This is a genomic window from Lysinibacillus sphaericus (assembly GCF_005217585.1).
GTDB classification, from domain to species: Bacteria; Bacillota; Bacilli; order Bacillales_A; family Planococcaceae; genus Lysinibacillus; species Lysinibacillus sphaericus.
Map to the genome: position 1 here is coordinate 1 of NZ_SZPT01000008.1, position 57,671 is coordinate 57,671.

General features: G+C 38.5%; 40 protein-coding genes and 1 riboswitch (1 of these 41 running past the window's edge). Of the genes, 12 read left to right on the forward strand and 28 right to left on the reverse strand.

Annotated features, from left to right (window positions below; translation table 11 throughout):
* Positions 1–600: 600 nt before the first annotated feature.
* The 5 genes from FC748_RS20180 to hutH all read right to left on the reverse strand — a co-directional run bounded on the left by FC748_RS20180 (position 601) and on the right by hutH (position 8,505).
* Complete coding sequence (locus FC748_RS20180) at positions 601–2,457, reverse strand: SLC13 family permease (RefSeq protein WP_081769851.1); 1,857 nt, start codon at positions 2,455–2,457, stop codon at positions 601–603.
* A gap of 145 nt (positions 2,458–2,602) precedes the next feature.
* Complete coding sequence (gene hutI / locus FC748_RS20185; protein WP_108031147.1) at positions 2,603–3,871, reverse strand: imidazolonepropionase; 1,269 nt, start codon at positions 3,869–3,871, stop codon at positions 2,603–2,605.
* Positions 3,868–5,538, reverse strand: a complete 1,671-nt coding sequence (gene hutU, locus FC748_RS20190) for a urocanate hydratase (RefSeq protein ID WP_024360742.1) — start codon at positions 5,536–5,538, stop codon at positions 3,868–3,870. Before hutU ends, hutI begins: the two co-directional genes overlap by 4 nt.
* A 15-nt stretch (positions 5,539–5,553) precedes the next feature.
* Positions 5,554–6,882, reverse strand: a complete 1,329-nt coding sequence (locus FC748_RS20195; RefSeq protein ID WP_108031148.1) for a YjiH family protein — start codon at positions 6,880–6,882, stop codon at positions 5,554–5,556.
* Positions 6,883–6,990: 108 nt separating this feature from the next.
* Positions 6,991–8,505 (reverse strand): histidine ammonia-lyase, encoded by a 1,515-nt coding sequence (gene hutH, locus FC748_RS20200; RefSeq protein ID WP_108031149.1) that lies wholly within the window; start codon positions 8,503–8,505, stop codon positions 6,991–6,993.
* Positions 8,506–8,711: 206 nt separating this feature from the next.
* Here hutH and FC748_RS20205 point away from each other — a divergent pair, with 206 nt between their 5' ends.
* The 3 genes from FC748_RS20205 (at position 8,712) to FC748_RS20215 (ending at position 14,199) form a co-directional block, all read left to right on the forward strand.
* Complete coding sequence (locus FC748_RS20205) at positions 8,712–10,196, forward strand: helix-turn-helix domain-containing protein (protein ID WP_108031150.1); 1,485 nt, start codon at positions 8,712–8,714, stop codon at positions 10,194–10,196.
* Between the two features lie 313 nt (positions 10,197–10,509).
* Positions 10,510–12,027: a catalase gene (locus FC748_RS20210; RefSeq protein WP_024360746.1), complete on the forward strand. Its 1,518-nt coding sequence runs from the start codon at positions 10,510–10,512 to the stop codon at positions 12,025–12,027.
* A gap of 486 nt (positions 12,028–12,513) precedes the next feature.
* On the forward strand, positions 12,514–14,199 hold the full coding sequence (locus tag FC748_RS20215; protein WP_108031151.1) for a methyl-accepting chemotaxis protein: 1,686 nt from the start codon (positions 12,514–12,516) through the stop codon (positions 14,197–14,199).
* A gap of 103 nt (positions 14,200–14,302) precedes the next feature.
* Here the strand turns inward: FC748_RS20215 and thiC are convergent, their stop codons facing one another.
* The 3 genes from thiC to FC748_RS20230 all read right to left on the reverse strand — a co-directional run bounded on the left by thiC (position 14,303) and on the right by FC748_RS20230 (position 20,270).
* Positions 14,303–16,081: a phosphomethylpyrimidine synthase ThiC gene (thiC, locus tag FC748_RS20220; RefSeq protein ID WP_108031152.1), complete on the reverse strand. Its 1,779-nt coding sequence runs from the start codon at positions 16,079–16,081 to the stop codon at positions 14,303–14,305.
* A 150-nt stretch (positions 16,082–16,231) separates the two neighbouring features.
* Positions 16,232–16,346: riboswitch (TPP riboswitch) on the reverse strand.
* Between the two features lie 82 nt (positions 16,347–16,428).
* Complete coding sequence (locus FC748_RS20225; protein ID WP_108031153.1) at positions 16,429–17,358, reverse strand: AEC family transporter; 930 nt, start codon at positions 17,356–17,358, stop codon at positions 16,429–16,431.
* Positions 17,359–18,164: 806 nt separating this feature from the next.
* Positions 18,165–20,270 carry a methyl-accepting chemotaxis protein gene (locus FC748_RS20230; RefSeq protein ID WP_108031156.1) on the reverse strand — a complete coding sequence of 702 codons (2,106 nt, stop codon included), beginning with the start codon at positions 20,268–20,270 and terminating at the stop codon, positions 18,165–18,167.
* A 250-nt stretch (positions 20,271–20,520) separates the two neighbouring features.
* On the opposite strand from FC748_RS20230, the gene FC748_RS20235 reads away from it, so the two are divergent.
* On the forward strand, positions 20,521–21,822 hold the full coding sequence (locus FC748_RS20235; RefSeq protein WP_108031158.1) for a hypothetical protein: 1,302 nt from the start codon (positions 20,521–20,523) through the stop codon (positions 21,820–21,822).
* Between the two features lie 117 nt (positions 21,823–21,939).
* Here the strand turns inward: FC748_RS20235 and FC748_RS20240 are convergent, their stop codons facing one another.
* Positions 21,940–26,187 (reverse strand): S-layer homology domain-containing protein, encoded by a 4,248-nt coding sequence (locus tag FC748_RS20240; protein ID WP_108031160.1) that lies wholly within the window; start codon positions 26,185–26,187, stop codon positions 21,940–21,942.
* A gap of 698 nt (positions 26,188–26,885) precedes the next feature.
* Here FC748_RS20240 and FC748_RS20245 point away from each other — a divergent pair.
* The gene (locus FC748_RS20245) at positions 26,886–28,070 is read left to right on the forward strand and encodes a CaiB/BaiF CoA transferase family protein (protein WP_103977991.1); all 1,185 of its coding nucleotides are present in this window, start codon (positions 26,886–26,888) and stop codon (positions 28,068–28,070) included.
* Between the two features lie 88 nt (positions 28,071–28,158).
* Here the strand turns inward: FC748_RS20245 and FC748_RS20250 are convergent, their stop codons facing one another.
* From FC748_RS20250 to FC748_RS20260, 3 genes are all read right to left on the reverse strand, one after another.
* On the reverse strand, positions 28,159–29,634 hold the full coding sequence (locus FC748_RS20250; protein ID WP_108031162.1) for a hypothetical protein: 1,476 nt from the start codon (positions 29,632–29,634) through the stop codon (positions 28,159–28,161).
* A 446-nt stretch (positions 29,635–30,080) separates the two neighbouring features.
* Positions 30,081–30,635 (reverse strand): HPP family protein, encoded by a 555-nt coding sequence (locus FC748_RS20255; protein WP_024360757.1) that lies wholly within the window; start codon positions 30,633–30,635, stop codon positions 30,081–30,083.
* Positions 30,636–30,869: 234 nt separating this feature from the next.
* Positions 30,870–32,213, reverse strand: a complete 1,344-nt coding sequence (locus FC748_RS20260) for an acetamidase/formamidase family protein (RefSeq protein WP_402834685.1) — start codon at positions 32,211–32,213, stop codon at positions 30,870–30,872.
* 439 nt (positions 32,214–32,652) lie between these two features.
* On the opposite strand from FC748_RS20260, the gene FC748_RS20265 reads away from it, so the two are divergent.
* Both FC748_RS20265 and FC748_RS20270 read left to right on the forward strand, forming a co-directional pair.
* Positions 32,653–33,372, forward strand: a complete 720-nt coding sequence (locus FC748_RS20265; protein ID WP_024360759.1) for a response regulator transcription factor — start codon at positions 32,653–32,655, stop codon at positions 33,370–33,372.
* Entirely contained in the window at positions 33,369–34,742 is a 1,374-nt protein-coding gene (locus tag FC748_RS20270) for a sensor histidine kinase (RefSeq protein ID WP_024360760.1), read from the forward strand. The genes FC748_RS20265 and FC748_RS20270 overlap by 4 nt, the downstream gene beginning before the upstream one ends.
* Before the next feature lie 54 nt (positions 34,743–34,796).
* On the opposite strand, the gene FC748_RS20275 is transcribed toward FC748_RS20270, so the two are convergent.
* The 5 genes from FC748_RS20275 to FC748_RS20295 all read right to left on the reverse strand — a co-directional run bounded on the left by FC748_RS20275 (position 34,797) and on the right by FC748_RS20295 (position 39,907).
* Positions 34,797–35,156: a YxeA family protein gene (locus FC748_RS20275; protein WP_024360761.1), complete on the reverse strand. Its 360-nt coding sequence runs from the start codon at positions 35,154–35,156 to the stop codon at positions 34,797–34,799.
* Between the two features lies 1 nt (position 35,157).
* Complete coding sequence (locus FC748_RS20280) at positions 35,158–37,026, reverse strand: FtsX-like permease family protein (protein WP_108031164.1); 1,869 nt, start codon at positions 37,024–37,026, stop codon at positions 35,158–35,160.
* Entirely contained in the window at positions 37,013–37,780 is a 768-nt protein-coding gene (locus FC748_RS20285; RefSeq protein ID WP_024360763.1) for an ABC transporter ATP-binding protein, read from the reverse strand. Before FC748_RS20285 ends, FC748_RS20280 begins: the two co-directional genes overlap by 14 nt.
* A 300-nt stretch (positions 37,781–38,080) precedes the next feature.
* On the reverse strand, positions 38,081–39,415 hold the full coding sequence (locus FC748_RS20290; RefSeq protein WP_108031166.1) for an FAD-dependent oxidoreductase: 1,335 nt from the start codon (positions 39,413–39,415) through the stop codon (positions 38,081–38,083).
* A 204-nt stretch (positions 39,416–39,619) separates the two neighbouring features.
* Positions 39,620–39,907 (reverse strand): DUF6509 family protein, encoded by a 288-nt coding sequence (locus FC748_RS20295; protein WP_024360765.1) that lies wholly within the window; start codon positions 39,905–39,907, stop codon positions 39,620–39,622.
* 206 nt (positions 39,908–40,113) lie between these two features.
* Between FC748_RS20295 and FC748_RS20300 the strand changes: the two genes are divergently transcribed.
* A complete protein-coding gene (locus FC748_RS20300; protein ID WP_108031168.1) occupies positions 40,114–41,298 on the forward strand; it encodes an alanyl-tRNA editing protein in 1,185 nt (394 codons plus the stop codon).
* Between the two features lie 72 nt (positions 41,299–41,370).
* Here FC748_RS20300 and FC748_RS20305 read toward each other — a convergent pair whose 3' ends face one another.
* The 3 genes from FC748_RS20305 to FC748_RS20315 all read right to left on the reverse strand — a co-directional run bounded on the left by FC748_RS20305 (position 41,371) and on the right by FC748_RS20315 (position 47,590).
* On the reverse strand, positions 41,371–43,773 hold the full coding sequence (locus FC748_RS20305) for an immunoglobulin-like domain-containing protein (protein ID WP_108031170.1): 2,403 nt from the start codon (positions 43,771–43,773) through the stop codon (positions 41,371–41,373).
* A gap of 81 nt (positions 43,774–43,854) precedes the next feature.
* Complete coding sequence (locus tag FC748_RS20310; RefSeq protein ID WP_108031172.1) at positions 43,855–45,273, reverse strand: Ig-like domain-containing protein; 1,419 nt, start codon at positions 45,271–45,273, stop codon at positions 43,855–43,857.
* A 214-nt stretch (positions 45,274–45,487) separates the two neighbouring features.
* Positions 45,488–47,590, reverse strand: a complete 2,103-nt coding sequence (locus FC748_RS20315) for a methyl-accepting chemotaxis protein (protein WP_244311207.1) — start codon at positions 47,588–47,590, stop codon at positions 45,488–45,490.
* A gap of 231 nt (positions 47,591–47,821) precedes the next feature.
* Between FC748_RS20315 and FC748_RS20320 the strand changes: the two genes are divergently transcribed.
* Genes FC748_RS20320 through tatC form a run of 4 tightly spaced genes read left to right on the forward strand, consistent with a single transcriptional unit; the run spans position 47,822 to position 51,393 of the window.
* The gene (locus tag FC748_RS20320; protein ID WP_024360770.1) at positions 47,822–48,565 is read left to right on the forward strand and encodes a gluconate 2-dehydrogenase subunit 3 family protein; all 744 of its coding nucleotides are present in this window, start codon (positions 47,822–47,824) and stop codon (positions 48,563–48,565) included.
* Between the two features lie 18 nt (positions 48,566–48,583).
* On the forward strand, positions 48,584–50,296 hold the full coding sequence (locus tag FC748_RS20325; RefSeq protein WP_025218366.1) for a GMC family oxidoreductase: 1,713 nt from the start codon (positions 48,584–48,586) through the stop codon (positions 50,294–50,296).
* Positions 50,297–50,339: 43 nt separating this feature from the next.
* Positions 50,340–50,543 carry a twin-arginine translocase TatA/TatE family subunit gene (gene tatA, locus FC748_RS20330; protein ID WP_024360772.1) on the forward strand — a complete coding sequence of 68 codons (204 nt, stop codon included), beginning with the start codon at positions 50,340–50,342 and terminating at the stop codon, positions 50,541–50,543.
* Positions 50,544–50,553: 10 nt separating this feature from the next.
* Positions 50,554–51,393: a twin-arginine translocase subunit TatC gene (gene tatC / locus FC748_RS20335; RefSeq protein ID WP_024360773.1), complete on the forward strand. Its 840-nt coding sequence runs from the start codon at positions 50,554–50,556 to the stop codon at positions 51,391–51,393.
* A 64-nt stretch (positions 51,394–51,457) separates the two neighbouring features.
* Here tatC and FC748_RS20340 read toward each other — a convergent pair whose 3' ends face one another.
* From FC748_RS20340 to FC748_RS20375, 8 genes are all read right to left on the reverse strand, one after another.
* The gene (locus tag FC748_RS20340; RefSeq protein WP_108031174.1) at positions 51,458–52,273 is read right to left on the reverse strand and encodes a metallophosphoesterase; all 816 of its coding nucleotides are present in this window, start codon (positions 52,271–52,273) and stop codon (positions 51,458–51,460) included.
* Positions 52,274–52,552: 279 nt separating this feature from the next.
* The gene (locus FC748_RS20345) at positions 52,553–53,275 is read right to left on the reverse strand and encodes an amino acid ABC transporter ATP-binding protein (protein ID WP_024360775.1); all 723 of its coding nucleotides are present in this window, start codon (positions 53,273–53,275) and stop codon (positions 52,553–52,555) included.
* The gene (locus FC748_RS20350) at positions 53,268–53,927 is read right to left on the reverse strand and encodes an amino acid ABC transporter permease (RefSeq protein WP_024360776.1); all 660 of its coding nucleotides are present in this window, start codon (positions 53,925–53,927) and stop codon (positions 53,268–53,270) included. The genes FC748_RS20345 and FC748_RS20350 overlap by 8 nt, the downstream gene beginning before the upstream one ends.
* An 80-nt stretch (positions 53,928–54,007) precedes the next feature.
* Positions 54,008–54,796 (reverse strand): transporter substrate-binding domain-containing protein, encoded by a 789-nt coding sequence (locus tag FC748_RS20355; RefSeq protein ID WP_024360777.1) that lies wholly within the window; start codon positions 54,794–54,796, stop codon positions 54,008–54,010.
* A 415-nt stretch (positions 54,797–55,211) separates the two neighbouring features.
* Entirely contained in the window at positions 55,212–55,571 is a 360-nt protein-coding gene (locus tag FC748_RS20360; protein WP_024360778.1) for a Na+/H+ antiporter subunit G, read from the reverse strand.
* Complete coding sequence (locus tag FC748_RS20365) at positions 55,549–55,833, reverse strand: Na(+)/H(+) antiporter subunit F1 (RefSeq protein ID WP_024360779.1); 285 nt, start codon at positions 55,831–55,833, stop codon at positions 55,549–55,551. The genes FC748_RS20360 and FC748_RS20365 overlap by 23 nt, the downstream gene beginning before the upstream one ends.
* Positions 55,833–56,315: a Na+/H+ antiporter subunit E gene (locus tag FC748_RS20370; protein ID WP_024360780.1), complete on the reverse strand. Its 483-nt coding sequence runs from the start codon at positions 56,313–56,315 to the stop codon at positions 55,833–55,835. The genes FC748_RS20365 and FC748_RS20370 overlap by 1 nt, the downstream gene beginning before the upstream one ends.
* A protein-coding gene (locus tag FC748_RS20375; protein ID WP_108031175.1) for a Na+/H+ antiporter subunit D crosses the window boundary here: on the reverse strand, positions 56,315–57,671 show its 3' portion. It continues 149 nt past the right edge of the window; the window shows 1,357 of its 1,506 coding nt (coding positions 150–1,506); the start codon falls outside the window, past its right edge — the gene reads right to left on this strand; it ends in the stop codon at positions 56,315–56,317. The genes FC748_RS20370 and FC748_RS20375 overlap by 1 nt, the downstream gene beginning before the upstream one ends.

Sequence of the window (57,671 nt, forward strand, 5' to 3'; positions counted from 1 at the left end):
GTTTTCAAGGTTCATTTTGTCACCGTTTGTTTTTAGCGACTTTTACATAATAACATTTTCTTTTTTGGTTGTCAACAATTTTTTTATAACTTTTTATCTTCTTTCAGAAGCGACAACTTTTATATCATACTATTTACAAACATTCTTGTCAACACTTTTTTGTAATGTTTTTAAGAAGTTTGTGTTATTAATGTTACGTCGTCTTAGCGACAAGTAATAATTTATCATGATTCTATAACCTTTGCAAGTGTTTTTTCTATAAAAATATCAAATTATATTAAATACCTTTATATAATTATACTTTATAAATTAGAAAATCGAAAACCTTCCTATATATATGCCCAATTTTTTTATTGTCCTATTAATTCTACTTTCTTTCTAAAACGCGCATCTTTCTTTACTCGAATGCCTAGCTTTACATAAAGGATTATTCCTAAAATAAATAAGTTCTTTTATAAAACAAACCTCATCCCTCTTTCTCGTTTTCATTATAGAAATTTCTATTTGCTTTAAATCTAATGCCATTGCTTTTCGCTTTCCACTGTAGCTTAACTAACACTACAGTGGAAAACAGCAAGAAACTAAACAAAAATACAAATTCTAAAATGGAAAGAAAAATGGCACTGCAAGCATCATCACAATAAACATAATAACTTGTAATGGTACGCCAATCTTTACAAAATCCATAAATTTATAGCCACCAGCAGTCATAACTAACGCATTAGTAGGTGAGGCAATTGGCGTGGCAAACGCCATACTTGCTGCTACCGCTACACCAATCATAAAGGTTGTAGGATTTGCATCCATTGCAATCGCTGCGTTCATAGCAATGGGTGCAAACAAAACAGCGGTTGCGGTATTACTAATAAATTGACCAAAAATAACTGTCAGTACATAAATACCTATCAATACCCCGTAAGGACCGTATTTACCAAGAACATCAATGATGCCGTTGGATAAAATAACCATGCCCCCTGTTTTCTCTAATGCTGTAGCCATCGGAAGCATTGCCGCAACGAGTACAATACTTTCAAAATTCATATTGTTATACGCATCTTCCATATTCCGCAAACAGCCAGTTATAATCATCAATACTGCCCCAACCATAACGGAAATAACAGCAGGGAATACTTCAAAAGCCATGAGCCCAATCATTAAAAGCATAATCGCACCAGCTATTCCTGCTTTACCAGTTGCCGCTGCAACACTCGCATGCTCTTTCGGTTGACCGACAACAACAACGTCCTGTGTCTCTCGAGCAAGCACTAATATTTCATCCCATGCGCCTTGTACTAAGATGGCATCTCCAAATTTCAACTTATGCGTCACCATATCTTGAAGCTTATAGCCACCTCTATGGTTAATGCCAATAATATTGAGATTATACTTTTCTCGGAATCCTAGTGAACTGACCGTCTCATTAATAAAACTTGAATTTGGCGTTAATAGCACTTCCGCAATACCAAGATGCTTTGTTACCAACTCATCCGCTTCATTCTCAGTCAATTCTTGCATCACTAAACCGTAATCTGCAGTTAAATTACCAATCGCCCCTTCCTCACCTTGTACATAGAGCTCATCTAAAGCATGGATTACACTCGTTGGGCCTGCCATTTCTTGATAGGTCATCGGGAGTAAATTGATTCCATCTTGTGATTTACGGTGAATTTTCATCATACAAAGTCCATATTTTGCGGGAAGCTTTAATTCTGCCAGTGATGTTCCTATAATTGTAGAATCCTCAGGTACAAACACCTTAAATAATCGATTGTTTAAATCATATTGCTTCATAATTTTCTTTGGCGAGAGCTTATAGCCAGTAGATGTTTGCGTTCTTTTTTTATCATTTGGTAACAGAATATTACGCACAAGCACCAAATATAAAATACCGACAATCATCCCAACTAGGCCAATAGGCGTCACCTCAAAAAACCCAAGCTTCGGATAGCCTTGATCGACTAAAAGCTGGCTGACAATTAAATTGGGCGGGGAAGCAATTAATGTCATTAAGCCCGATAAACTAGCGACATAAGATAGTGGTAATAAAAACTTTGAAGGACTTTCCTTCATACTAATAGCGATGCTGACAACAATCGGCATCATCAAAGCAACTGTACCCGTATTACTCATAAAAGCACCTACAGAGCCTACAATAATGAGCAATAGGATAAATAACTTGAGCTCGCTATTACCTGACCATTTCAATAATAGTTGTCCAGCCATTGCTGCAAGACCCGTACGCAAAATACCAGCACCAACTACAAAAAGGCCAGCAATCATTAGCACAACCGAATTTGAAAAGCCTGCCAAAGCCTCTGCTGGCGTTAAAATATTAGCGATAACAAATGCGAGAAGAGAGACAATAGCAACAAAATCTGCACGCACTCGATTCGTCATAAATACAATAATCGTCATTCCTAAAATAAGAAATGTTAATGTTAGCTGCACGCAAAGCATTCCTTTCTAACTATAGTAACAACTACATTCTATACGAAAAAAAGCATAAATAACGGAATTCTCCCTATTTATGCTTTTTCTGTAATATTTAATTGGTAAATCTATGCACAACTGAGATTAATCGTTCACCAAAACTCTTTATTTATTACAAAAGAATACCATGACGCATTACAACTTGCCCTTTTTTAATTACAGTATCGGTATGATTCATGCCGTAAAAGTATTGTAGCTGTTTGTAATTGGCAACATCCAATATAATAACATCCGCTTGTTTACCCGCTTCAAGCGTACCAATCTGGTGGCCTCTGTTCAATGCATGCGCAGCATTAATGGTCGTAGCAGTGATTACTTCCTCTAATGTCAACCCCATATGCATACAAGCTAAATTCATTATAAATGGCAAACTCATTGTCGGCGAAGAGCCCGGGTTAAAGTCTGTTGAGATGGCTACTGGCACTCCTTCATCAATCATTAACCTGCCTCTAGCAAACGGTGCGCGTAAGAAGAAGGCAGTGCCAGGTAGCAAGACGGCAATCGTTCCTGCTTCAGCCATATTTTGAATACCTTCATCCGAAGCAACTAACAAATGCTCTGCCGAGATAGCTCCCACATCAGCGGCTAATTCCGCACCGTTATACGGCTCTATTTCATCAGCATGAATTTTCGGTGTTAATCCAAGCGCTTTACCCGCCTCTAAAATGCGTCTAGATTGCGCTGGTGTAAATACGCCTTTTTCACAAAACACATCATTGAATTCTGCAAGCTCTAATGCCGAAACTTTTGGCAGCATATCATTAATAATAACATCGACAAATTCATCTTCTCGTCCTTTAAAATCGCGTGGTACCGCATGTGCGCCCATAAAGGTACTGATGACATCTACCACATGTGTGTCCTGTAGCTTTTTAGCTACTTCCAGTTGTTTCTTTTCCGTTTCCCAATCCAGACCGTAACCTGACTTCGCTTCCACAGTAGTCACACCATGCTTTAAAAAAACATCTAAATGGTGCATCGTTTTTTCATATAACGCTTCAAAACTTGTTTCTCGTGTGCGCTTTGTTGTAGCATGAATGCCTCCACCTGCATTCATAATGTCCATATAAGTGGAACCGTTAAGTCGCATATTAAATTCCTGCTCACGTGTACCGCCATGCACTAAATGTGTATGGCAATCCACAAGACCTGGCATGACAATCTTTCCAGATGCATCTATAACCTCTGCTTCCTCCACTAAATGAGGGAAATCTATAACTAACTGCTCGTAAGCCCCGACAGCGACAACCTGACTTCCCGCTACGAGCACACTTCCCTTTTCTACAACGGCAATCTCTCGCATTTGTTCTTTTTTTCGAGGCCCTTGTAAAGCGCTTTTCAAAGTAATGACTTCATTTGCATTTTTAATTAAAAGGGTCATTTCACATCATCCTTTAACATTGGCATATGGACACCTTTATTCTTTGCTGTATTGATAGCAATGTCATAACCTGCATCTGCATGCCGAACAATGCCCATTCCAGGGTCTGAAATCAACACGCGCGCTATTTTCTCAGCCGCTAATCTTGATCCATCAGCAACTAACACTTGACCTGCGTGCTGTGAGTAGCCCATTCCTACACCGCCACCATGGTGAACACTTACCCAGCTAGCTCCACTCGCTGTGTTAACAAGTGCGTTTAAAATCGGCCAATCGGATACTGCATCTGACCCATCCAACATTCCTTCTGTTTCACGGTTGGGAGAAGCCACCGAGCCAGAGTCTAAATGATCCCGTCCGAAAACAATTGGTGCAGACAACTCGCCATTTGCCACCATTTCATTCACCTTCAATGCAAAGCGATGGCGATCACCATACCCTAACCAGCAAATACGTGCAGGTAGTCCCTGCCATTTCACCATTTTTTGCGCCATATCAATCCAATTGACAAGACCTTCATCTTCAGCAAACATTTCTTTCGCTAAAGCATCTGTTTTATAAATATCTTCCGGATTACCAGAAAGTGCTGCCCAACGGAACGGCCCCTTACCTTCACAGAACAATGGACGAATATACGCTGGTACAAAGCCTGGGAAGTCAAAAGCATTTGTCACACCCATCTCTTTTGCGTAAGCACGAATATTATTACCGTAATCAAATACTTCAGCACCCGCCTGTTGAAATTCAAGCATTGTACGAACATGCTCTGCCATCGTTTCTTTCGCCTTTTGCTCATACGTTTTGACATCATTTCTCCGTAACGCTAACGCTTCTTCAAACGTCATACCATTCGGTACATAGCCATTGATAGGGTCATGCGCAGATGTTTGGTCTGTCACAAAATCTGGAATGATACCTCGGTTTAGCAATTCACGGTTAACATCTGCACAGTTGCCAACTAGCCCAATTGACGCTGGCTCCCGTTGAGCACGGAGTTGATTGACTAATGCCACCGCTTCATCTACTGTCTCAACAAGATAATCACAGTAGCCTTCTTTTATTTTTCGTTCAATACGAGCACGTTCCACTTCAACTACTAAAATGACTGCCCCTGCCATTTTCCCAGCTAAAGGCTGTGCACCACTCATACCACCCATACCACCAGTAAGAATGAATTTCCCGCGTAAGTCCGCACTACCAAACACTTTCTTTCCAGCCTCTACAAACGATAAATATGTGCCTTGTAAAATACCTTGAGCACCAATATATATCCAACTACCAGCAGTCATTTGACCGTACATCATTAAATCACGGTCCTCTAGCTCATAGAAATGCTCCCAATTGGACCATGCAGGCACTAAGTTTGAATTGGCGATTAAAACGCGTGGTGCATGTTCATGCGTACGGAAGACAGCTACTGGCTTACCCGATTGAATAAGCAATGTTTCATCATTCTCTAATTCTTTTAAAGAAGCAATGATTTGTTCATAGCTTTGCCAATTTCGCGCCGCTTTTCCTATTCCTCCATACACAATAAGCTCATCAGGATTTTCTGCAACTTCAGGATCTAGATTATTCATCAGCATGCGCATCGCCGCTTCCTGTGTCCAACCTTTACATGTTATTTCATTCCCTCTTGGTGCACGAATATTAGTTTTATATACCATTAAAAACACGCTCCTTTAAAATAGTAAAAATGCTATTGGTGTTACAATAATTAAAGATAAGACGACACGCTCAAACCAAATCAGCAAGATTTCACGCAATGTCAATGGAATTTCTGATGACAAGATCAGTGGAATTACAGCAGAAAAGAATAATATTGAAGAAATAGATACGACAGACACAATAAATTTCGTTATCAATGTTGCTTGTGTGACAACAAGTGCTGGTAAAAACACTTCCGCCAACGATAAAGACAATGCTTTTGCTGTTAAAAATGGTTCTGGAACTTGTAATACATATGTAAAAGGAACAAAAATATACGCAAGCCAATCAAAAACAGGCGTATATGTTGCGAGTACAAGCCCTAGAAGACCAATTGATAAAATAGAAGGCATAACAGCCATTGCCATCACAAGGCCATCCTTTAAATTCATCCATAAAATTTTTGCTAACGGCGGATTTTTCTCAACCGCCACCATCGCTTGACGCCACGCTTCTTTAAAACGATTTTGCATTACTATTTTTTCTGGCATCGGTGTCGAGCCTGCAAAGTATTCATCCTTCATTGAACGCAGTGGATACATACGTGCTGTTATTGCCGTAACTAGAAATGTCACAACGAGCGATACCCAAAAAAATGTATTCCAATGCGGCATAATATCGAGCGTGCTTGCAATGACAACCATAAATGTGGCAGATACAGTTGAAAAGCCTGTTGCAATAATTGCGGCCTCCTTCGCTGTATAACGACCTTCCATATAGACACGGTTCGTTAAAAGTAACCCGACTGAATAACTCCCAACAAATGAGGCTACTGCATCTACTGCCGAACGGCCCGGCGTCTTAAAAATAGGTTGCATAAAACGCTGTGTTAAAACACCAATAAATTCAAGTAACCCAAAGCTAACAAGAATAGCTAAAAATAAAGAGCCTATCGGAATAAGTACCCCTACTGGCTTAATTAGTTTCTCCATTAAGTAAGGGCCGATATTTTCATTGGCAAGCCATGCAGGAGCAACATTAAAAATTAGCAAAACCCCAGCTACCATTCCACCCACTTTAAAAATTGACAACAACATATCGATTGACGACTTTTTCCACCTATAAGAAATAAATGGATAGATTGCTCCTCCAACAAGCATCATAACCACATAAACAGTGACAAGCGAGGGTGCTTCTGTACGAATATAATTCACAATATGATCGATTAGAATTGTGTTTTTTCCATGCCATTCAAACGAAATGAAAAAGCTGAATATTCCGACTAAGCTACAGATAACCATTTTTATAATTGAGGAAACTCTAAATGACGAGTCGTGCCTCAACGCCTGTCGCTTATAATCCATCGCCGTCCTCCTTGCTTATTTATAGCAAATCAGTCACCCAATAGTGCCCACCAAATTCATTTAAGTAAAAGAACTTGGCGGGAACATAAAGGATGTTATGCAAGAAGCTTAAATGCTCTCATCTAATAGAACATCACTTGCTAATAAGTACTTCGCTAATGCTTCAATTTCGTCACCAATAGGTTTATCTGCCAATAAAGGCGGACAGAATTCACGCACTTTTTCTAAATACTTTCTTGTTGTTGGCGATAACTGCTCTTCCGCCTTATCTAGATGGATAGCTTGCGACGCACAAATCATTTCTATTGCAATAACCCGAGCTGCATTGTGGACAATTTGTCGCACTTGACGAGCGGATGTTGTCCCCATACTGACATGATCTTCTTGATTGCCTGATGTAGGTATCGAATCCACACTTGAAGGATGTGCCAGCACTTTGTTTTCTGACACAATCGAAGCAGCTGTATATTGTGCAATCATCAGTCCACATTCAATACCAGGATTTGTTGCTAAAAATGGTGGCAAACCATCATTAAGTTGCGGATTGACCATGCGCTCTGTACGTCTTTCGGAAATATTAGCCCACTCACTGACCCCAACCTTTAAAAAGTCCATAGCTAATGCTATCGGTTGACCATGAAAATGACCTCCTGATAGAACTTCTCCATTTTCTAAAACGATAGGATTGTCTGTCGTAGCGTTCATCTCTATTTGCACACGCTGCTCCGCATAGAAAAATGATTGCCAAGATGCCCCGTGTACTTGGGGAATGCATCGCAGAGAATACGCATCCTGCATCCTTATTTCCCCCTGCTTGGTCACGCGTTTACTACCATCAAGCCATTTGCGAATACGCCCTCCTACCAACTCTAATTCTGGATGTGGTCTTACAGCTAATAGTGCCGGATCAAATGCAGACGTAATCCCTTTTAACGCCTCTAATGACAGACTCGCAGCCATATCCGCGGCAAGCCCAATACGCTCCGCCTCGTTTAATGTCAAAACGCCAATACCAGTCATTGCTTGCGTACCATTTACTAGCGCCAATCCTTCCTTTGCCTGTAATCGCACAGGTGTTAAGCCTGCTTTCTGTAATGCGATGTCACCTGACACAAGCTCGCCCTTAAATTCAGCTTTCCCTTCACCTACAAGCACTAATGCTAAATGCGATAATGGTGCTAAATCTCCACTTGCTCCAACGGATCCTTGGGATGGCACGATTGGATGTACCCCTTTATTGATGCAGTCTAGCAATAATTGCAATGTTTCTTGTCGAATACCAGAAAACCCACGTGCTAATGCATTTGCGCGTAAAATCATCATCGCACGCACGACATCCGTTGGAAATGGTTCGCCAACACCTGTAGCATCTGAACGAAGTAAATTTAATTGCAGTAACTCAATATCTGATTCTTCAATTCGTATATTACTTAACTTGCCAAACCCAGTATTAACACCGTAAATTACTTGCCCCTCTGCTAAGCGTTTTTCAATTCTTTCTCTACTTGCTCGAACGCGTTCCGTACTGTCAGCAGATAATACGACCGAAGCCTGCCCCCTCACGATTTTCTCAATTTGTTGCCTTGTTAACGTATTGCCATCAAGTTCGATGATTGTTTGCATACGATATCCCCCTATCCTTAACAGCTTATGTAAATGTATTTGTATAAAAAAAGAATTTCTCTATATCCATTGTACAAACTACTTTTTTCAGAAAATATAGAATTTTAAAAGAGAAAACAGGAATTATTTCAGATTTTTATGTTATTTTTAATAATATAATCGTATTTTTTTACGAAACAAGATTTTTTTAAGAAAGGCTGATTTAAATGAAATTATTATTAATTGATCGAGATCTTACGGAACTTTCGGGCATTCGTTGGTTTTTGCATACATACTTTCCAGGAGATTTATCAATTGAGATGTGCACGACTATTTCCGAGGCCGCAAAAAGCATTCAACAATTTGTACCAGAAGTTATTTTGTTAAATATCGACATGCTACCGAATAATCGTTTAACGGCTCTTTACGGGCTTTTACAAAAACACTCAGGAAAAATCCTAGCCATCACCACAGAGCCGTTATTTAAAAACGCATTAAAAGCAATAGATTTACAGGTGGCGCATCTTTTTGTAAAACCAATTGATTTAGAAGTTTTAAAGCAAAAGCTTAGTGCTATTTCGCTTCATACACCTCAAATCCCAAAAGTTAGTGCTGATGCTAAAGGTGAATCTTTTTACTATCAATTATTTTTAGAGAACACTACTAACTCATTAACAACCGATATGCAGTTCACAATGATTGAACCTGAGCATCCAGAAACATTAAATAAATTGTTCATTTGGCTTCAACAAACACCGATTTATTATCAAATGAGCATTTATCCGTTATCAGGTGCAATCATTTGCCTCTTTCAAACAAGCGATTTAAAAATTATTGAAAAAGATATAAGAACCTTGCTAAAGGAATGGCAAATGACGAATAACGGCGCTCTGAATATCGGCGTTTATGATGGTGCGCCGACAACTTTAAAAGAAATGTATGCATTAACAAAGCGAGCCCTACTGCAAAGCTTTTATGAAGGCTACGGCCATATTTTTTATGCAACGAAACAATACCAAACACACCCTCTCGACCCTTTACTGACACCAGAGGAGCAACAACTACTTATTAAAAGTTTAGAGGAAGGTAATATTGAAGCAGTAAAAACGTTCTTATATCGCTTATCAAATGGAGGTATCTATTACGAGCAAGATGATTTGCGCATCCACCTTACCAGTGTACTGGCGCAAATCCGCCGATTTATGCTGAAATACAAACTGCATGAAAAAGCTGCTATCGAGCAAAATTATCGCCAACTTTTTCATTTGATTATTGAACACCCTATATTCTATACAATTCTCAATGGCATTATTTTATTCACACAGCGACTTATTGAATTGGCACGTGAAGCTCGAATGGAGAAAAAAGCGGACTATATAGAATTAGCTTTGGAAATAATCGATCATCAATATCATAATCATGAACTATCCTTACCATTTATCGCGAATAAGTTAGGGATTAGCCCCAATTATTTAAGTACAATATTTTCACGAAAACAAGGCCAGCCATTCAAACGCTATTTACAGCAAGTTCGGATTCAAAATTCAACTAAAATGCTTATTGAAACCGATTTTGCCATTAGTGAAATTGCGCTGTTAAATGGCTTTGATGATCCGAATTATTTCAGCAAATTATTCAAACAGTTCATAGGGACTACACCTAACCGCTATCGAAAAGGATGGAAAAATCAAGGAGGCATTATCCAATCGTAATTTTCATTTAGACTACCTTATTTTCAATATCAATATTAAATAAGAAGGATTCCCAAATATACTTTGTCTTTAATCTTATATACTTGCAAATCACTTATTCCTTTAAAATAACCGTAAAAACTATAAAAACAGTGAAAATATTCTAAAAAAATATGTATATTGGTTGAAAGCTATGCATATATTTATAGTTTATACATTGCTATATAAATTCTTTAACAATAATTATTATAATGTACTAGCAATTCTATTTTATATTTGTTATAGTTATTTACGAGGAGTTTGACTCACAATATTTTTCAGGAGGTAAACTAATATGACAAACGCAAATGATCGTAGCCGTCGTTTCACAACAGCAGGTGGTGCTCCAGTAGTAAGCAACCACGACTCTATGTCTGCAGGTCCTCGTGGTCCACTTTTACTTCAAGATGTATGGTTAGTTGAAAAATTAGCAAACTTCAACCGTGAAGTTATTCCGGAGCGCCGTATGCATGCTAAAGGTTCAGGAGCATTCGGTACATTCACTGTGACACATGATATTTCTCAATATACGAAAGCTAAAATCTTCTCTGAAATTGGGAAGAAAACACCAATGTTCGCTCGTTTCTCAACTGTAGCGGGAGAACGCGGTGCTGCAGATGCAGAGCGCGATATTCGAGGCTTTGCATTGAAATTCTATACAGAAGAAGGTAACTGGGATTTAGTTGGTAATAACACACCTGTATTCTTCTTCCGTGATCCGTTACACTTTACAGATTTAAACCACGTAGTAAAACGCGATCCACGCACAAATATGAAAAACGCAAACTCTAACTGGGATTTCTGGACTTTATTACCAGAAGCGTTACACCAAATTACAATTGTTATGTCTGACCGTGGTATTCCAACAGGTTATCGTAATATGCATGGTTTCGGCTCACACACTTACAGCTTCATCAATGCACAAAATGAGCGTGTATGGGTGAAATTCCACTTCCGTACAGAGCAAGGCATTAAAAACTTAACAGGTGCTGAAGCAGCTGAAATTATCGGTAAAGACCGCGAATCTTCACAACGTGACTTGTACGAAGCTATCGAACGAGGCGATTTCCCAAAATGGAAAATGTACATTCAAGTCATGACAGAAGAACAAGCGCGTGAATTACCTTATAACCCATTCGACTTAACAAAAGTTTGGTATAAAAAAGACTTCCCACTAATTCCAGTTGGCGAATTCGAGTTAAATAAAAACCCTGATAACTACTTTGCAGAAGTAGAACAATCATCGTTTGCACCATCTAACATTGTGCCTGGTATCAGCTACTCTCCAGACAAAATGTTACAAGCTCGTATTTTTGCATACGCAGATGCAGCTCGCTATCGCTTAGGCGTAAACCACCACAGTCTGCCTGTAAACGCACCAAAATGCCCATTCCGTTCATTCCACCGCGATGGAGCTATGCGTTTTGATGGCAATCTCGGTTCTACATTAAGCTATGAACCAAACAGCTATGGTGAATGGGAGCACAATCTAGACTATAAAGAGCCACCATTACGTATTGATGGTCATGCTGATATCCACGACTTCCGAGAAGATGACAATAACTACTTCGAACAACCAGGTAAATTATTCCGTCTGTTATCTGCGGAAGAGCAACAACGCTTATTCGAAAATACAGCAAATGATATGGCTTCAGTTGAAGAATTCATCAAACGTCGCCACATCTTACACTGCTATTTAGCTGACCCTGCATATGGTGAGGGTGTAGCGAAAGCAATGGGTCTATCACTAGAAGGTATGGATCTTTCAAATCCGTATGTAAAAAAAGAAGTAAAACAAGTAGCAAACATCTAATATTCCCCTATATTGATATCCAATAATACTTGCAGTCATTGGCAAGTAGACAAAAGGTAGCGAGAATGCGCATTTCTCGATGCCTTTTGTCATTTTTACTTCGTTATTTTGCTAGTCCCAATAAGCTTTATAACAAGTAGCTACATTGGAAGACTATCGTACATATTTCAATCTTCCTTCGTTCTAAAGCTTTCGCATCTGTCACTTAGACTATCTTTACCGTTTACTATTCAGTAGATTGGCGTAAGCTGCCTCAACTGACTTAAAGGTAACTCCCCCACTCACTGAAAAAGTAATATGCAGTGGAATTCATTTTTTTTATTGTTTCCTTTTACTATGTATATCTGTCATCGTCATATAGGTGTTCTTGTATACCATTTATATGAAAATTCCACAACTTTGTACTGTTCTTATTCCTAATGTCGCTAAAATTTTTTGGGCATTGATACGTGACAACTATTACAAAACTGGAATGGAGGAAAAAAGATGTCGATTCGAATGAAACTATATATTGGATTTAGTACAATCATTCTTTTATTACTAACTATTTCCTCAATCGCTTACTACCAACTGAATCACATTAATAATTTAAATAAAGACTTATTTGAAAACCGTGTTTATAAGCTGATTCAAGTCGATAAAATTGTCATTGCTTCTTCAATGCAGAGCAACTATCTTCGTTCATATATTCTCGAACCCAATGAAGCAACCATTAAAAACCTCGAGGATCAAGAAAAGTTGATTCAAGACAAGGTGGAAGAGCTAGATAGCTTATTCACTTCAGAAACGACACAAAAGCAAATGGAAGTTATTAAAGCCAATCAGGCGATTTTTGAAAAAGCAGCACTGGAGATTATTAATACATACAGTCCCGATAATTTACAACCTGCCATTGACATTCTTCGAACAAAAGCACGCCCTGCTGCTGCTGCAATCCAACAAGCCGCACATGAAATTGCATTTTATGAGGAAAGACAAGTACAGTTAGCACGTGCTGAGTCGTCAAAAGTGGAAACTATAAGCTCATCGATTATCTTAATTCTCGCTGCCTTTTCCACAAGTTTAGCCTTTCTCATCGCCTTCATTATGACAAGGATTATTACAAAGCCTGTCAATCGCCTAGCTAAGGCAGCAAATATCATTGCTACCGGTGATTTACGTCAAGAGGATGTGAAAGTAAAGACAAAAGATGAGATTCGAAAGTTAGCCGATTCATTTAATGTAATGAAAGCAAATTTGCGCTCTCTCATTGACAATATAGCGATCAATGTAGAACATACTAATACAAGTGCAGGAGAATTAGCCGCAAGCACTGACGACGTTACTTCTTCTTCAAATGACGTTGCTAAACGCGTAGAATTAATGGCTCGAGGCGGTAGTCAGGCTGTCATGACAGGGCAAGAAACCGCTATGGCCATGGACGAAACTGCACGTGGAGTCCAGCGCATCGCTGAAGCCACACAGATGCTTCATTCGAAAGCGCTTGATACACAAAGCGTTGCGACTAATGGTGAAAAGATGTTGCAAAAGACCGAAAATCAAATGATGGTTATTCAACAATCTTCAGATAAGACAAATGCGCTTATTAAACAGTTAAGTACGCAATCGACTGAGATTGAAAATATAACGAAAGTCATTACTGAAATTACCGATCAGACCAACCTACTAGCTTTGAATGCTGCCATCGAAGCAGTGCGGGCTGGCGAACATGGGCAAGGATTTGCTGTCGTGGCAGATGAAGTACGTAAATTAGCGGAGGAATCCAAAATATCAGCCAACCAAATCATTAACTTAATTAATGATATTCAGCAAAATACATTGGAAGTCGAAAAAGCGGTGAGCGTTACAGTACAAAATATTGATGAAGGCGTTTCTTACATTCAACATGCGCAAAACGCATTTAATGGCATTATGGGCGCAATTGAAGATATGGCATCCGAAATAGAAGACGTTTCTGCTTCTACTCAACAAATTTCTGCAAGTACTGAAGAGGTTGCTGCATCTGTCAATGAAATGTCTGCGGTAGCAAAAAACGTGGCAGAACAATCCGAAACGATTTCAAGCGCAATTGAAGAACAAACATCCACCATCCAAGAAATGAATGCTGTTGCACAATCTTTAAACGACGGGGCTACCACCCTTCAAGCACATATAAATAAATTTAAAGTCTAAAAAGCTAAGACAAAAAAGTGTTAGATTGATTGCAGTCAATCTAACACTTTTTGCTACTATGGTGAATCGGATGTTGTCCGCTGTTTATCGGTGATTTCTTTTGTTACTGATACAATCGGCTACCAGCTGTTTTAAACTCTTGAGCCTTTTCCTTCATTCCTTGATGGATAGCTTCTGTCGTATTTAAATCTTTTTCTTTAGCATAGTTACGAATATCTTGAGAAATTCTCATACTGCAAAACTTAGGGCCACACATTGAGCAGAAATGGGCTGTTTTTGCTCCCTCTGCGGGTAATGTTTCATCGTGGTATTCTACTGCTCGTTCTGGGTCTAATGATAAGTTAAACTGATCGCGCCAGCGGAACTCAAATCGCGCTTTGGATAGCGCATCATCTCTTTGTTGTGCCCCAGGGTGCCCTTTCGCTAAGTCAGCCGCGTGTGCCGCAATTTTATAGGTAATGACCCCTACACGAACATCTTCTCGATTTGGTAAGCCTAAATGTTCCTTCGGTGTCACATAACATAGCATCGCTGTGCCAAACCAGCCAATCATCGCTGCGCCAATGGCAGATGTAATATGGTCATAGCCTGGCGCGATATCCGTTGTAAGAGGCCCCAATGTGTAAAAAGGTGCTTCTTTGCAAACTTCCAATTGTTTGTCCATATTTTCTTTAATGAGATGCATCGGTACGTGCCCAGGTCCCTCTACCATTACTTGTACATCGTGCTTCCATGCAATTTGCGTTAGCTCTCCTAACGTATCAAGCTCCGCAAACTGTGCCTCATCATTGGCATCAGCAATTGAGCCTGGGCGTAAACCATCCCCTAATGAAAAAGCAACATCATACGTTTTCATAATTTCACAAATTTCTTCAAAATGAGTATATAAGAAGTTTTCTTGGTGATGGAATAGGCACCATTGCGCCATAATCGAACCACCACGCGACACAATGCCCGTTACGCGATTAGCTGTGAGTGGTACGTAACGAAGCAATACGCCTGCATGAATCGTAAAGTAATCCACCCCTTGTTCAGCTTGCTCGATCAACGTATCACGATACACTTCCCATGTTAAATCCTCGGCTACACCATTGACCTTTTCGAGTGCCTGATAAATTGGCACAGTTCCTACAGGTACAGCTGCATTACGAATAATCCATTCGCGGGTTGTATGAATATGCTTGCCAGTAGATAGATCCATTATATTATCTGCGCCCCATCGTGTAGCCCATGTCATTTTTTCAACTTCCTCTGCTATAGAGGAAGAAACAGCCGAATTACCAATATTGGCATTAATTTTGACATGAAAGTTTCGGCCAATAATCATCGGCTCTGCCTCTGGATGATTAATATTGGATGGCATAATGGCACGTCCTGCAGCAATTTCTGCGCGTACAAATTCTGGTTCTACATGTTCACGAATCGCTACAAATTCCATTTCCGGGGTAATAATCCCTTGTCTTGCATAATGCAGTTGTGTCACGTTGCGACCTTTTTTTGCACGTAATGGTTTTCGGGAAAGCTCCGGAAAAACGTTTTCCTTCATACGAGGGTCGTCTGCTTTGCGGAAGCCATTATCCTCTGGTTTAATCGTCCGCCCTTCGTACTCCTCTACATCTCCACGTTCTTTTATCCACGCACTACGCAATGCAGGTAAACCTTTTGTAATATCCACTTTGTAAGTTGGATCCGTATAAGGACCGCTCGTATCATAAACACGCACTGGTGCATTATCTTCTTCTCCAAAACTACCCGTTGTTGGGCTTAGCTGAATTTCACGCATCGGTACTAAAATATCTGGGCGTGTTCCTTCTACATATACTTTTTTACTTCCGTCAAAACTTGTCATAATGGTAATGTTCTTTTCGCTAACTGTTGTCATATACTATTCCGCTCCCTTTTCCATAAATTTTCAAAAAGGACCGAATCTAGCTCACGCCAATAGGTAGCATTACAAATAAAAAAGCCGAATCCAAAAATATTGGATCCGGCTGTACATGTAAGGTTTATTTATCGCAAAAAATTCTAGGAGTGCGATGTTCATTAACTTTCCCACGCTGGTATGAGCCAGATCAGGTCCAAAGGGTCAAGAAACCTCTATGCGTTTCCCTCTCAGCCCGACTCATCGGACTCCCCTAGTTATAGCTATTAAGTTTGATGATAGTGTAACAGATTTTTCTAATAGATGGAAGTTATAATTAGATTTATCTTGCTATTATCCTCGAGTAATTACGTAAATAGCAGTTCTGCTAGATAAATGACAATTGTTACTGTTAGACAGCTAACAATCGTGGAAAAAAGAACCGTTTGCGCAGCAGTTGCCGACTCAACATCATATTCTAATGCCAAGCTAGAGCTATTGCGTGAGGTCGGAAATGCACTTGCAATGAAGAGTGACTGAGCGACAACACCATCTAAACCGAGGACAAAAATAATAAGCAATGCAACGGCTGGGCCTACTACTAGACGTGTAATGCAGCTAACAAACACCGTTTTATTGAACATGGACTTGATTTCAAGCTGTGATAGTTGTGCACCCAGTGTAATAAGCGCTACGGCAATAAAGCCATCAGCTACATGGTCAATAGGAATACGGATAAATTGTGGAATGCCAATATTAAAGAAATTCATTGCCACCCCTATTATAAGGGCATGAATAATGGGCATTTTCAGGAAGTCCTTTATGATCGCCATCCCTGATTTAGTCGAAGAGATTAAATTATATAAACCATATGTATAGGTCGTCATATTTTGAAAAATAACGAGAATCACTTGGATTGCCACCCCAATGGGCTGCATTGCGAAAATCATTTGTGCTACTGGAATACCATAGTTGCCAGAGTTAATTAGGACAACACTATTTTTAAACACTGCCGTCTCTGTTTTCGCTAGACCAAGCCCCTTCGCTAAAAAATGACTAAGCACCATTTGACTGCCGATAAAGAGCACAATAAATAATGCCACTTCCCCCAGCACTGATAACTCCACACTTGTTTCATATAAATTCACAAATACCGCAGCTGGCATAAAACAATACGTAATGAGCTGAGATAATGCTTTTAAATTAAAAGAAAATTTCTTTTGTAAAAATGCACCAAGTACAAGCAACACTAAAATAGGGGCAACTATTTTAAAGAAAATCATACCGAGATACATCATGGAGGTGACCCCCTTTCATCTCTTTCTATAGTAAAACTGTTCACGACATGGGTCAATGCTCCCCCGCTAGTATAAGTTTACATAAAAAAGAACTGCCCCTTGCTAGGACAGCTCCTTTTTATGTTAGTAGGTTTTTGCTTTGCTTCGCAGATAAACCTCTCTGCTCCGCAGATATTTCACTCTACTCCGCGGGTAAACCCCTTTGCTTCATGGGTATCACCCTGCTTCGCGGGTAAACCTCTTTGCTTCGCGGGTATTTCACCTTGTTTCGCGGATAAACCTCTCTGCTTCGCGGGTATTTCATCTTGCTCCGCGGGTATTTCATCTTGCTCCGCGGGTAAACCACTTTGCTCCGCGGATATCACCCTGCTCCGCGGGTATTTCACCTTGCTCCGCGGGTAAACCTCCTTGCTTCGCGGGGAAATCTCCCTACTCTGCGGGTAAACCTCTCTGCTTCACGGGTATCACCCTGCTCCGCGGGTAAACCTCTTTGTTCCGCGGATATTTCACTCTATTTCGCGGGTAAATCTCTCTGCTCCACGGGTATCACCCTACTCCGCGGGTAAACCTCTATGCTTCACGGGTATCACCCTGTTTCGCGGGTAAATCTCTCTGCTCCGCGGGTAAACCCCTTTGCTTCATGGGTATCACCCTGCTTCGCGGGGAAATCTCCCTGCTCCGCGGGTAAACCTCCTTGCTTCGCGGGTAAACCCCTTTGCTTCATGGGTATCACCCTGCTTCGCGGGGAAATCTCCCTGCTCCGCGGGTAAACCTCTCTACTTCGCGGGTATTTCCATCTCTCTTTATTAAGCAAGTTTAAATCGATTCACGACCTCTTGGAGTTCTTTAGAAATTTGGTTCATGCTGTTGATAGATTCTGCGACCTTTTCCATTTCTGCCTGTTGGTCTGCGGCTGATGCACTCACCTGTTCTGCAGAAGCAGCAGTTTCCTCTGAAACGGCAGAAATACTTTGAATCGCCGTAATGGCTTGGTCCTTTTGCTCCAACATTTGTGAAAGCTCTGACAATAGTTCATTAATTGCTGTTGCAATTGATTGAGATAGCTCGTTATTATCCTTAAAAGCTAACTCTGTATTTTGTACCGATTCATTTTGCGCTTGCATTAAGCTTGCATTGGAAGCAATAACGGATACCGTTTGCTTTGAATCTGCTAGAATGCTAGAGACCGTTTGTTTAATGACTTCTGTTTCGTTTTTAGACTGCTCTGCCAGTTTACGCACTTCCTCTGCTACTACTGCAAAGCCTTTGCCGTGTTCTCCCGCTCGAGCAGCTTCTATACTTGCATTCAGTGCTAATAGATTCGTTTGCTCTGTTATTCCTTGAATAGATGCAATAATTTGATTGATATTGTTAATATTGCTAGACAAAGATTCCATTTGACGTTGGATACGTCCATTCATTTCATTCGTTTCCGCATTTCGGTCACGTAAACTTTCCACTTCTTTCATGCCCTGCTCTGTAGAAGTTTGTGTTTTGATTGACAGCTCGTCCATTTGCTTTGACAACCTTGTAATGGCGTCAATTTGGTCAGATAAGTCAATCATTCGATAATTCGTTTCTTCTGTATCCTCTGATTGTTTTGATGCACCTTGCGCTATTTCGTTAATTGCGACAGATACTTCCTGACTTGATGCTACAATTTCATTAAAGGCTTCATGAACATGGTCGGATGATTGATTGAGCAATGTTGAAGAATTTAATACCGTATGTATGGCATCATTCGTCTTATCCAGCATATTATTATAAGCTAATGCAACAGCACCAATTTCATCGGATTTTATAAATTTATCATCTATCTTTTTCGTTAAGTCGCCTTCTGCTGCTGATTCAATCGATGTACGTAAAACCTTTAAAGGCTTCAACTGCTTAAATATAAACATCGCACTAGCAGCGGCCATTAAAATTACCATAATAATTGCTGATACAATCGTGAAGACAAGGATTTTATTATACGTTTCTAATATTTTAGAATTAGGTAAAACTAATTGCACTGACCATACTTCATCGATATTTTCTAACATCATTGGAGCAAAAGCATTAAATGATTTTTCCCCAAGCTGCTTCGAGTCTACATATAGACTGTCCGGTTTTCCTTCATCCATAGATTGTCTAATACTTGTCCAATCAACCGCATCCTGCATATTTGTCCCATCTAACTTTTCGTTAATACTATTGACCGTTAACATGCCTTGATCTGTAATAATGCCTGCATAACCACCATCAGGCTGTATAGAGTCAGCTAATTCCTTTAAAAAATCGATAGATAAATCAGCTGTTAATACGCCAAAATATGTACCCGAAGCGTTATACAGTGGCACAGCAATAGTCGTCATCGAGACAGTTTTACCGTTCACATTATAATCATACGGCTCTGTTAATACAGCACGCCCTTCTCCTTTTGGTATCCGATACCAATCATCCTCCGCTTTCGGGTCGTCAATTCCTTCTATAGGATCTGTGTTGATTTGGTTGCCATCTTTAGTTAGATAAGGGATAAAGCGATTTTTCACATCAATTAATGCCGTATCAGTAGTTGGTCCAACTTTTACCGCACCATTTTCTATAACCGCCCCTACACCAAGTAAATCATTATTATTCGTTAAATTCGTATTCAGTATATCCATTACACTTTCTGTCGAAAGCGCATCATTTTTTTCCATTGCTTCAACAATACGTTTTGTTGTTTGTAATGTATCATTGGCTTTTTTAAACCGTTCGCTCATTTTTGCAGCAGATAACTCCGCATTTTGCAACGTTGCCTTTTCTGAATCATCGACACTCTGATTATGTAGAGTAGCGCTAGTTACTAATGTATAAGCAACAAATAATACTAAAAATACACCTAAAATTAAAGAAGTGAGCTTTAATGCAATACTTTTGGATTTTTTCATTACAAACACCTCCATTTTTATAAAATAATCATAATGTATCATTGGTAGTATAACAATAAAAGTTTCACTGAATTTACCAAGCAACGTAAAGTTTTCAATTAATAAAGTCTGTTTACAATCCTATTTGTCGTAAATAAGACGTATTGAGTTTAAAAAAACATCGGACCTTTTTACCTATTCAGCTAAAATATGCATATAAAATCCTTAAGCTATGATAAAATTAAGTATAAAATATAGGAGGTTTGCCCATATGAAACACAAAAGAAACCTAGCCTTGCTTGCACTAGTAGCAGTACCTTCACTTATCTATTCAACACCTATAACGTCTGCCTCAGCTGCTGATCATTCGGCACATGCCAAGACTGCTTACATATATAATAATTACTATAATGCTAACGTTAACAACGTTATCCAGTTGATTTCCAATATTAATGATACATCCTTCTCGTTTCAGCCATACTTAGAAGCTGCACTAAAGGCGTACAATGCGTTAACAGAAACTGAAAAGCAATATGTAACGAATTATGGGACACTATCCAATCATCAACAAACAAGAGTAAGTTATCGTCGACTAGCTGCACAAATAGAAGAAAAATTAGCTTCCGTTGACTCTACTTCTGTTAACTATTATCAAAATGTAATTGAAACGAGAGATTGGTACAATAGGTTAAATGCTGCGCAAAAAACCTTTGTAAGTGAAGCAACCCAAAAAATACTGACGTCAACAATTACACCTAATACTTCTGTTGATAAAGTTGTTAATAAAATTCAATTGTTAAACGCTTCTCGACTTAGCTTCCATAAAGATGTGGCAGAAGCGCGCGCTGAGTATAATGCATTGCGAAAATTCTCCAATGTTGTTTTACCTGCAGGGATTGAAAAACAATTATTAGATGCCGAACAGGTCGTTATATTGGATAAATCCGCAGCGAAGCAAGTAGAAAATACCATTGCTGCCTTATCGCCAAAAACGTCTACAACACAGGATGTCCAAGCAGCAAAAAACGCTTTTGAAGCATTAACACCCGTACAACAACAGCTTGTTCCAAACGTTTGGAAATTAGTAGACTTTGTAAAAGGGAAATATAAACTACCTGAAAATGGTCATACAATCGATACACCAACATTGTCAGACTCGGCAGCCGTACCTGGTAAAAATACACTAATGTCTAAGAGTAGAAGAAACACGTATAAAGCAAAAATTAATGTTGCTGATTCTGAAAATAAAAATGAACGTTTTGTTTTAACAACGAAAGCAAATATGGTTCTAATCATCCCACCGCTCAATACACTTGTTAATAAGGATTCAGGCGTAATGGATGTTCAGCTGACAAGAAATTTAAATCGCATTACTTTCCAAGCCTTATTAAATAAAAAACCTGTTAAATTTGATGCGAATATTGAAATTATTTTAGAAAATTTACCTGACAATGCTTCCATTGTTCAGCTCAATGAATTCGGTGACCAAGAACCTGTTTCCTATACAGTCAATGGCAATCAATACATTATAGAAACGCAAACTTCTGGTACGTTCCAAATTATTAGAAATTAACTTATAGAAATCCCATACCCTGTCTTAAGCGGTGTGGGATTTGTCATTGCAAATAAACCACAATTAAACAGGAAGCCACTAGCATGAATATTAGCTAGTGGCTTTCTCTTTTTATATTTATTGTGTTCTAGGTTGAATTAATACATAATCTAAAGCTGCTGGATCTGTAGAAGCTTTTGCATAGACAATATTTCCATATTTATCTTTCGTGAATAGATAAATTCGTTGCTCTTTTTGGAATACGTTTGTTGAATTAGGATCACTACCTGTTTGAATCGCTGTGAAAGTCTTCGCAGAACTTGCATCAGAAGGTGCTGTAATCTTACCTTTACCATAGGAAACAATTGCTCCCCCAGGAATATACGTAAAGTTATTACTATCTGCTTTCGTAATAACATCCATAACATTATCAGGCGTTAGATTATATCCTGAGTTCAATACAGCGTAGTAATACTGCTGATCCCATGTAATATCGGCATTCAGATTCGCAACAACTTCAACTTTCTTAGAAATATTTAAATTACTTGGGAATTGCGTATCTGGTAATAATGTCGCAGAAGTAATTGTATTCTCTTTTGTTGGATATTTATACTCTGCTCGATCCTTACTAAATGTCCAGCCGCCTTTATCTTTCGCGGCAGCATTGACACTAATATCAAAGCTTTCTTTTACTTCGGTATTAAACTTGATAATGAGCTTGCGAGATTCCCAATCATTTGTACCCGTAACATCTTTCCAGCTATGTGTGTAAGTTGGTGTAATAGGCGTTGTTGTACCTGGTTGAACTAATTTAAAATCAAATCCTGTATCGACAGCCTCTGAAAATGTTACTTCAAATGTTTTGCCATCAATTCGTTTATAGATTGGATCTTCTACCTTTGGTGGTGTTCCATCTGCAAAGAATGTATATTTCATAACACCCGTACCATTTGAACCAGGCGTTAGCGTTATAAGTTTATTTTGCTTCTCATCAAATGTGTAAACTTTTGATTCTGTCCCTTTTTGCACCATCGTGACATTATTATATCGGTCTTTTACTGCTACATATAGCTCATACTCTTGATGTGGCTCAAGCGTTAAAGAAATCTCATTTGTATCTTTACGCATGCTGCTCGTAATTCCCTTAGCCATTACTTCTTCAGGCGTTGTTGGTCCAGGCGTTGGATCGCCAACCTTTCGAAGGACGTAGTAATACGAACCATCCTCATCTGACATAAATTTAAAGGTTGCTTTCCGATCACCTTCCAATATTTTAATAGACGTATTGTCAATAACAGGAGGTGTACGGTCATCAATTACATGTTTTGATTGAATATCCGAGACATTTCCTGAACGGTCTCGCAACACCATGTAAATGGAATAGCTCTTAAACGGATCTAACGGCGGAATTGTATTAGGGAGCGGAACTATCACCTTTTGTTTCCCTAATTGTGCTGGCTTATTGCCACCACTACCGATAATCGGGATATTTTTGCCCCCTACATTAAATTCTTTTGCATTTAATTGTACAGCTTCGATTAATCGTAGACGGTCATCTCTTGTTAAATTTAAATCGGATTCCATAATTAAATAATGGTAGGTTCCGGCTTTTGTCGCATTAAATTCAACTAGTGTTTGGTCTTTAGCAGCGTTAATAGCAGGTTCTCCGATAATCGTTAAATATGGCCATTCACCATCTTTATGAATATATTCTGCAGTATTGCGCGGAACAGTATTCACTGGTGTATTGTTAATATTTTCGAATTCATTATCAGCAAGGTCTTTTACATTTGGAGATATCGTTACAACCAAGTTATCTCCATTAACGAAACCTGTTAGAGAAGGGATTGTGAACGTTAATCTTTTTTGAGCTTTATTATATACAACCTTTTCTGGTCGAATTGGCTTTTGTAATCCTTGATTGACAATACCTGTTCCTGTCAGTTCATAGTTTTCAACTTTTTCAGCTGCAATCGGATCTAACTCCTCACTGACCGTTACATAAAATTCATTTTTAATTTCATCTTGTAAAAAGAGCTCTCCACCCACAATATATGGAGGTAGATTGTCTAAAGCACCTGTTTTGAATTCTTTGATTGCTTCTTTTGGAATAGGATCAATTGAATTGTTCCCTGAATCATCCTTCATCACTACAAAAAGTTGATATTCTTGTTCAGGGTCTAATCCTGTCAGCAATCCGGAAATTCCTAATTTACCTGCAAGTGCCTTCCCTTTACCTGTTGGGTTAGCTATTACATCTGCAGTTGTCGGATCTGCGGCAGTTGTCTTTTTACGTACATAGTAGAAGTATTCCCCAGGTTCACTCGCTGTAAATGTAAACTCTGCCCGTGTTCCACCATGTAGAGGGGTTACCATTAGCGATTTTACCGATGGTGGTGATGAATCTTTCATTTGGAACGATTGCGATTTAATATCTGAAGCATTTTTCGCTCCATCTACTACCATGACATAGACAACGTATTCTTTTTTCTCACCTAAATTAGAAATTTTGAACGTATTTTTACCGTTTACCGCTGCACCCGTGCCACTTGCTGCATTATCTGTAGAAATGCGATTCACCATTTCTCGTTTGGTTGGTACTTCTACGCCCTTTTCTCGCACAATATAGTAATACGTGCCTACTTTATCTGACGTAAACTCTACTTGAACATCGCTACCATTTAAGACCGTTAACTTGGTAATATCAATTAACGGTTTTGTTTTATCCGCTGGCTTTTGGTTATCAATATCATCTTTATCGATTGGTTTACCGTCAGGGTCAGTAATATTCCCCACATTATCTTTATCATTTAAGAAATCATCAAAAATATTATTTGGTCCTTCGTCTTTTGGCAGAATTACTTTATCGATATATGTGTAATCACCAATATCAACCCAACCATATGCATTATCTACATAAAGCGTGCCTACGCGACCATCAATATACAGTTGTAAATCGGTATAGCTATTGTAATTTATCCAATCGATATTGCTATCTCCGTATATTGTAAGGGCTGTTTCTGTATCTAAATTTAACGTACCGATATTACCTTGGATTTCAAACTCACGTACGTTTCCGATAATATCAACTCGTGGTAATTTTGTATTTGTTTCAATTTTTGTACCACTTTGCGACACAACAAGTCTTGATACGGTACTATTGTAAAACTCAATGCTCTTTTCGACATTTTTCATTGTCACTTTGTCTTTTGACCAGTTTTCAAAAGGCTTGTTTTTATCTGGATTTTGATTGGAGTCGGTCCAGTTTTGAAGATCGCCTGATGGGTTGCTATTAGAGCTTTCATCTTCTGGCTTATCTGGATTTGACCAGTTAATAAATGAAAAATTGTTGCTTGCTACACGGCCAATTGCTAATGGCTTATAGTAGGATACATCTAAATGTAAAGGTGGACGAACTGTTTCATTTACTAACATTGTGCCGGTTAGCGTAACATTATCGAACGCAATATAGTTCCCATTGACAACGATTGTGCCACCAAACGATTTATAGTCACCGTCAAACTGTAACTTTCGAGAGCTCGTCCCGCTTGCATTCAACGTTAACTTTGCAACTGAATAAATAGATTTCCCTGAAATATCTCCCTCAATAAATGCACCCTTTAATACATCTGCATTGTATTCATTGAAAATATGTGAAAGGTTTTCAGGTACTGAATAAGGTTCAGAATTTATGTAAACAGTATGATCTTCAACACCAGTAATCTTATAAGTTGATACATTCCCCTTTTTCTCTTGTGAACGAACAATAAAAGAAGCAATTTGACCTCGAGTTACTGCATTGAACGGAGAAAATGTGACAGGTGTTGTTCCTTCTGTAATCTTTAAATCTACTAATGTTTGAATATAGTAAGCATTGCTTGATTGGCTATTAATATCTTGGAAGCTATGATTAAAATTCGATGCTACCTCGAATTTAAAGCCAAGCACTAAAATTTTGGCTAGTTGCCCGCGTGTAATTACTTCATTTGGCATAAATGAGCCATTTGCATAACCAGACATAATGCCTGCATTTTGCAACGCTGCTACATATTTATAATATTCATTGCTCTTTGGTACGTCTCTAAAATAGGGATCTTCTACATTCTTTAAATCTAACTTTAAAACTGTAGCGAGCATTTTTGCTGCTTGACCACGTGTTACATTTTGATTTGGTCGGAATGTTTTATCTGCAAATCCACTAATTGCACCTTGAGCGTATAATTTTAAAATATTGTCATAGTGACTTGAATATTGGTTAATATCTACAAATGGTGAAGTAGCTGCTGCTACTTTTTGTGGTGGTGGTACAACAACAGCAATCCCGCTAGTAGCAAAAACAGTTGCGATCAGTGCTTTGTTCACTTTTTGGATTTTTGTTTTATCCATCTCACTCTTCCTTTCACATCTAATTGATACGCACAAACTTCATTTTCATCATACCCTTTATATCGACAGGTAGATAGCGAACCTTCATAGTATTTCTAAAATAATGGAAGAAAGTCTTGCCCAAATTAAAAAGCCAAGAAGCATCGGTGCTCTCTTGGCTTTAACAAAATATAGGCATACATCATATCATACTTGTTTTGTCATAAGGGAAAGGGGGATAACCTTAAGTCCTGTCAAGTTTGATCAAGAGATGTGTCCCGAATTTACATATCAATTTCATAATAAGCGTGTGTCACACAAGGATGACTTATACTTAAGCTTACCCAACTATTCGTCACATTAATCAAGTACCCTAAAATAAAAAATGTAAACATCATTTTTATGAAAATTCTATCAGTGATATCAGCATTTCTACCAGCTTTCACTCCCTTCGCACGTCCTCCACCATCTAAATTCTAAATTTTTTTACTTTTATTGTTATTCTGACATATAATTTTCTGATAAATTAATTTATAATGAAAATTAACATAGTCAATCTAATCGTTCATCTGTTATAATACTGATTAAAATAAATAAAATCTGTATTAATACAGAATGGTATAAAGCTTGCTTTTCACACTATGGGGATAATGAGAAAAGCGCTACCAATGCATGTTAAACGACTGCATTGTAGCCTACACAAAAAGGGGTTGGAAGATTTGGGTATTTTAAAGGGGTTAAAAATTCTCGATTTTTCTGCATTACTACCAGGACCAATGGCGACAATGATTTTTGCTGACCTAGGTGCGGAGGTTATTCATGTAGAATCCTCCAAACGCGTTGACTTAACGCGTATTATGCCTCCCTATGATGAAGATCATGAGGCATATATTCATCAACACTTGAATCGTTCTAAAAAGTCTCTTACATTAAATTTGAAAGCGCCTGAGGCTATAGAAATTGTAAAGACACTCGTACAAGAATATGACGTTATCATTGAAGGTTTTCGACCAGGGGTTATGCAAAGACTTGGTATCGGTTATGAAACGTTAAAAGAAGTGAATCCAAAATTGATTTATTGTGCGATTACAGGCTATGGTCAAACGGGTCCGTATAGCAACCGACCTGGGCATGATAATAATTATTTGGCACTAGCAGGGGTGCTCGATTACTCTCGTCATAAAGACAAAAAGCCCGTTTCTATGGGGATTCAGCTAGCAGATATTGCTGGCGGTACGATGCATGCTGCCATCGGGGTACTTGCTGCTGCACTGCACCGTGAAAAAACTGGAGAAGGTCAGTTTGTGGATATTAGTATGACCGATGCGGTATTTTCTCTTAATGCAATGTATGGCTCTGCCTATATCGGCGGCGGTCGTGTACCGCAACCCGAACAAGAAATTTTAAATGGCGGTAGCTACTATGATTTTTATAAAACAAAGGATGGTCGATTTTTCTCCGTGGGCAGTCTTGAGCCACAGTTTCGTAGGTTGCTCTGTGAAGCACTAGATATTCCTGAACTAATCGATAATACGTTTAATGATTCGTACTATACACAAATTCGCTTTAAAGAGGCTGTGCATGATGCCTTTTTATCGAAAACCTACAACGAATGGCTTGAAGTCTTTAATGAAGATTTTGAAGGTTGTGTCGAGCCAGTGTTAACTTTTCCAGAAGCATGCGAGCATCCACAGTTACAAGCTCGTGGCATGATTGTGGAGATTCCGAAAAACGATGGTACGACGCAAAAACAAATTGCATCTGCTTTTAAATTTGATGGCGTCAATCCAGCGTACAAGCATGTTGGCGCAAAGCTTGGTGAACATAACGAAGAAGTACTGACATCACTTGGCTATAGTGCTGAACAAATCAACGCACTTCAAGAAAAAGGGGTTTTAGAGTAAGTAGTGTCAGGCACGCAAACAATTTAAAAAATTAAAAAGAGTGTCCAAGTAAGTCATTGTTTGACTTCAGTGGACACTCTTTTGTCTATTACACATACGCACTAATAAATATCCGTAATTGTTCGAAATGGTCTTCAACAAGTAAATATTTTTTATATACTTCGATTAATTTCTCAAATAGCTCAAATTGTTCCGTAACAAAAAGAATTTTGAGTATATTAATCATATGCAATGAAGCGCTTTGAGCGACTAAATAATACGAGCTATCAGGTTGACGATAATGTTGGCGCCATTCTTCCACAGATAGTCCAATATGTTGTAATGAGTTATTAACATGAAGGGCAATATCCTTTTGCACAGATGCCTCAAGAGCGATTAATTGCTCTTTACTGTAGTCTTGCTGTACCAATACGGCGTTTATTTTTTTATTGGATGCCAGTACATGTTCTTTTAAGAGCAGTAGCCCCTCTTCGTAACGTTCCATTCTGACATACGTATCTAGCAATACCGCATACAAATTTTCTAAATAATTAAGATGATAATTTTTAATAATGGCCGGCGGTGTTGGCTTTCGATTTGGCAGTAAATCCTTATATTCTAGCAAAATTTCGATTGCGTAGTTATTAAGCCGTTCATCTTCTAATAAATATTCACCATAATGAAGAACATTGTCATAATCTCGCTCTTGATGTGCTATATGCAATAAAATATAGGCAATTAAGACCTTTTCTTTCTCTGTTAATGCATACATAGAATAACGCCAATCAGCCTCAAATGAAGTAATTAAATCTTTAATATGTTGATATTGCCCCTCTGACAAACGATAGTGGGTCACAATTTGATAAAGACGTAACTGTTTTTTCGCTAAACAGGAAGGATTGCATTTATCCACATAAGTTATACACTTATCCAGATTTTTTCTGTAATTATGCACAAAGTTATTCACATGTGTATAAGTAATTGCTGAAGATTGTTCAAAATGTCCCATAATTTCATAAATAAATGTGAATTGTTCTAATGGTTTGTGGATAAGCAGTGAATAAACTTTTTTCATAAACAGCCAATGCCAAAATAAATGTTCTTCTTTATAAATCATATGCACAAAATAATCATTTTCAAATTTATATAAATATATCGTTTGTAAGTCATCTTCTGGCAACTGTACCTGCCATCGCTTGCCAAACACAAGCCAGACTAAACGCTCCAAATCCATTGTATGCTGGGCAAAAAGTTGGTCAAAAAAGATTTCCTTCCCTTTTTGAGTGTAAAAAAAGGCATTCAGTCGGTCATTCACATATTTTGTATCCAGGCCCTGCTTAGTGAAAAAAAGTTGTAACGTCGTAGAAACACGTCCCCAATATTTTCGAGCTGTCGAAAATGCAATGTTCATCGCCGCTTCTTCATTCACTAAAAATAATTGTGGTGACAAAGCAGAACCTAATATTTTAGGATCAGCTTGTGCTGTGACCTCAGCCTCTGCCCATTTTGAAAGTAACTTTTCGGCTCCGTTTTCGCCACTTTGTCTATATGTTATGAATAATTGCTCATCACAATCCAACAGCATACAACCAGAGCCCCCCATCAATTTCACGCAACAAAGATCTTCCCCTATCATGGTATAATTCGTTTTTAAATTATTTTTATTCTTTCTTCAATATAACAAATCCTATCCAAGATATGCTAATAAGTTATGAATAAGGACAGACAAAAGAGCTAAAGTGTTCATCAAGACAAACACTTTAGCTCTAATTAGCTATATATACTTACAAAGCTCATTACTTTACATACTAAGGCAAATGAGCGCATCTGACAACTGCTCTTAAGTTGGTAGCCCAGTGCATTGTCTCAGACGGCTCATTGCTGACGCTATTTTATGGCAGCGTCCATTTATTAAATATTTAAAGTGTAAACTGTTTCCTAAATCAGTTTATACTTTACTTCCTAGACAGTAGACGGACAACGAAACAAAATAGTTACACATTTTAATAAAAATTTTTCAAAAAAATTTGTTTACCAAAATTGTGGGTACTTTCTCGTTTGTCGTAAATTATTAATTAGCAAGCCAAAAATGACAATAATCACTGCCCCTATGAATACTGGCATTATTAAATAGCTCCAGCCGTAGCCGCCTAAAATAATGATAATCGGGTTTGCTCCTGCCGGTGGATGTATTACCCCAGCAAGTGCCATACAGAAAATAGTCAAGCCGACTGCAAGACTAATCGAAATAACGCTCGATCCTAACAATGAATACATTGCCACGCCGATAAAAGCTGAAATCATATGCCCACCTATAATATTTCGAGGTTGTGACAGCGGCGCATTCCATACGACAAATACCAGTACACAGCTCCCCCCAAGTGATGCCATTAACCACGGTGTCCCTGTATAGTTTGTTAAACAAAGTAATACAAAGATACATAGTAAACCACCAGCAGCACCTGTTAACGCATCAGCGAAATTAGTTCTAGAAGGAGCATGTCCACCTCCACTCATCTTAGCTAAATATGCTTTTAAACGATGATTTTTTACATCTTTTTCTTGTAAACGTACGAAATCGGCCATAGTCACCATCCTAGAAATCAACTTTATATGAATTGTCATCATCTATACATGTAGAAGCTTTTTCTATTATATCAGCTAAAAATAAGATTTCAATTTCAGAACTTCATATTTTTGACAATGCTGAAAAGTCAAAATAGTAAAGCACGAGCCCAATGTATGCATACATTTACTAGGCTCGTGCCGAGGTATTTAAAATATCGTTTTTGTGGTAAGAGTTTTCATGTTTACTTGTTTTTAATCATATTGCTTTTTAATCGGTTTGTATATTCGTGCTTTTTTTAGCACCGTCTTCGGAACTTGGAATGTTGCCGTAACGACACCTGGATGGCGGCCGATTTCTATGGAACCCGTAATGGTTGCACGATTCATTACTTCTGGCTCAGTCATTTCAAATAGCTTTGCGGCTCTGCTAATTGCATTAGTTGTCGCATCATTTAATGTTGTACCTGTACCCACTATCGAAACAGGGAACACTTCTTCCACCTGTTTGACACCAAATTCCTCCGCAAGTTCGCGGGCTCTACGTTTTTCTTCTTTTGAAAAAGGCTTTGCTGTGTATGGAAGATCTTCTTCATTTGGTAATAATATCGGACCTTCAAGTGCTACTTTTTTCAATACACTTACCTGTAGTTGTACGATTCCTGCGACATCTGTTGTATGTCCAGCAATTTCACCGTCTCCTTGCATGGCATGCATATCACCAATGTACACGCCACCACCTGGTACTTTTACAGGGCAAATAATTGTAGCCCCCTCACGAACACGGCTAATATCCATGTGCCCATCTGTTCGGTGAGTATCTAATTCTGCTTGCGTAAATGCATATTCATGTGGAGCTCCTATTAAAAATGAGCCAAAATCACCGGCATTATGAGAATCTGGCATCGCCTTTGAAGGCGTTGTCCCTAGCTGACCTAAAAATGGTCGCATTCTTGCCATAACGCCGATTAAGTCACTTGGTGCAAGAGCAACGACAGGGTTTTGCACAGAGTTTTCAGGCGTGCGCATATAATTTTTTGCATCCAATGCAATACGTCGAGCACCCTCTCGCCCTACGGTTAAACCGATATTCCCCTTTTGGTCTAGTGCCATTGTATAACCATTTGTCATTTTAAATGGCGCAGTTTCAGTATCACAAGTTGAACAGCGTATTGCATGCGGCCCAATACCATCCACTACAGTAGCTGGATGAAGTTTACCACAGCCGGGACATTTTACTGATACAAACGGATCACCGATAAAACGGTCAATTATTGCCTCGTCATGCCCAGATGCCGTCGCAAGTGATGTTACCTGTATAGATTTTATTGTGATAACAATTGCATCGCCTACTTCGGCACCTTCTACAAAGACCGGCTTTGTTACTTCGTGTCCACCACGAATGGTTGGCGTTAACATCGGCCCCCAACACCCTGGTGTCGTATTGGCAATAATTGTGCCACCATTTTTGACAGGACCAAGCATTTTTTGCTGTGGATCTAAAATACCGTCTATGAAATCATTCACAAACAATGTTTCCACAGCTTTAGGCTGCTGAACACTTTCGTCATTTTCTGGTTGATTAGCTTTTTCATGCATTTGTAAATCAGAAATCATGTTTGTTCACTCTCCCAATCCAAAAAATTATTTTATGTAGTCTACACAAGGGTAAAAGATAGCTCTCCACTTATACGAGCAGAGAGCCATTATTATTAGTTATTCAAGAACAAATCTACTATGTGAGAAGACTTCATTTAAAGCTTATTGCGTTTACTTGATAGCTACGCATCACTGCGTATACCATTCATTTCGACAGCGAGTTCGATAGTTCCTGCAAATACGAGTAAAACTACACTAAATTTACAATTATCATATCGAAGTATGAGCTGTGCTGGTTAACAGCGTAGTTGTTACTTGTTGCTCCATTCATCGTGCTTCGTCTTTGTCTCACTTTCATTTATAATAAGGCTGATAAAGAAGTAATATTTAACAACAAGACCTTTATTTAAACTAAAAATAGAAAGGGTGTAAGCATCCGATGGCAGAACCAACCATATTAATTGTAGAAGATGAAGCTGATTTAGCCAATCTTCTAAAGGTCAGTCTCCTAAAAGAAGGCTATAAACAAATTCATACAGCTGACTCCATTGAAAAAGCTTGGATAAGCTTTCAACAAACAACCCCCGACATTGTGCTCCTTGATGTCATGCTTCCAGACGGTGAAGGCTATGATTTGTGCCGTCGAATTCGTGAAGTTTCGCATATTCCAGTGCTGTTCTTATCAGCCAAAAATGAAGAAATCGATAAAATATTAGGGCTCGCTATTGGTGGTGACGATTATATTACAAAACCTTTTAGCCCTAAAGAAGTTGCTTATCGTGTAAAGGCTCAGCTACGTCGTGCCGGCTATCAAATACAGGAGACACCATTACCTGTTGCAAAGGCGATTCAAGTTGGACCATTCGTGCTCAATAGTGATGAAACAGAAGTACATAAAGACGGTACTTTATTAGAGTTAACGGCTAAGGAGATTGGTTTAATGGCTTGTTTTATGCATAATCCTAACCGTATTTTAAGCAAGGAAACATTATTTGAACGTGTATGGAGCGAGGATTTCTTTGGCTCAGACAATACAGTTATGGTGCACATACGTCGTCTTCGTGAAAAGATTGAAGTAGATCCATCTAAACCGGTTTTTATTACAACTGTTAAAGGGCTTGGCTATAAATTAGTTGTGCCAAAAGAGTTACAACGATGAAATGGCGCTTAACAGCACGCTTTTTACTTTCCATCTTATCGATTGTCATCATCGTTATTTTTGTTAATACTGCCATATTATTTGGACTAATTCTCTATCAGCAATTTAACAAATTTAATGATGCTACCGCAGATACCGAGGAAATTTTTGTACGCGAGTTCCAGCAGTATATTGATGTGAGCAATGGGCTTCCTTCTGTCAGTAAAGAAGGGCTTCAACAATTACACCAACGAAATGCTTGGATTCAATTGCTTGATGTAAATGGCCAAGTGACGGATGCTTATTTTGAACCTCAAGAGGCACTTTCTCATTATGCGCCTATTGATTTAATTCAAGTTTATAAATATAAAGAATTCGATGTTGATACAACAGTTTATGTAGGAAGTAAAGATAACATTAACTATTTAATCGGTATTAAAGGCAGTGGCGTTTCAAGATACGTGGTTCATCTTTCAGGCGCATCTACATTACAACTTATCGGAAAGTATGGCTTGCTTATCATTATTGCGGATTTACTAGTTGCAACGCTTGTTGGTTGGTTATTCGGTCGCACGCTCACTAAGCCCCTTTACGCCATGATTGAACGCATTCAGCATTTAAAAAATCACAAACATTTACCTATAAAAGTGCCAAAAGGTCTGTATCGTCCAGTATTTGAAAATTTAAGTGAAGTATCGAGCGAGTTGGCTGCCCATGAGCAAGAACGCAAGCGTTTAGAGATGATGCGTGAGGAGTGGATTAGTAACGTCTCGCACGATATGAAGACGCCACTTGCATCCATTCGGGGTTATGCAGAGTTATTAAATGATCGGAACTTATCGCCAAGCGATCGAACGGAATATGCCCAAATTATTGAAAAGCAGTCTTTGCATATGCAAGAATTACTAGATGATTTAAATTTAACAATGCGACTTAGACATCAGCAACTTCCGCTAACTTTAACGGAAGTGAATATGGTACAGTTTATGCGCGAAATTGTCATTGACACACTCAATACACCTCCCTATGAGCAAGCAAATATCGACTTTGATGCTACAGCAGAGGTTATTCTACATTCTATAGATGAACATTTTATGCGACGGGCTGTAGTGAATTTTTTATACAATGCATTGCTGCATAATCCTCCCGATGTAAACGTACATGTAACGGTTGATACGAACACCATTACTATAGCCGATAATGGTCGGGGCATAAGTGCCGAAGATTTAGCCCATATTTTTGAGCGCTATTACCGTGGAACCAATACTGAGCAAATACAAGGTACTGGACTGGGAACTGCAATTGCACGAGATATTATTGAAGCTCACGGAGGAACCGTAACCATCCTATCTGAAGAGCAAAAAGGAACTACAGTAACTATTCAATTATAAACAATCAAAATGTAAAAGGAGCAGCCCCCATTCTTTATGGACTGCTCCTCTTTATTATTTCATTTGAGCCTGCACTTTTGCTGGCATATCATCAAATTGTATTTCATCATAAGATGTCACTTCATTTTCCTTTTTCACGTAAAGCTTTAAATAGGCGTCCAGACGCAGATTTTTTTGTGCAGAAAATTTCAATGTCATCTCTTCTCCGTTTTCTTTAAATGCCGGTAGCTCATACCAATACGTTTGGAGTATTTGTCCATCATCAGCCTTATATTCTTCCAATTCCCCATCTGAGGTAATATGCACATAGTAAGTATCTTTATTTAAACGATTAAAGTCTACGGTCATAAGTACAATTAGACCTGCCACAAACAGGATAAACAGTGCTCCTATACTAATAAACATCTTTTTCATATTAATTCCCCTGTCTCACAATTTTATAAAACGACCGTACAGTAAAGAGATAATACAAGCCGTAAATGATTGAATAGGCAATCATCCATAATAGTACAGGCTTCGTTATATCCATATTAAATAATTGTGAAAACGCTAGTAGCGCGAAAGCACTGTGTACGATACCGACCACAAGTGGTGCGCTAAATATAACAGCAACCTGTCCTGCGACTGTCTTCAATATTTGCTTACTATTCACACCGATTTTATTTAATACTGCATACTTCGCCTGATCTTCTTCTGCCTCTGTTAACACTTTAAAGTAAATAATACTGCCAGTAGCGGCTAAAAATACAAGCCCTAAAAAACTGCCTACAAATAGTAATGAGCCGACTGTACCTAAACTATCCTCATAGCTTTGAGGAACACTTGAAAACCATTCTTGTTGCTCAGTTGATAGTTGTTCATAAATTTCTTTAGACACACTTTGCTGCTTTAAATCATCATCCATAGCAATAAGCTGCATGGTTACCGCTTCGGCATTCGTCGCAGCAAAAACTTGGTCGTTTACGACAAGCACCGTACCAGCTGACATAAAGTTTAGCACACTATCTGTGTACATTTTGTCGATATAAAAGGATTCCCCACTCTGCAATTTAAAGTTTTCACCCGTAAAGTCATGTGAAAAACGTTCATCAAAATTAACATCTAGTAAAATAGCTGAACCATCTGCTATATGCAGTTCACGATTTGTCCCCTGTAATGTCGCTAAACGATTGTAATCGGATTCCTTCAATAATGTATATTCAAAAAAAGCAAATTCATTATCGACACGTAAATTTTTGGCATCAATCGTTTCATTGTATAACACGTTTTGTTGGTCAAACTCTACTGCTTCACCTTTCCACATAAATGTGTTTGGTAACATATGACGCACCGTTGCTTCGGTATTGTAGTACATTCCAAAAACACCACCACCTGCGGTAATCGTTGTAGCACTTAGAATGGCGATGATAGACAACGATTTAGCATTTGCACGTATACGATACAATAGCTGTGAAACACCTATTAAATTTAACCCTCTCCACGACCAAGATGTAGCGTTTTTTAGCGCCGTCAGCACGAACACGCTGACACTATGAAACAATAAGTATGTCCCTGCAATTGTCAAACCTATTACTAGAAGTGGCGTACCAAGAATCGAGAATAATTTCCAAATAGAGCTTGTGAAAATATCTGTAGAGGCTGTGTAATAACTAAATCCAATAAACACTGTGCCCAGTATTGCTGCCAAAAGGGATGCACGGGGAATTTTCTCCCCTTGCTTCTCTGCATGAAACAAGTCGATTAATTTAAATTGGTAGATAACTCTGTAGCCCTGTAAGGACGTAAATAAGAATAGCACCGCAAAAATCCCTGCTGTTTGAAGCACTGCTTCCGGTGTAAATGTTAAATTTGCTACGACTTGATAGCCCATCAGTCGCACTAAAATTGTTACTAGCACCTTTGACATAAAAAAGCCTAGTACAATGCCTAAAATCAATGATAAAAGCCCAATAACTAAATTCTCAAAAAAGAGCATTAATCCTATTTTTTGCTTACGTACACCTAATAGTGAATAGAGTGCCACTTCTTTTTTCCGCTTCTTCATAAAAAACGAATTGGAATACGCGATAAAAATCACAATGAAAAATAACAGTACAATCGACGATGCACTCATTAGTCCTTTAATTTGTTGCGACATATTTGTTGAAGCCGCAAGCTCATCATTGTATTTTAACGTGACAAATGTAAAGTAAATGACGATGCTAAACACCATCGAAGCGATGTATAAAAAATAATTCGACAAATTGCGCTGAATATTTTTGCGCGCCAAGCTAAATAACGTCATTTACTCCACCTCCGATGCCTGCAAGCACCTGTAATATCTCCTGAAAAAACTGCTTTCTCGTTTGTATCCCACGATGAATTTCCTTAGATAGCTGCCCATCTTGGATAAAGAGAATGCGTTGACAGAAGCTTGCTGCAAACGCATCGTGTGTAACCATCATGATGGTTGCCGCATGGGATTGATTCAAATCACTTAAACTTTCGAGTAAATCTGTCGCTGATTTTGAATCGAGTGCTCCTGTTGGTTCATCAGCGAAAATAAGCTTCGGTGCTGTTACTAATGCACGAGATGATGCTGTTCTTTGCTTTTGACCACCTGAAATTTGGTAAGGATATTTTTCAAGTAGCTCACTAATGCCAAATAACTGTGCAATACGCTCTACCCGTATAGCAATTTCCTTCTGTGGCACCTTTGCAATGGCAAGTGGTAGTACAATATTTTCGCGCACGGTTAATGAATCGAGCAAATTATAATCTTGGAAGATAAACCCTAAATTATCACGACGAAAATCTGCTAATTGCGTATCTTTCATATGCGCTAAATTTGTATTACCTATTACAATATCGCCCGTTGTTGGCGTATCAATGGTTGCTAAAACATTTAAAAGCGTCGATTTCCCTGCACCAGAAGGTCCCATTACACCGACGAACTCACCTTGCGCTACTTCAAATGTTATATTTGCTAGCGCTGTAAATGTATTCGCGCCTTTGCCATACGTTTTACCTACATTTTCTACTTTTAATAATGGCGTCATATACGCTCACCTCTTTCTGATTACAGTATACGACCCCAAACTTACAGCAAAATTGTCGCAAGCTTACAGCAACCTTAACTTTATCCATTACAAACAAAGGATTCATACACAAAATGTGCATGAATCCTTTGTTTTGTTTACGTTGTATTCATCTGTTCGCGGGTATTTCTCTCTACTTCGCGGGTATTCACACCTTTTCCGCGGGTATCACCCTCTATTTCGCGGGTATTCACACCTTTTCCGCGGGTATCACCCTCTATTTCGCGGGTATTCACACCTTCATTGCTAACTAACTATTCACTAGATCCGTCCATTCATTCTTGCAGCTTGTTGTAAAGGATCCCATACCCCATTGAAAGGTGGGGCATATGCTAAATCTAAATCGAGTAAGTCCGGTAATGTCATTTTATTGTATAAAGCGGTAGCAAAGACATCAATACGTTTATCTACACCAGCAGGTCCAACGATTTGTGCCCCTAATAGTTGCTGATCTCTCTTTTGCACAACAATTTTAATATACATCCGTTGTGCGCCTGGGTAGTAGCCTGCAATATGACGTGCTGAGAGTTTATATGCCTCGTAATCGAACCCAAGCTTTTTGGCAGTGTTTTCATTGATGCCTGTAGTAGCGATTGTCAAATCAAAGAATTTCATTATAGAGGTGCCAACAATGCCCCGAAACGGTGCAAACTTTCCAGACATATTCAGTCCAGCTAAGCGCCCCTGCTTATTTGCTGTCGTTCCAAGAGGTACATAATCTAAGCGTTCCTTTACAATATGAAAATGGGTTGCACAATCTCCAGCCGCATAGATATTCTCAACCGACGTCTCTAAATGGCGGTTAACAACGATGGCTCCATTTTTAGCTAGTGCAATGTTTGTCCCATCTAAAAATTGTGTGTTCGGTTTTATGCCAGCAGCGACAATTACTAAATCCGTCTCTAACACGCCATTATTTGTAATGATTCGTTCAACTCGTGAAGAGCCTTCAAAGCCTTCAACATTCGTATTTAATAGAAGCTCTATTCCTTGCTTTTTCGCCTCATCATGAACATGCTTTGCTAGTTCTTCATCTAAAATATTGGCAACTTGACTACCTCGTTGTATCAGTCGAACTTTTTTATTACATGCATGAATCGTTTCGGCCATTTCAAGTCCGATATAGCCTCCACCAAGAATGGTCACCTGTTCGATATTTGGCGATAAATCGGCCAGTAATTCTTCTAATCCAGGTATTGTTTTAATTTTATGAATACCAGCTAATTCTGCACCTTTCTTTACTGGCATTATCGGATCCGCTCCAGTAGCGATAAGAAGCTTATCATAAGCAATTTCGAATGGTTCGCCTGAAAATTGCGTACCCATAACAAGCTGGTTCTCAACATCGATGCGTTCGACCTCATGTCCAACGCGTGCATCAATACCATATTTATCACGGAATGTCTCCACATCTCGCGCGATTAGGCGCCTTGTCGATGAAATCCGACCATCTACTACATAAGGCAATCCACATTGTCCATATGAATAAATAAATCCACGCTCTAAAGAGGTAATTTCTGCCCCTGGTACATTTCTATAAATCTCCATAGCGGCTGACATTCCCGCCGCATCTCCCCCAATAATTACGAACTTCATCCTACAAACCCCCTTATTCATATCCTAATTCTATATACTGGTTCATATATAGAGGACACGTTCCGCCTCACACAGCGACTTTAAATTAATGTTAACAAAAAGCGAAATACAAATGCACGTTTCCAGTACTACCATTTTCTAATTTATCGTGACAAAAAAACAGGTAAAGAAAAACAATTGTTTTTCTCTACCCGTTTTACGTACTTAAGCTTTTGTGATTTCTTCTTTGCAGAACGTTAAAATTTCTTCTAATTCATCATCTTCCAGTGCAAAGTCTAAATACTCTCCCTCTGCCTTCTCCATAATGAAATAATTTAAAATAAATGGAGCTCCTTCTTTTTCACCAATTAAAACACGAATTTCAATACCTGCTTCATGGTATAGCTCATCCTCTTCGTCAATGTCCACATCTAAAATAAATTCAAAACGTTTACCTTCAATAATATTCGTCGGATCTAAAATTTCTTCCATCGAGAATTGTGTAATATCCATTTATACTAGCTCCTTTATCTTTACCTATTCTTTTCTATAATAAATCAATTTCAGCATGGGTCAACTAGAAAACCTGTATACACCTTCATGCAATTATGACACAATAAAATAAAACTTTTAGCCGTATGCTATTTTTCAGCAATCAAAATGAGCTAACAGTTAACGCTTGGCAAGCTACATACCTATTACATAAAGGAGGCTTTTTAATGAAAGAGCTACTATATTATCAAGACGCTATGCAACAAGAGTTTACAGCAACGGTTGTACGTACCGGTAGTGAGCCGGATGGACGCCAGTACGTTGTGCTTTCTAATACCGCCTTTTACCCTACCGGCGGTGGTCAACCACATGATACAGGTACTTTAAACAATACTAACGTAATCGATGTCGAAAAGATTGACGATGAAATACGCCACTATATCGAGGGTGAAGCTTCCACTCTTTCTGGCGAAGTACATGGCAAATTGAACTGGAAGCGCAGATTTGATCATATGCAACAGCACGCTGGACAGCATATTTTAACAGCAGCATTTGTCGAACTTTTTGATGCACCAACTGTAAGCTTTCACCTCGGTAGTGAACAAGTTACAATAGATATTGCTGTAGACTCATTATCAAATGAACAGCTTGCGGCGGCTGAAGCTCGGGCAAATGCTATTATTTTAGAAAACCGTCCAATAGAAACAAAATGGATTACCGAACAGCAACTTGCTGACTATAACTTGCGTAAAGAGGTAGCTGTCACAGGAGCTATTCGTTTAGTCATCATCCCTGATTTCGACTACAATGGCTGCGGTGGAACACACCCGACATCTACAGGGCAAGTTAGCGCAATTAAAATTCTAGGAACAGAAAAAATGAAAGGCAATGTACGGGTCTCCTTTGTATGCGGAGGGCGAGTTTTAGCAGAGCTAGCGATGCGCAAGACCGTACTGGCGGACGTGGCTAGACAGTTAAGTGTGCCAGAAACCGAAGCAGCAACTGCCCTTACAAAGCTTTTAGCAAGCCAAAAAACGACAGAAAAAGCGCTTGTAGCGGCAAGAGAGGAATTGCTTACCTATGAGGCAAAAGCATTAGCTGCTAGTGATACACATATTATCGCTATTGCTTTTCATAATCGCACGATACAAGAGCTCCAAAAATTAGCCCGTTTTATTGTCGCTGAACGTGCTGATGTGATTGCCCTACTTGTTTCAGAAAATGAAGATAAATTACAATTTGTAGCTGCTCGCGGTACACAAGTAGACACCAGCATGAAAGAGCTTGCTACAAACGTTTTACCATGTATTAATGGTAAAGGCGGTGGTAGCGATCAAATGGTGCAAGGCGGTGGTGAGCGTATTATTGCTTGCGAACAACTGCTCACTGCTATGCAAGAAGCGCTACAATAAATCTATATACAGTAACAAGCCTCGCACAGCAAAACTGCTATGCGAGGCTTGTTGTATAATGGCTTAATTTTTTTAATCAATTAACTTTGAAGTTTTTAGGAAGCGCTCGATTATTACCGCAACCTCTGCACGTGTAATATTATCTGCTGGGGCTATCATTTGATTGCTTCTTCCTGTAACAAGACCTGTTTTCACCGATAGGGCAATGTAACGTTTTGCATCATCAGCTATTTGTTGATTGTCACTAAATGGGGCTAAAATTGAATTAATTTCATCCTCTGTGATACTTGTATTGATATTCGTTAGGGACAATGCTCTGGCTAAAATAGTCATCGCTTGCTGACGTGTTATTTTATCATTTGGTCCAAATTTGCCGTTACCATAACCTTGAATAAGATTATATTCTGTAGCTGTATTTAAATAGTGTGCGTACCATGCATCTTGTGCAACGTCGCTATATTTTATTGTACCTTCACTTGGCTTCAACCCTAAACCGCGCACCATTATTGCGACAAATTGCGAACGTGTAATATCTTTATTTGGTTCAAATACACCCTGACTCGTGCCATCAATAATGAAGCGAGAGCCAAGATTATTAATGCTATCCTTTGCCCAATGGGTTGTTACATCATTAAATGCAACAGGATGCCATACGACCGTATATAAACTATTTGTTAAACTATTGATTACTGCATAGTGCTTTCCTTCTTTTTGAACAACTTTCGTTGGCACGTGGTAAGTTGTGCCATCTGGTCTCACCACAACAGCTGTTGTGATTTTGCTTAAATCCGTATCGTTTGGAAGTGCAATTGTACGTTCTATATAGGTGTTAAATTTACTAATTTCACCTGTAGTGTTTCCAAATGTATAAGTCACTTTAAAGTCAATTGGCTTTGTCACTAAAGAGAAATTCTGTTCATTTGCGGCAGTATCTACTATTTGTGCTGCTTCTGCCGTTACTTTAGCAAGCTCTATACGAATTTTAATATCTTTTAGAGCAACTGTTGCGCCTAATTGTTGCGAGATAGCATCAATATTAATTTGTTGGGCAGGTAATTTATAAGAGGCTGTCGGTGTTTGGACGACAATTGTTGCCTGCTTATTCTCCATAGTTTTCACGATTTCACCATTTAGCTCACCGATCATCATGTCTGCATTGGTGTCACTCATAGGAATCGTTATGATAGCGTTATTACCTGTAGTTTGTAGCTTTTCTTGAAGTTTGGCTGAATCCACTAGTAGTGTAATTACCTTCTGATTATTAACTGTCGATTTTATAGCCTTACCAAGTGACATCTCTTCACCATTGACGATAAGAATTGCTGCATCTGTCGGTGCCGGATCTGGTGTCGGCGTTGTGCTTGGTGTGTCAGAGCTATTGTTACTATCACTTGTAGCAGGAGGCGCTTCCTTTGAAATTAAAATTGTGTAGAGCTGATACGCTCCATCAACCGCCGTTACTATCACAGAAATTGTATTTAAACCTGTAGCTAGTTTTACAGACTGTGTAGCGAGTGTTCCGTTTACAGTCACTGTGGATTTGCTATCTTCTACAGTCGGTGTAATGATGACACTATCTACTCCAGCAGAAACTTTCGCTGTATATGTTTTTATATCTTTGTTAAAAGCAGGGCTTAATGTACCGCTTGAAATCGTTAAATTTTTCAAATTCGCATTTGAAGAATTTGATAAAGCTTTCACAATAATTGTGAATGTTTTCGATTCTGTTACATTTCCTTTTGAAATGGTCGCCGTTAACACTACAGATTGATTACCCTGCATTGCAGTCGGTCGAGTCACCTTACCATCATTCGCTATAATGTCAGACTTATTAGATGACCAACTAATTGTTGTGCCATTCATACCTACAGTCGGTAATGTAAGTTTTTGTGTGACTGATGTTGCTGAATCCCCTACGCTATATATCACTGCCAAGGAACTTTTATCGTTTTGCACTTTATTTGAAAGCACTTGATAAAGTATGGTATTGATTTCAGTTTGTAACATTTCAATTTTATCAAAACCTTCAGTAGGTCGAACTTGAAGCAATTGTTTACACACTTCATCTTGTTCTTCCGTAGTTAACAAATTGTAGTCACTCAAGTCCAACTGTGTTTCTTCTTCAAATACTGTCCATAACTCAAAAGCATCAACAGCACTATTGACATTTATTAATAATGAACGAGCTATGAGAGCATTTAAATAGGTCTGTCTTAATAGAGTAATTGAATTATAACCAGCTTGTGGACGCTTCTCTATCATCCAATTGGCTAATTCGTTCTGATCCGCTAATTTGAAATTCAAATACAATTGATGTGCACCAGATGTATAGTGTAATACATTCCAATCACTAAGCATTGCGGATTTCATATCCTCTATATTACTAGCATTATTAAAAGAACCTAAGTCATTTTGTGCTGCTGAGGCGTTAGACATTGGCGCTAAGCATAGCGCCAATGCAATTAAAATGAGCAATAAGCTTGATCCTTTATTTTTTTTGTATCGAATACGACTCACCCATTTCTGATCAAAATATAAAACACTTATTAGTTCGCTTTATTTATTAATAGTAGAATAATCACCAAGCTGTAACTGTCTCCATTCAGAGCTTTCAAAGATAGAAGACCCTGATTGGAATCTGCTATATCGTGCAAGACCACCATTATTCGGTAAAAGAGCAGTTGTCGAAGTTGGATCTCCTAGTAAATCGACGATTTGGCCATTGCGCTCTAAAGCGATTGCTACAATATAACTACCATTTTCAACATGGAACTCTGTATTATAATATGTCGCATTTGTTAGATCAAAAAAATCATAAAATATTTCATTAATTATGATGTAATTTGCAATATTCGAACTATATATACTCTCTTTTTCAACGTTGCGAGTGCCTGTTGCCGGATTATATTGATGGATTACAAATTCATATCCTGCAGTATTTTCCATATTAGGATTAGATAGTTGGATGACATCTCTACCGCTCCCACCTTGTAAAAAATCAGATATAAAAAATGTCGGTGCTTCAATAGTTACTATAAAGATTGTTGACACTTGTCCACCATTTCCATCTTTAGCTGTTACTGTAATTGTGCTTGATCCGACTGCTTTCGGTTGTAGTGAGAGAGTAGTCCCATTTAAAGTAACGGCAGCAACTGCCTCATTACTTGAATTCGCACTTAATGTTAGGGTATCTTGATCTTCATCGGTAAATATATCGTTTAGTTCTATATTCCAAATAACTCCATTTTCATTTCCTCGTTGATCTTTAATCGTTTTCGCTACGATTGGCGCATGATTAGAAGAAGCTTCTGTAACTGTTACTGTAAAGTTTGTTGAAATAGTGCCCCCATTGCCATCAGTAGCCGTTAAAGTAATCGTAGCTGCACCAACTTTTTGAGGTGAAATGCTCAAAATTGTGCCATTCAAACTAACAGTAGCGATGTCTGTATCATTCGATACGGCACTCAATGTTAAAACATCATTATCTGCATCTGTAAATACATTGCTAATATCAATAGTACTATCCGCGCTATTAACAGCTAATGTTTGATTTGTAAGAGCCTCTGCTACTACGGGATCTGTATTGGCTTGAAGTAAAACCTCTACATCGAAGCTGGTCATAGCTCGTCCTACCTTCCCATCATCTGCAGTTACTTTTATTCTTGTAATGCCAGGTGCTACCCCTTCAATAATAAGTTGGTCGCCGTTAACTTGTGTCGCAACAATTCCAACAGGAGTTGGCACAACCTTATAAGTTAATGTGTCTCCATCGGCATCATAGAAAACCTTACTTAAGTCAATCACCTTTCGCGGTTGTCCCAGCGTAATAGTTTGCTTTGGGATTCTCTCAGATGCTACAACAATGGGCGATTGATTGTTAGAAGCCGCATAAGTAGAGAAACTAAGAATAGTAGAAATGACCAACATTAAACAGAGCGTTACTAAAATTTTTCTCGTATTTACTTTAATATCCAACACGAAGCCTCCTCTAATAATGTAATTGTTTTTTCTTTTGATAATGCTTGTTATGTAACCCTTAAAAACGTTAAAACATCTAAAAATGTATAGATGTCCTGACTGATTATATCAATCGAAACTCTCCAATTTCTCTCCAATCCAGTGTGTAAATCCTTTCAATTCATAAAAAAATAAGCTGTCCAAATAATTATGGACAGCTTTAGCTTGTATTTTATAATTTAAATTTTTGGATGGCTCCATGTAGACGGTTTGCCATGTCCGACATTTTTACAGTTTGCTTGTTCATTGCCTCTACCGTGTTCATTTGCTCGGCAGTAGCATTTTTCACTTCCGCTACATAATCACTTGCTGCATGGGCAGTTGCCGCCATTTCCTCCATAGAGGCAGAAACCTCTTCTGTATTAGCTGACATTTGTTCTGCGGAAGCATTCATTTCCTCAATTTGACCTGCTATTTCACCGACAGCTTGTACTATCTCTTCAAAACGCTCTCCTACTGCTTCAATTGCTACTAGACCTCGCGCTACATTCTCTTCGCCATTTTCTGCTGCTTTTACAACCTCTAATGTGTGTACCTGTACTCTATCAATTAATATATTAATTTGAGCAGCAGAGCCAGCTGTTTGCTCCGAAAGTTTTCTTACCTCCTCTGCGACTACGGCAAAGCCTTTTCCTGCATCTCCTGCACGTGCAGCTTCAATTGAAGCGTTTAATGCTAATAGGTTTGTTTGGTCTGAAATATCCGTAATCATTTTAGAAATTAGCTCTATTTCTTTCGATTCCTGTTCAAGCTTATGGATAATGTCCAGTTCTATAGCTGTTCCACGTTGTATTTCATCCATACGGCTAATCGATTGCTGGACTGCTCCGTTACTTTCACTTATTTTCTCGGAAATAAAATCCGTATTCGTAGCTATCGTTGAAGCAACTTCAGCAAAGTTTTGAATACCAAGTGCCATTTGTTCCATCGCTGAGGCACTTTCCTCCGCCATTGCCGTTTGACTTTGTGCGCCACGATCTACCTCACCTATTGCAAGTGCTATTTGCTCGGAATGTTTAGTGACAGCAATTACATCTCCCATTAACTCACAAGAGGTTTCATTTACCGCAGTCGCTTCTTTACCAGCTTGCGATATCATATCTCGCATATTATCTGCCATTTTATCTAAAGCCCGCACCATTGTCCCCATTTCATCAATGCGCTTCAAATATTTAGCTGGGATTTCTTGTGTAAAATCTCCCTCTGACAATCCTTCACTAATACGAAGTACGTGGCGAAGCGGTTTGCTTACAGATTTCGATATCGCAAACGAAATCAACATTCCTAAGATAGAGACGATAATCGTCATGAAAATAAAGTTTGTCTTCAATTGTGAAAGCCCTGCTAGCATTTCATCCTCTAGTGCGACGACCCCCATTTTCCAACCATTATCTAACGTATGATACCCCATTAAACTTGTACCTTGTTCCTTTGTATCGAAAGAGAAATAGCCATTTGTATTCCGAATCATTTCTTTTGCAGCTAACGATTCCCCTGTTATTTCGCCAGATTCTTCTGCGGCAGAAATTGCATTCACTTGCTCTTTCACAAGGGCATGGTTCTTATGTCCGATAACGGTACCTTTTGCATCTAACATAAGGGCATAACCATTTTCTCCAACTTGAATGTCTTCAACAATGTTAGATAAATAATAACCATCTATACGCGCTAACAATAATGCTTTTTCACCTGTCACAGTATCGATTGGTGCTACGATTAATATAACTGGTTCACCTGTGACACGACTAATCGTGATTTCTGACATTACTGTCTTGCCCGTAAACCCTTCCTTTATATAATCTCGATCACCTAAATCTGCTGTTGTATTATCTAAATAATGGGCTACGCCATCAGATGTGATAATGCCAAAGCCTAGATAATTTTTACTATCATCCATACGCTTTGTTAAATAGGTTTTTTGCTCCTCAAAGTCCATACCACGGATAACTGCTTGTTCCGCAATAGCCTCCACTTCCACTAAAGCTAACTGAAAGTGCTCCTCTATATATTTTGAGACATCTGCTGCTCTCGCTATCAAATTCGATTCAACCTGTTCTTCAACTGCTTTTGTACTATTCATCCATGTAGAAAAACCAAGGGTACCACATGTAACAAATACTAAAGCGATAATTGCTATAACTAATTTACCACCAATACCTTTAATCCACATATTCGCTTTGCTCATTTCTCCAAATTTATTTTTCATTATCATTTTAATTTTTGTAATTTTTTGCCCTTCTTCCTCAAGAGTAAGGTCACTATAACTAGAAGTCAATAAAAGTTTTCCAATAAGATTAAAAATTGTCTAAAATTGTATTTATCATCATACTCATAGTGCTTATAGTCTAATACATTTTATCCATACACTTCCTAAATCGTTATTAAATAGATTGTTTTAATGGATAAAATTAAAACTTTTTCCATGGTAATTTGATTATAATTTGCTTTTTTTGTTGATTATAAAAAATAGAACACAATCTGTTTACTTTGGAGGGGTGTATTTTATATGAGTGCAGATAAGAATGTCTCACGTCGTGATTTTTTAAAAACAACAGGTATTGCAGCTGGTACATTAGTCGGTGGTGGATTAATTGGTGGTCTTGTTGGCTATAACATCAACGGTAAAGGCACTTCTACATTAGAGCATGGTAATGGGACGACAAATGAAGCTGCCGGTTCACCTAAAGCAAAAATGTTTTTCATGAACGAACGCGATTTTAAAATTTTATCGAATGCTACTGAACGTATTTTTCCTAAGGATGATTTAGGACCTGGTGCAATTGATTTAGATGTACCTTACTTCATAGATCATCAGTTAGCCGGACAATATGGCAGTAATTCCAAAGAATATATGCAGGGACCTTTTGGTGAAGGCTCTCCTACACAAGGCTATCAAAGTCGCTTAACACGCGCTGAAATTTTTAAACAAGGCATTGCCAAAATGGAAACGGAAGCTCAAAGTCGATTCAAAAAAAGCTTTAATGATTTAGAGGGCAAGCAAATGGATGAAATATTAACAGCTTTTCAAAAAGGTGACATCCAAATGAGTGGTGTAACTTCCGCGTTCTTTTTTGCACTATTACGTGCCGCTACTTTAGAAGGTGCATATTCAGATCCTTTATACGGTGGGAACCGAAATATGGAGGGTTGGCGTATGAAAGGCTTCCCTGGTCATCAAATGGCTTATATCACAATGATTGAAGATCCTAAGTTCCAAAAAATTGAACCAAATCAATTAGGCAATCACTAATCTAAGGGGGGTTTATAAATGGCAACAACATTACCAAGTGTAGACGTTGTAACAGTAGGTGTTGGGTGGACAGGTGGCATTGTCGCTGCTGAGTGCTCGAAAGCTGGATTAAAGGTCGTTGGTTTAGAACGTGGTCAGAAGCGTGGCACCGAGGATTTTTTAAGTATTCATGATGAATACCGCTACGCAATTCGCTATGATTTAATGCAAAATCTTTCAAAGGAAACAGTTACTTTTCGTAATAATCGAAAGATGCAAGCTTTACCGATGCGTCAACTCGGTTCCTTTTTATTAGGTGAGGGGCTTGGAGGGGCTGGGACGCACTGGAATGGTATGACATTCCGCTTTTTACCGTATGACTTTCAGATTAAAACAATGACAGACGAGCGTTATGGGGCAAATAAATTAGGGCCTGACTATCTATTGCAGGATTGGGCACTAAACTACGATCAATTAGAACCCTATTTTGATAAATTTGAAAAAACACTCGGCATTTCAGGGGATGATAAAAATCCGTTTGCAGGTAAACGCTCAAGTGCCTATCCAACACCTCCTATGAAAATGACGCCTATGCTACAACAATTTGAGAAAGCAACGAAAAATCTAAAATTATCACCTTATATGGTTCCTTCTGCCAACATCTCAGAAGTCTATAAAAATCCTGATGGTGAAACAATTAATGCTTGTCAATATTGTGGCTTCTGTGAACGTTTCGGTTGTGAATATGGGGCAAAATCTTCCGCGGAAATTACCGTAGTACCTACTGCTTTAAAAACAGGAAATTTCGATTTGCGCTTTAACTCTAACGTTGTAGAAATTTTAAAACAGGGTAACAAGGCAACCGGCGTAAGATATATCGACACGGTATCTGGTGAGGAGTTTATACAGCCTGCGAATATTGTCGTATTAACAAGCTATGTCTTCAACAACGCTAAGCTGTTAATGGTTTCTAATATTGGTCAACCATATGATCCAACAACAGGTAAAGGAACATTAGGCCGAAACTATTGTTATCAAATATTACCTGGTGCTAGTGGATTCTTTGATGAACAATACAATACATTCATGGGTGCAGGGTCTCTTGGGATGAGTATAGATGATTACAATGGGGATAACTTTGACCATAGTGAGTTAGATTTTATCCACGGTGGCAATATAGCGCTTACTCAAACAGGCACACGTCCTATTAGCTCTAACCCAACCCCTCCTGATACGCCAACATGGGGACCCGAATTTAAAAAGCAGTCTATTCATTACTATACACGTTCGTTTGGTATTGGTGCTCAAGGGGCCTCTATGCCACATAAAGAAAATTATCTGTCTCTTGATTCCAATTACAAAGATGCGTATGGGTTACCACTCGTACAATTAACCTACAACTTTACTGATCAAGATCGTGCACTGCATAAATTTATTTCAGCTCGCGCTGCGGACATTATGAAAGAAATGGGTGCCAAAACGATTGTACCTAATGCAGAAATTACAGATTATAACATCGTCCCTTATCAAACGACACACAATACAGGTGGGACAGTTATGAGCTCAACACCAGATAAGGGCGTTGTGAACAACTATTTACAACATTGGGATGTAGAAAATCTTTTTGCTATAAGTGCTGGAAGCTTTGCTCATAATAGTGGCTATAATCCAACTGGTACCCTCGGCGCACTAGCTTATCGTTGTGCAGAAGGTGTTGTGAAATATAGCAAATCAGGTGGTTCTTTAGTGTAGGGTAGCTATCTTTACTATGAAAATTGGAGAGGAGGATGAAGCGATGGGAGGTCTTGGTGCAATCGGCATTCCTGGGTTAATTATCATTTTGGTCATTGTACTTATCGTTTTCGGTCCAAAAAAATTACCGGAAATCGGTGGTGCAGTCGGTAAAACATTTGCAGAGTTCAAAAAGTCAACAAAAGGATTAATGGATGACGACGATGAGCCTGCGAAAAAAGTAGAAAAAAAATCTGATGTTTCGTAGGAGGTTTCCTATGGATCCTTATGAAGAAAAAAATTATTTAAGTCCGCTCGATAAAAAGCAAACAGAGCCTCCATCCTTACAGGAGGCTTTTGTTGAAATAGCCAGTATTGACGATGAGCAGACAATTGTCGAAGATAAACCACTTTTCCCTGTAGACTCTCTACTGGAGCATATTACAGAACTGCGAAAACAAATCATTAAAGGGCTTGTCGTCTTTCTATTATTTTTTATTGTCGCATTTTCAACCATTAATATTTGGTTTCCTTATGTAACCCGTGGCCATTCACTTATTATATTAGGGCCTTTAGAAGTCGTTAAGTTTTATATGACCATTTCAACTACTCTAGCCTTTGGTCTATCGATGCCCTTTCTCGTTCACTTTCTTTGGAGCTTTGTAAAACCCGGCTTAAAGGAAGAGGAAAGCCGTTTTCTCGGGCTCTATGCACCTGTAATGTTTGTGCTCTTTTTATTAGGTATCGCATTTGGCTATTTTGTTGTAAACCCACTTAGCTATTCATTTTTAGTAAGCTTAGGTGCTGCTAATTTTGATGTAATGGTATCTGCTAGTGAATACATGCATTTTTTAATTATGACGACTGTACCACTCGGCTTATTATTTGAGTTACCCATCGTTGCACTCTTTTTATCGTCCATTGGTTTACTAACTGCGGAATCCATGAAAAAAATACGAGGCTGGTCCTATATCGCTATGGGTGTTGGCTCTGCAGTTATTACCCCACCTGATTTCATTAGTCAATTACTTGTATTAATACCGATGATTATTTTATACGAAATTAGTATTCATCTTGTTAAACGTATAGAACGTAAACAACTAGAAAGCACTGCGTAACTATAACGCAGTGCTTTCTAGTTATTTATTTCTGTTGCGGGCTTGAGTGCCTGGCACCCAGTGCTTATTTTTTCTTTAAATCCATGACAATAATTTCTGGTAGATTAAAAATTCGATATGGTACACTACTATTTCCTAGACCTCGGCTAACGACCATTTTGGTGCGTTCTTCCTCGTATAAACCAGCAGTGAACTTAGGAAACAGTCCCTGTCCTGGCGCCACAAGTCCTCCCATGCCAGGAATCCGTACTTGCCCACCATGTGCATGCCCCGAGAATACCAAATCTATTCCTTGATTTACATACGTACTAAACACTTCTGGTCGATGCGCCAGCAATAACTTTAGCATATCTTCTGGAACATACGCTGTCGCCAACTCTAACATTTCTTCTGTCGATCTACCCATTAACGGATCTTCAATACCAAGAATCGCCAAGCGCTCCCCGTCGCGCTCTAGCACGGTCGATTCATTAGCCATCACATGTACACCTAACGATGAAAGCGCCTCATAAATTTCATTAACCTTATTCGACGCCACTTCATGGTTTCCTAGTACATAATATACATCCGCTAATTCAACTAGTCCTTTAACTGCCTGTAGACTTTGTTTTAAATCGTAACGATTGCTATCAATCACATCACCCGTGATAAAAATATAGTCAGGATTCGTATCCTTAACCTTAGCAATCAGTTTTTGCTGATTGTTACCAAAGCGGGCATCATGTAAATCCGATACTTGTACAATGCGTAGCCCATCAAAGTTGGCAGGCACCTTTTCTGATTCGAATACATGTTTACTAACGACTAGCCAGTGATTGTTTACGTACAAAAAAATGACTATAAAAAGAATAAAAAAGATACCATATAATAATTTTTTCAATCGCAATCGCTCACTTTGCGGCTACTTTTTTTCAGAATAAAACTCTGACTACTCTATTATAAGCAAAAACCAAAGTGATTGTAAGTATATGCACTTTAATAATATAAAATGCATACAAGTACTATCTTCATATTCCTTCATGCTTTAGCATATGGCATCCAAAATCCACACTACTTGTTAGATTGAGATTCTCGTTGCGCCATCATTATTACTAGAATACAATTTCAAAAAAAACGCATTTAGTTCTCTTCTTTAAAAGAGCTAAATGCGCTTCACTATTTATAACACTTTTTCTAAGAAGTCTTTTGCACGTTGTGTAGAAGGAGATGTGAAAAATTCTTCTGGAGGTGCATCCTCTATTAGCTTTCCACCATCAAGGAATAAAATACGATCCGCTACCTCTCGAGCAAAGCCCATTTCATGGGTAACAATTAACATCGTCATCCCTGAATCTGCTAAATTTTTCATAACTGCCAATACTTCTTTAACCATCTCCGGGTCCAGTGCTGAAGTCGGCTCATCAAATAGTATCACTTTTGGGTCCATTGCTAGTGCTCTGGCAATTGCCACGCGTTGTTTTTGACCACCTGAAAGGCGACTTGGATACTCATTGCGTTTTTCAAAAAGCCCTACTTTTGTTAGTAAATCTTCAGCTACTTTGATCGCTGCGGTCTTATCCATTCCCTTTACATTGATAGGTGCATACGTTAAGTTTTCTAATACGGTTTTATGTGGGAAAAGGTGAAAATGTTGAAATACCATACCTACTTCTTCACGTATTTTCATAATATTTGTCCCTTTGTCTGTCAGGACATCGCCAGCAATTGTTACCTTCCCACTTGTTGGTTCTTCTAATAAATTTAAGCAGCGTAGGAATGTAGATTTACCAGAACCGGAAGGCCCTATAATGGCAATTACTTCTTTTTCTTTTATTTCAGTTGAAATACCTTTCAACACTTCGTTTTGCCCATATGATTTGTGTAAATCTTCAATTTTAATCACTTTTTCTCATTCCTTTCTCGATTCGTTTACCAAGGAACGTTAAGACAAGCGTCATAATATAGTAGATTATCCCTGCAAATAATAATGGTTCAAGATATCGATAGGTTGAACCCCCTACAATATAGGCACGGCGCATAATATCAAGGGCACTAATGACTGTTACAACTGCTGTTTCTTTGTTTAATGTAATAAATTCATTTACTAAAGAAGGTAAAATATTTTTCACTGCTTGTGGAATAATAATATCCTTCATCATTTTTGAATACGGAATACCTAGTGCTTGAGCTGCTTCCATTTGACCTTTATCAACGGCATTAATACCCGCACGAATAATTTCTGAAATATAAGCTCCAGAGTTTAAGCCAAACGCAATAATTGCAGTTGGAATTGGCTGAATTTGAATGTCTAGTAGCTGTGGAACAGCGTAGTAAATAATTAATAATTGTAATACAAGTGGCGTCCCGCGGAAAATTGACGTGTAAAAGTCCGCTAACCAGCGTAGCATTTTTACTTTCCCAATTTTACATAATGCTAGTAATATACCAACGATAAACCCAATGAGAGAAGCACCGATTGCTATTTGAAGTGTAACACCTATTCCTTTTAAAATATAAGGAATAGAGGGAATGATTGCTGAGAAATCTAAATTCACAGCGTACCCTCCTTTCTCGTTTCCTTTTAGTGAAATGGACAAGCGATAGCCCTAAATAGGGCTATCGCATATCGATACTATTATTCAGCTTTTTCTAACCATTTTTCTTCAAGCTGTTGAATTTTGCCTTCATCTGCTAATTCTTTTAATGCTTTGTTAATTTTATCTTTTAAATCGCTACCTTTTTGAACAGCGATTGCTTTATAGTCTTCTGGCTGTTCTTCTACTGGGAATGCGGCTAATTTATCGTTTGTTTTCAGATAACCTTTCGCTACGCCACCTTCTAGAATTGCTGCGTCTAAGCGTTTAGACATCATATCTTGGATGATTTCAGGAATACGTGTGCGTCCTTCAACTGATACATCTACTTTTTTAGCAATGGCATTACCTAAATTTTCTTGAATAGAAGCCGTTTGTACGCCGACTTTTTTACCAGCTAAGTCCGCTTCTTTTTTAATGCCACTATCTTTTTTAACGATGATAACTTGTTCTGTTTGATTGTATTTATCTGAGAAATCTACTACTTTTTCTCGCTCTTCATTTGGTGTCATACCAGAAATAACAACATCTACTTTACCTGCTTGTAAAGCTGGCACAAGGCTGTTAAAGTCCATATCTTGAACTTGCATTTCTACACCTAATTTTTCACCAACTAATTTAATTAAATCAATATCGAAACCAATGATTTCTTCACCTTTAGCAGCGTCTACATATTCAAATGGTGCATAGTCTGCTGATGTACCTACTTTTAATACTTGTTTGTTTTCTGTATCTGAGCTTGAATTTGTTGCTTTATCTTCTTTAGCGCCACATGCTGCAAGTAAACCAATTACTAAGACAAGCATAAGCATGAAAAATTTGTTCTTCATCTTTTATATCTCCTTTTGATGTTTTTTTATTGTCTATGAGATAGGAATGTCTCGAAAATAGTCGATTGGATATTTATTCATATAGCAGAATAAAAAATCTATCTGCTAATTAAGATATACTCTTTCAAAATATTTTTCAAGCTATACATGAAATTTTTTAGCAAAATATTTTACACAGAATTTTCTAATAAATCAATGTTTTTTATTTTTCGGTCCATATATTTTTAAATTGCTCCTTTATAGGCGCTACTATATATTTTCCTTCTTCTAATTTTTTATTCCTATCGTTAAGTAAATACCCTATATTTCCTTTAATATAAACAACTAATGTAGCAGGCCAAATAAAAAAGCAAGGTATGGACGTTTTAAACGCCTTATACCTCGCCTTGCAAACGATAGCAAATTTTTGCTTTCGCTATTCTTTTTCTGGAAATAGCTTCGATTTTAATTCATCTTCACCAGAACCTTCCGCTAATGGTACACGAGATCGATAGGCGGCACGGCATATTAAATGCCCTGCTACTGGTGCTGTGACAAATACAAAGAGAATACCTAATATTAGTCGAACACTTACATATCCGTCATGTATCCAGAAATAAATAAAAGCTCCTAACAAACAGGTTAGTACTGACAACGTCGAGCTTTTTGTAGCAGCATGTGAACGCGTATAGACATCTGGCAAACGAATCATCCCAAACGCACTAATAACACTAACAATAGAACCGACAAGTATAAGGATGACTGCCGTCCACTCAATCATTTGATTTACGCTCAACAATCACACCTCTTTCAATATATTTTGTAAAAGCAATTGTACCGATAAACGCCAATATACCTAAAATTAAAATCGCCTCTAAATACGCTTTGGTTTTTAAAACAATCGAAACAATGGCAATCGCCGAAAGTAGATTAATACCAATTGTATCAAGGGCTATTGCTCGATCCGGCATGGATGGACCTTTAATGACACGATATAGAGATAATGCAATTGACACACTAAATAACGCTAGTGCTAAAAGTAAAATTTTTTCAACCATTAGCGTGTCACCTCCATAATTGCTTCTTCAAATTTTCCAATGGAGCGAATAACGGCATCTTTAGATTGTTCTATATCCATAGCATGGATATAAAACATATCTCCCTCCTCCGAGACCTCCATCACTACTGAACCAGGTGTGAGCGTTAGCAAGAGTGCAAGAGCTGTAATTTCCCAATCTCCGTTCAGCTTTGTTTTATACGTAAAAATGCCAGGAGTAATATTTAACTTTGGTGTTGTGATTTGTTTTAGGACATTATAGCTTGAAAGTAATAGCTCCCAATTAAATAGCCATAGTAGTTTAATAATAGAGAAAACACGGCGCAAATAAAATTGCGTTCCATAAAACCGATGCATCGCATACAAAATCCCAATACCGACGACAAACCCCATTAAAAAGGTGGAAAACTGTGGCGTGATTTCGTCCTTTAGCAATAACCACAAGGTAGCGATAAATAAATTTAAAATAAACTGCATAGCCATTACTTATTCACCTCACCTTGCCATTTTTCGCCATTTAACACTGCGTCAATATAAATAGAAGGTGTATGAAGCGTTTCTGCTGCATCCTTCACATAAGGCGCCATCGACTCGGCTCCAATCCCTAAAGCAATTGTGCAAACAGAAAGTAATGTTAAAGGCAACACCATTCGCTTTGGCAGTGGTGTTTCATCTTCAATACTGAGGATCGTTTCGCCAAAAAAGGACGATAGAAAAATGCGCAGTAATGAATAGAGGACAATTAAGCTAGAGAAAAATCCTAGCCCTAGCAGGACAAAATTCCCTCCCTCAATCGCGCCTTGTCCTATTAAAACCTTGCCTAAAAATCCACTTAAAGGTGGAATTCCTGCGATTGAACACATCATAATAAAGAACAGCCAACCAAAAAAGGGATAATTTCGAATAAGTCCACTCATATTATCGATAAGCGTTTCACCGGTTACATAAATCATCATCCCTACCGCCAGAAACAACATGGCCTTTACTACCATATCATGCATTAAATAATACGTTACACCTTGCAGTGCTGACTCTGTTCCTATAGCTAGTCCAGCAACAATAAAACCAACACCAATTAGGACATTATATGAAGCAATTGTCCTCACATCTCTTCCAGCAAGGGCACCCATGCAACCAGCAAGTATTGTTAGTCCAGCCATAATACCGAGAGTTGTATGGGTTACCCCCGGATTCGTAGTAAATAATAATGTAAATGTACGAACAAGGGCATAAATACCAACCTTAGTTAAAAGTGTGGCGAAGAGTGCAGCTATAGCGGTTGGAGGTACACTATAAGAACCTGGCAACCAAAAGAATAGAAGTAATCCCGCTTTAAGGCTAAAAACAATTAGAAACACCAGTCCAACTGTAGTAATAAGTGGATCAGCTCCAGCTTCCATAACCCGCAATGAAATATGAGCCATATTTAATGTGCCGATCGTTCCATATAAAAATGCTAACGCTACTAAAAAAATCCATGAAGCAACAATATTAATAAGTACATATTTTAACGCCTCGCGTAGTTGGACTTTCCCTCCACCTAAGCTAATAAGGGCATAAGAAGCAAGCAACATCACTTCGAAGCACACAAACAAATTAAAAATATCTCCCGTTAAAAATGAACCATTTACACCTGCTACCATTAAAAGAACAAAAGGATAGAAATACATTTTTTCATAGTGTTCTCCAATTGTAAAAAAGGCGTAAACTACACAAATTGCTGCGACAATATTCGCTACGAAAACAAGTAATACTGCAAAAGAGTCTGCAACAAATAGAATGCCGAATGGCGGTATCCAACCACTAAAATCAATTCGCATTACACCTTGCTGCTGAACT

What these genes read in the sequence shown, in the direction of transcription:
- FC748_RS20370 (WP_024360780.1), bottom strand. Translation starts at nt 56,315, where the DNA reads ATGGCTATGCAGTTTATTTTAAATTTATTTATCGCTACCTTGTGGTTA.
- FC748_RS20225 (WP_108031153.1), bottom strand. Translation starts at nt 17,358, where the DNA reads ATGATGTATCTCGGTATGATTTTCTTTAAAATAGTTGCCCCTATTTTA.
- hutH (WP_108031149.1), bottom strand. Translation starts at nt 8,505, where the DNA reads ATGCAAACAATCATCGAACTTGATGGCAATACGTTAACAAGGCAACAA.
- hutI (WP_108031147.1), bottom strand. Translation starts at nt 3,871, where the DNA reads ATGACCCTTTTAATTAAAAATGCAAATGAAGTCATTACTTTGAAAAGC.
- FC748_RS20365 (WP_024360779.1), bottom strand. Translation starts at nt 55,833, where the DNA reads ATGGTTGAAAAAATTTTACTTTTAGCACTAGCGTTATTTAGTGTGTCA.
- tatA (WP_024360772.1), top strand. Translation starts at nt 50,340, where the DNA reads ATGGGAGGTCTTGGTGCAATCGGCATTCCTGGGTTAATTATCATTTTG.
- FC748_RS20250 (WP_108031162.1), bottom strand. Translation starts at nt 29,634, where the DNA reads ATGCTGTTGGATTGTGATGAGCAATTATTCATAACATATAGACAAAGT.
- FC748_RS20295 (WP_024360765.1), bottom strand. Translation starts at nt 39,907, where the DNA reads ATGGATATTACACAATTCTCGATGGAAGAAATTTTAGATCCGACGAAT.
- FC748_RS20275 (WP_024360761.1), bottom strand. Translation starts at nt 35,156, where the DNA reads ATGAAAAAGATGTTTATTAGTATAGGAGCACTGTTTATCCTGTTTGTG.
- FC748_RS20210 (WP_024360746.1), top strand. Translation starts at nt 10,510, where the DNA reads ATGACAAACGCAAATGATCGTAGCCGTCGTTTCACAACAGCAGGTGGT.
- FC748_RS20290 (WP_108031166.1), bottom strand. Translation starts at nt 39,415, where the DNA reads ATGAAGTTCGTAATTATTGGGGGAGATGCGGCGGGAATGTCAGCCGCT.
- FC748_RS20325 (WP_025218366.1), top strand. Translation starts at nt 48,584, where the DNA reads ATGGCAACAACATTACCAAGTGTAGACGTTGTAACAGTAGGTGTTGGG.
- FC748_RS20265 (WP_024360759.1), top strand. Translation starts at nt 32,653, where the DNA reads ATGGCAGAACCAACCATATTAATTGTAGAAGATGAAGCTGATTTAGCC.
- FC748_RS20270 (WP_024360760.1), top strand. Translation starts at nt 33,369, where the DNA reads ATGAAATGGCGCTTAACAGCACGCTTTTTACTTTCCATCTTATCGATT.
- FC748_RS20230 (WP_108031156.1), bottom strand. Translation starts at nt 20,270, where the DNA reads ATGAAAAAATCCAAAAGTATTGCATTAAAGCTCACTTCTTTAATTTTA.
- FC748_RS20180 (WP_081769851.1), bottom strand. Translation starts at nt 2,457, where the DNA reads ATGCTTTGCGTGCAGCTAACATTAACATTTCTTATTTTAGGAATGACG.
- FC748_RS20205 (WP_108031150.1), top strand. Translation starts at nt 8,712, where the DNA reads ATGAAATTATTATTAATTGATCGAGATCTTACGGAACTTTCGGGCATT.
- hutU (WP_024360742.1), bottom strand. Translation starts at nt 5,538, where the DNA reads ATGGTATATAAAACTAATATTCGTGCACCAAGAGGGAATGAAATAACA.
- FC748_RS20240 (WP_108031160.1), bottom strand. Translation starts at nt 26,187, where the DNA reads ATGGATAAAACAAAAATCCAAAAAGTGAACAAAGCACTGATCGCAACT.
- FC748_RS20320 (WP_024360770.1), top strand. Translation starts at nt 47,822, where the DNA reads ATGAGTGCAGATAAGAATGTCTCACGTCGTGATTTTTTAAAAACAACA.
- FC748_RS20235 (WP_108031158.1), top strand. Translation starts at nt 20,521, where the DNA reads ATGAAACACAAAAGAAACCTAGCCTTGCTTGCACTAGTAGCAGTACCT.
- FC748_RS20195 (WP_108031148.1), bottom strand. Translation starts at nt 6,882, where the DNA reads ATGGATTATAAGCGACAGGCGTTGAGGCACGACTCGTCATTTAGAGTT.
- tatC (WP_024360773.1), top strand. Translation starts at nt 50,554, where the DNA reads ATGGATCCTTATGAAGAAAAAAATTATTTAAGTCCGCTCGATAAAAAG.
- FC748_RS20355 (WP_024360777.1), bottom strand. Translation starts at nt 54,796, where the DNA reads ATGAAGAACAAATTTTTCATGCTTATGCTTGTCTTAGTAATTGGTTTA.
- FC748_RS20285 (WP_024360763.1), bottom strand. Translation starts at nt 37,780, where the DNA reads ATGACGCCATTATTAAAAGTAGAAAATGTAGGTAAAACGTATGGCAAA.
- FC748_RS20255 (WP_024360757.1), bottom strand. Translation starts at nt 30,635, where the DNA reads ATGGCCGATTTCGTACGTTTACAAGAAAAAGATGTAAAAAATCATCGT.
- FC748_RS20300 (WP_108031168.1), top strand. Translation starts at nt 40,114, where the DNA reads ATGAAAGAGCTACTATATTATCAAGACGCTATGCAACAAGAGTTTACA.
- thiC (WP_108031152.1), bottom strand. Translation starts at nt 16,081, where the DNA reads ATGACAACAGTTAGCGAAAAGAACATTACCATTATGACAAGTTTTGAC.
- FC748_RS20215 (WP_108031151.1), top strand. Translation starts at nt 12,514, where the DNA reads ATGTCGATTCGAATGAAACTATATATTGGATTTAGTACAATCATTCTT.
- FC748_RS20260 (WP_402834685.1), bottom strand. Translation starts at nt 32,213, where the DNA reads ATGCATGAAAAAGCTAATCAACCAGAAAATGACGAAAGTGTTCAGCAG.
- FC748_RS20280 (WP_108031164.1), bottom strand. Translation starts at nt 37,026, where the DNA reads ATGACGTTATTTAGCTTGGCGCGCAAAAATATTCAGCGCAATTTGTCG.